Raw genomic sequence first — 56793 nt, forward strand, 5'->3', positions numbered from 1 at the left:
ACCCCTGCGCTGCCAGGCCGCTACCAGGGCGCGGATCTTGGCCGTCACCCTTTCCAGTTCTCCCGTGACAACAAAGACTTCCCCCATGGGGGCGTAATGTTTATATTTCATCCCGGGGGCGCGCGGCTGGGTTACCTGGTCGCCCTGGACGGCCGGGTCAATAGCGACTTCGCCGAGGACGGCCTTGAGCTCCTCATAGGTCACTCCTCCCGGCCTTAAAATGGTGGGTACCGGGGTTGTCAGGTCCAGGACCGTGGATTCTACCCCGACGGTAGCCGGGCCGCCGTCGACGACGGCATCGATTTTGCCCCGCAGGTCTTTAAGGACGTGCCGGCCGGTGGTAGGGCTGGGCCGCCCCGAGATATTGGCGCTGGGCGCCGCTATGGGCAGGCGGGCGACACGGATGAGGGCCTGGGCTACGGGGTGGGCAGGCATGCGGATGCCTACCGTGTCCAGACCGGCAGTCACGATATCCGGTACCAATTCGCCCCTGGGCAGCACCAGGGTCAGGGGGCCGGGCCAGAAGCGCTGCATGAGGAGGGTCGCCCGCGGCGGCAGGTAAGCTACCAGGTCCTGGACATCCCGGAAACTGGCAATATGAACAATAAGGGGGTTGTCGGCCGGCCGTCCCTTGGCGCGAAAAATGCGCCGCACTGCCCGATCGTCCAGGGCATTGGCCCCCAGGCCGTAGACCGTTTCCGTCGGAAAGGCCACTACCCCTCCCCGGTTAAGGATCCGGGCCGCCAGGCGAATTTTATGGAGTTCCGGTACCCGGGGGTCTATTTTTAAATATTTCGTGCGCTTACCTACAGCCACCCAATTCACCTCTATGTACTTATCGCAGTTATTATTCTTCCCGCCTATAGGCCAGGAAACAACGATCGCGGCCGCCGTAATCAGGTAACACCACCATATCCCGGTAAGCCCCGGTGGAAACCGCCATTTCCCGGACGGCCCTGCCTTGATTATACCCGATCTCCAGGGCCAGGAGTCCCCCGGCCTTTAAAACCTCCGGCGCCCCGGGCAGCAGGATGCGGTAGGCATTTAAGCCGTCGGGGCCGCCGTCCAGGGCCAGGCGCGGCTCGGCCTGGACCTCCGGCGGCAGCCTGTCCAATTCGCCGGCAGGTATATAGGGAGGGTTGGCCACCAGGGCGTCCAGCTTTAAACCGCTGAGGGGCCTTAGAAAATCGCCCTGCAAGAAAGTAACCCGGCCTGCCAGGCCTAAAACCCGGGCATTCTGCCGGGCTACTTCCAGGGCTGCCGGGCTTATATCGGTGGCGTAAACCCTGGCTTTGGGCAGGTAGTACGCCAGGCTCAAGGCTATGGCCCCGCTCCCCGTGCCGCAATCGGCAAGAACAAGACTTTCCCCCGCGTCGAGGCGTTCTAAGACAGCTTCCACCAGCAATTCCGTATCCTGGCGGGGGATTAAAACCGCCGGGGTAACTTTAAACTCCAGGGACATGAATTCCTGGCGGCAGGTCAAATACTGGAGGGGGTACCCGGCCGCCCGGCGCTCCACGGCCGGCCAGAACCTGGCGGCGACGGAGGGTCCCAGTTCTTCCTCCATGCGGGCCAGGAGCTGGGCCCTCGTATACCGGCCGGCCCAGGCCAGGAGCACTTCCGCCTCCAGCCGGGGCCGGGGAAACCCTGCGGCCGCAAACCGCCGGCTCGCTTCTTTTAAGGCTTCCCGGAGGGTCAATGGCCTTAAGCCTCCATATTCTTTAACCTTTCGGCCTGGTCGCTGGTCACCAGGGCATCGATGATCTCGTCCAGCTCACCGTCCAGGATGGTATCCAGGTGGTGCAGGGTCAGGCCGATGCGGTGGTCGGTCACCCGGTTCTGGGGAAAATTGTAGGTGCGGATCCGCTCGCTGCGGTCGCCGGTGCCCACCTGGGAGCGCCGTTCGGCCGCCAGTTCTCCCTCCTGTTCGGCCCGGGCCATATCCAGGAGACGCGCCCGCAGGACCTTCAGGGCCTTTTCCTTATTCTTCAGCTGGGATTTCTCGTCCTGGCAGGACACCACCAGACCCGTCGGGAGATGGGTAATCCGTACCGCCGAGTAGGTGGTGTTAACGGACTGCCCCCCGGGCCCGCTGGAACAGAAGATGTCAATGCGCAGGTCCTCGGGGTTTATCTCCACATCTACTTCTTCCGCTTCCGGTAGGACGGCCACCGTTGCTGTGGAGGTATGAATCCGCCCGCCGGATTCGGTGGTGGGGATACGCTGCACCCGGTGGACGCCGCTTTCAAATTTCAGGCGGCTGTAAACCCCCTGGCCTTCAACCTGGAAAATAATTTCTTTAAAGCCTCCCAGTTCCGTAGGATGGGAGTCAATAATCTCCGTGCGCCAGCGCTTTTTCTCCGCATAACGCTGGTACATGCGGAACAGGTCGCCGGCAAAAAGGGCGGCTTCATCGCCGCCGGCCCCGGCCCGGATCTCCATGATGATGTTCTTTTCGTCATTGGGATCTTTAGGCAGGAGCAGGATCTTTAACCGGCGTTCCAGGTCCTCTTTTTCCTCTTCCAGGCGCTTTAATTCTCCTGTTAAGAAATCGCGGAACTCGGGGTCCTTCTCTTCTTCCAGGAGGCTTCGGCTTTCTTCCAGGTCGGACAAGACCCGGCGATAGTGGCGAAAGGTCATGACTATATCTTCCAGGGCCGCGTGGGCCCGGGCATGCTTCTGCAATTGTTCCGGGTCGGCTATTACTGCCGGGTCGCCCATGAGCTGCCCCAGCTCTTCGTATTTAGCTTCAAGCTGTTTTAGTTTTTCCAGCACAAGGCTTCACCCCTTTCCAACCCAAAAAATCTTCACACCGGGCCTCCTAGTTATCCGGCATGGCTACTTCCTGTTCGCCCTGGACATAAGCCGGCGATGGGGTATCCTCTTCCCCGGGGGGCTTTTCCCGCACTGCTTCCAGGGCGGCCAGGGCGACCTCCAGCATGCCGTCGTCGGGCTCCCGGGTGGTAAGCTTCTGCAGCCACAGTCCCGGAGCTGCAATGGCCCGTACCAGGGGTGCATTTAAATGGCGGCCGGTAAATTTAAGCAATTCGTAGGCCAGGCCGGCAACTACCGGCAGTAATACCAGCCTGGAAGCCAGGCGCCAGAATACCCCGCCCCGGCCGACAAAGGAAAAAAAGACGATGGTTAACACCAGGACCAGGAGGAGAAAACTGGTGCCGCAGCGGGGATGGAGGGTGGAATAGGGTCGCACCGTTTCCACCTTCAGATCTTCTCCCGCCTCCAGGGCATTAATTACTTTATGCTCGGCCCCGTGATACTGGAAGACACGCCTGATGTCCTGGACCCGGCCGATGGCAACCACGTAGCCTAAAAAGAGGAGCATCCTGAGGAGTCCCTCGACTACGTTCTGCCACAGGATAGACAGGTGGTTGTGAAGGAGCAGGGCCGCCCCGGCAGGAAGAAGGACAAAAATACCTATGGCTGCCGCCAGGGCAATGGCTATCGTCAGGACCAGGTCCCTGGTAGTCAACTCCTCTTCTTCGCCTTCCATGGCCTGGTTGGCCGAGAAGGTTAGATACCTGATGCCCAGGATTAAAGACTCAAATAAGGCCACCACCCCGCGGAACAGGGGCAGCTTTAAAACAGGATAACGGGCTGTAATAGAACTGTTGGCTTCGGCCTGGACCAGGATCTCGCCGCCTGCCTTGCGGATAGCTACGGCCGTCTTCCGCGGCCCCCGCATCATGACACCTTCGATGACCGCCTGGCCGCCGTATTCTATGCCGGGGGCCGCGGGCAATAGGAAAAAGCAGAGCTCGCGGCTCCGCCTTTTAACTCTAGCGACCATATTTTTGCCGGAAACGCTCGACGCGCCCACCACGTTCGACGACCCGCTGCTGCCGGTTACCCGTATAAAAGGGGTGACACTGGGAGCATATCTCTACCCGGATCTCTTTTTTGGTGGAGCGTGTTTCAATGACATTACCGCAGGCACAAACAATCCGCGCTTTGTCGTAATTGGGATGAATATCCGGTTTCACGCCATCTTCACCTCCGCGGGAAAATCAAACTCATATCAGTATAACATGAAAGGGCCGCCGGTGCAAAGAAAAAATTGGGCCGAATACACCTGCCATCAAAAAAGGCCGGCGAACCGGCCCTTTTACCTTTTTAAGAAACGTTCTGGGTTGACGGCCTTACCCTTTTCCCTGATTTCAAAATGGAGATGGGGACCGGTGGCATTGCCTGTATCGCCCACTTCCGCCAAAGCCTCACCGGCCCGGACGTAGTCGCCGGCCTTAACCAGGTTGCGCGAGTTATGGGCATATACCGTCTCCAGGCCGTTGCCGTGGTCGATCTTGACCATATTACCATAGATATCGTTACCCCAGCCGGCAAAAGCTACCACCCCGGACCAGGCAGCCCGGACGTAGTCCCCTACCTTACCGGCTATGTCCAGGCCGTGGTGGAACTCGCTATCCCGCCAGCCAAAGCCGGAGGTAATGGCGCCGATGAGGGGCCAGAAGAAAGAGGCGGGCCCTATACCCCGGGAAACCGGGGCTTTTTCTACCCTGGTTACCGGCACCCCTCCCGGTGAACCCGGTATGGTAAGGACCGTACCAATTTGCAACCGCCTGGCGTCAACAATGCCGTTGGCGGCGGCCAGGCTTTCCACGCTGGTCCCGTAGCGCCGGGCAATACTCCAGAGGGTATCCCCGGCCACTACCGTGTAGGTCTCTTCGGCTACATAGGGCAACACCAGAAATTGTCCCGGGGCCAGGACGGCATCAATTTCCATGTAATTCATTGCCGCAACCAGTTCAGGATCGGCCTGGTAACGGCGGGCAATACGTTCCAGGGTGTCGCCCTCTTCTACGCGGTAAATGCGAGTATAATTGTTGACCCGCGCCGATAGTTCCCGGTAAGCCTCGGGAGCGATGACGGCCGCCACCTGCTCCAGATCCTCGATGACGGCCCCCTGCACCGGGAGGGCAAAAAGGCTGTTTACCAGCAGGGCCAACCCCAGGGCCAGGCTTACCGCCATCTTGTTGTGCAGCATTTTTTCACTCCTGTTCTTAACGGTTATGGTATAAGTTGCCTTTTTTCCCATTTAAACTTTATTTTAGCCATACTTGCACAAAAATATACCCCGTCCGGGACGGGGTTGGTCTTGCAATAGCCAACTGCCTATTTTGCTGGGTTTTGTTTTCGCTCGCTCCAAACAAAACCCAGCCTTATACTATTTTTAGTATTTTGCTAACGGGGTTCTAGCCTCGCTAATGCTCCCTGGGAAACAAGGCCGGCAGGGCGCGCAGGAGGTCCTTGTTGCTCTTGGTCTTTTGCATGGATTCGATTAAAACCTCGGCCACTTCCACCGGCCCCATGCCGCTGGTAACCCGCCGGAAATTCCAGACCAGTTCCAGTTCCTCGGGGCTTAACAGCAGTTCTTCCCGCCTGGTGCCGGAGCGCTTGACGTCAATAGCCGGGAAAATGCGGCGTTCGGCCAGCCTCCTGTCCAGGATAAGTTCCATATTACCGGTTCCTTTAAATTCTTCAAAGATAACATCATCCATGCGGCTACCGGTTTCAATCAGGGCTGTGGCCACGATGGTAAGGCTCCCGCCCTCTTCTACTTTTCGGGCGGCGCCGAAAAAGCGCTTGGGCTTGTAAAGGGCGGTGGGATCTACGCCGCCGGAAAGGGTGCGGCCGCTGGGTGGGACGACCAGGTTGTGGGCCCGGGCCAGACGGGTGATGCTGTCCAGGAGGACGACGACGTCCTTCTTATGCTCCACCAGTCGCTTGGCCCGTTCCAGGACCATGTCTGCCACCTTGACGTGGTTGTCCGGCAGCTCGTCAAAGGTGGAACTTACCACCTCGCCCCGCACCGAGCGTTCGATGTCGGTAACTTCTTCGGGGCGTTCGTCGATTAATAAAATTATCAGCTCAACCTCGGGATAGTTGGCAGTGATGGCGTTTGCAATTTTTTTTAGCAGTACGGTCTTGCCGGCTTTCGGAGGGGAAACAATCAGGGCGCGCTGGCCTTTGCCCAGGGGGGCGATTAAGTCGATAATCCTGGTGGAGTGGTCGCCGTCGCCCGTCTCCAGGGTATATCGCTCGTAGGGATAAATAGGAGTCAGGGCGTCAAAGTGGAGGCGTTCCGGTGATGTCTCCGGTTTTTCCCCGTTAACCTTTTCCACGCGCAGCAGGGCGAAAAAGCGCTCGTTGTCTTTGGGCGGGCGGACCAGGCCGGCTACCTTGTCGCCGGTGCGCAGGTCAAAGCGGCGGATCTGGGAAGGGGAAATATAAATATCGTCACCGCTGGGTATATAACCGAAGGGACGCAAGAAGCCGTAGCCGTCGGGCAGGATTTCCAGGATGCCCTGGGCCTGCAGCTGCTCTTCCTTTTCCTTCTCCTGCTGTTCCTTCTGGGCCAGGGCCTTGGCAATTTCAAAGACCAGCTCTTTCTTGCGCAGGCGGTAGTAGCCGCTTAAATTCAGCTCCCGGGCTATCCGGTAGAGCTCAACCATGGTCTTGCTTTCTAATTCGGCGGTTTGCAAATGGAAATAACCTCCAGTATTACTTATCCTTTACCTGCTGCCAGTCGGCGAGAAATTTGGCCAAACCGGCGTCCGTCAGGGGGTGCTTTACCATCTGCATGATAACTTTATAGGGAACGGTGGCAATATCGGCACCCAGGCGGGCAGCCTGGAGTACGTGCAGGGGATGGCGGATACTGGCGGCAATAACCTGGGTTTCCAGGCCGTGCTGGGCATAAATGGGGACGATATCGGCAATGACCTGCATGCCATCATGGTTGATATCGTCCAGGCGGCCAACAAAGGGACTTACGTAGGTGGCGCCGGCCAGGGCGGCAAGGAGCGCCTGGTTGGCGGAAAAGACCAGGGTGACGTTGGTTTTAACGCCCCGGGCTGCCAGTTCTTTGATGGCCTTCAGGCCTTCGGTTATCATGGGGACCTTGATGACAATGTTGGGAGAAATGGCCGCCAGTTCCAGGGCTTCGGCGATCATGGTCCCTGCTTCCGTGCTGATTACTTCCGCACTGATTGGGCCGTCAACAATGGCAGCAATCTCTTCCACGACCTGGCGAAAATTACGCCCTTCCCTGGCAATCAGGGACGGGTTGGTAGTTACACCTGAAATTATACCCAGATCACTGGCCGCTTTAATCTCCTCAATATTGGCAGAATCGATAAAAATACGCACTTCCCGGGGGCACCTCCGTTAAGCGGTTGTTAGATTATGAAAAGAAAGAGGTTGGATGCTTATAATTTCGGTGCTTATTTTTCACTTAGCCGGTGAAGGGTCTCAAAAACGGGTGTAATCGGGCAGGAAATAAAAGAGCAAACCTTTAATAAAACATTCACCATGTAAAGCCAGAATCCTGCCGGTGATTGGAAAAACTTCTATGAAGGACGGGAGCCCGGCGGCAGGGCCGCAGGGCTCCCCTTAAGCTAGAGTTATCTCTTCTTGGGGCGGAAAGTATGGCAGGCCGTCCCATCAGAATTGACTACTTTACGATCACCACTGGACCTGACTTCGATGGCGTCGGCAGTACAGGCCATGTTGTCCCAGAATTGACACTCTTCTACGCCGCATTTTATACCCGCCATTTTATCTACCTCCTTCAGGGTGTTTATCTATAGGTTTTCACACCCGGGGAGAAATATGCAGGCGCCCGGAACAGCCGAAAACCTGCATTTTATGGCGGATAACGGCGGCAGCGGCTTCCCGGGCCGGTCCCAGGACTTTACGGGGGTCGATCTCGCCGGGGTTGGCCGCCAGGGCCTGGCGGGTAGCCTCGACAAAGGCGATACGAATGTCGGTGTCGATATTAATCTTGCGGACACCCAGTTCCACAGCGCGGCGGATATCGGCATCGAGGACGCCGGAAGAACCGTGGAGGACGATGGGGGTGGGAACCAGGCGGTCAATGGCTGCCAGGCGGTCGAAATCCAGCCGGGGCGTACCCTTATAACGGCCGTGGGCCGTGCCGATGGCAATTGCCAGGGCGTCGACGCCCGTCTCGGCAACAAAACGCCCGGCCTCGTCGGGGTCGGTCATGGTGGCCTCGCGTTCGGAAACGCTGATATGATCCTCGGTGCCGCCGATTTTACCCAGTTCACCCTCCACGGAAGCACCCATGGCATGGGCGATCTCCACCACGCGCCTGGTCAGGGCGATGTTTTCTTCCAGGGGGTATTTGGAACCATCGATCATGACCGAGGTGAACCCGGCCCGCAGGCAGCGCAGGACCTGGTTGAAGTCGGTGCCGTGGTCAAGGTGCAGGACTACCGGGACGGGCGTCCCTGCCGCCGCCGTCCGCACCAGGGCTGTTATATACTCCAGGCCGGCATATTTAATGGCTCCCTGGCTGGCCTGGATGATAACGGGTGCCCCTTCAGCCTCGGCGGCATTGATAATGGCCTGGACGATTTCCATGTTATTGCAGTTGAAAGCGCCAATGGCGTAACCCTTGGCATCGGCATCTTTAAGAACCTCGGCCAGGGTAACTAACGGCATAAACTCCACTCCTCATAAAAAAATTATACCCCGGGTCCCGTTGTTACAGCCGTGATTTGCGCCGGCGGCGATCGCGCTGTTTGGTATTATTCCCATTTTTGCTTGCCAGGTGACCGGGCAGGCGGATTTCCTTTAGTTTCTCCGCTTGTTCCAGATCTATTATGGTAGCGGCCGGCAGGATCTTTTCCGCCCGGCAGGCCTGGCAGCGCAGCTGCAAGTGGCCGGGGAAAATTTCTATTTCAATATTTTCACTGCCGCAGCCGCAGGTCACCCTGCCTTCTTCGGCCAGGTGGTAAATCACGGACAGCAATTGATACATGATGTCCGTTTCATCAAAATAATCCCTGAAACCAAGATCCCGGACTGCTTCGTCCACGGCGCGGTTATGGTACTGTACCGCCCGCTGCACCTTTTCCCGGGGACCGATAAAGCCTACTTCCAGTTCTGTCTCTTTGCAGGTAAGGGTCAGGAGCTCCCGCGACCACAATTCACGACGGGTGTAGCTGGCAATATGGACGCTATCACACATACCGCAGCGATACTGGAGCCAGAAACTCTTTCCTTTTTTCCTGCTGACGGTTAGCAGGGGAGTCCCGCAGCTGCATTCTACCTGCCATATCCGGCCGCCGGCAAAATTAAAGAAGGATAAGCCGCGATACTCCAGGCGGCCGCAGGAGGGGCAGCGTAAAACAAGAACATTCAGGGTGCGTATGATCACTTTTAATTTATCCTCCTCACCCCTCCATATTCGCCGCTGCCGGGAAAATTCCTGCTCCCAGGCAAATTTAAAAGGCCTGCCGTCAGGCAGGCCTGTCTGCTGCGCGGAACCGGTATTATGCTTCTGCCACCTGGAGCTGGTACTGTGCCTGGTACAAGGCCGCCTGCACAAGCTGGCACAGCTGGCGAATATCAAAGGGCTTATACAGGACATGCCGGGCACCAAAGCTGGTCACCTGTTCCTCCAGTTCCAGCTCATTGTACGCTGTGATCACTATAACAGGTAGATTCACGGTAATCCTTCGCAGTTCCTTTAAAAACTCCACACCGCTCATCCCGGGCATCTTAATGTCCAGGATCACCAGGTCCGGAACTTCGCTGGTAATTTTCCCGAGGGCCTCCCTGCCTTCGCTCGCCAAATACAAGGTGTATCCTTGCTGCCTTAAGGCTTCGCAGACTAAACGACGTACACCCGGCTGGTCGTCAATTACCATAATCTTTTTACTCATGACGATAACCAGCTCACCTCCAACTACGGCACTTACAGAGTCCCTCCTTTAAAAACCTCTTCGCTATTTCTCCTCTATAAACATCGAAATATATTTAGCTATCAATTGCTGAATTCCTGCTCCGGTAACAAAATTCCTTTAGCCGGGGATACTACCGGTTCCATATCCCCGGAAGGTTGCCGCACCAGGTATGGTTGTCCCTCCCGGCAGTACACCCGGGGCAGGCGGGCGCTGGCCGTGGGTCGCCGGATATCCACCTCTACCACCTGCCCGACCTTAACCCCCTCCAGGTGGCCTACATCGACTATGGAAAGCTGCATGCCCACCCGGCCAACCACCGGGGCCCCCTGCCCGCCAATGATAACTGCCGTCCCTGCACTGTCACGGCCCAGGTAAGCCAGGATAGTTTTGGCCAGGTGGCGGGCCAGGTCGTTTAGATTTTTGGGACGGCTGACGGCCGTTAAAGCAAAGCCGTCGGCATAACCCACGGGGATGACGGCCAGGCGGGTGGCTTTTTTGACTACATAATCGCCGCCGTAGCCTACAGGGGTGCCGGCCGCCACATCATGGACAAAGAGAATGCGGGCTTTAAACCGCCAGGGATTCTTTAATTCCAGGCCCCGGCGGGAAGCCCGGTAGGGGAACTGGCCGTACAAAAGGGTACCGGCCCTTACCATATCGAGGTGCATTTCCGGGTGGAGGAGCAGGCCGGTGCTGTTGCAGATATGCTTTACGGGCAGGGATACCTGCTGGCTTTCCAAATCCATGATAACTTTCCGGAAACAATCCAGCTGCCTGCGGGCCGCCCCGGGACGGGCCGCTTCGGCCAGGTGGCTGTAAATGCCTTCCAGTTGCACCCCGGGCCAGTACTGCATTTCTCTGGCCAGAGGGACCACTTCTCCCGGTTCCAGGCCGGTGCGCTGCAGGCCGGTCTCTACCTTCAGGTGCACCCGGGCCTGGCGGCCCACCATGGCTGCAGCGGCCGCTGCCGCCTCAGCGCCAGAACGGCTGCTGATGGTCAGGGTGAGGTCATTAGTCAAGGCTTGCGGCAGTTCTTCCGGCAGCAGGGGACTCATTAACAGGATGGGGGCCGTAATGCCGGCCCGGCGCAATTCCTGCCCTTCGGCCAGGGTAGTAACCCCCAGGTAGTCTGCGCCTGTGGCCAGGAAGATCCGGGCTGCCTCGACGGCGCCGGCGCCGTAGGCATCGGCCTTGATGACGGCCAGGAGCCGGGTCGGGGGTTGGAGCAGGCCTTTCACGACGCGCAGGTTATGTTCCAGGGCTGTGGCCTCGATCTCGATCCAGCGAGGACCGGCCAGCCGGGTTAGCTTTGCTAAGTCCACAGGGGATTGACACCACCCTATCTTGAGGGAGTAATTTCATTCTACCGCAGTAGCCTTTTTCTTCCAAAACAGGAGGCGGCGGAATCCTTGGGAATAGAGGGGCAGGACCGACTGCCAGAGCCAGTAGTAAAAGGGGGAGTAGACACGGTCGTACTCGCCGATAAACTCGGTAAAGGTGCCGTTGAAGCCCTTCTTAAAACGATAGAGGCCGTAGAGGGGGTTGTTTTCATCCAGGTTTCCCGGCACGCCGCGAAAGTCGTACATGGTGCACCCCTGTTCCCTGGCCCACAGGATCATGGCCCACTGGAGGAGGTAGTTGGGCATGACGTTGCGGTGGCGGTTGCTGGAGGCGCCGTAGAGGTACCAGGCCTTGTCCCCCATGATAAAAGCCAGGGTGCCGGCAACGGCTTCCCCCTGGTAGTATGCCATAAAAAGTTTAGCGTAGCCGCGCTCCACCATTTCCCGCCACATGGTGGCAAAGTAGCTGTAGGAACGCACCAGGAAGCGGTCCCTGATGGTGGTTTCTTTTAAAATCTCGTAAAAAACCGGCAGGTCATCCAGGGTACAATCATCTTTGATGGTCACACCCTTTTTTTGCGCCAGGCGGATGTTATAGCGGGTTTTGCCGTGCATGTTGGCCAGGAGTTCTTCCGGGGAAGGGGTTATATCCAGGCGGAAAACATGGCGCGGCTGGACGCCTTCAAAACCCGCCCCTTTGTTCGCCAGGCGGAAACCCTTTTCCCGCAGCAGCTGCTTTACGGCCGTATCGCCTTCCGGGATATCGGGGTCGATTTTTAGTAAAATAGCTCCTTCCTGCCGCGCCACGCCGTCGACGGCGGCCAGGAGTTCGCTGAAGAGGTTAGCGTCATGGAAGTCCACCACCGGTCCCCGGGGGGCATAGAGGATAGATTTGCCGACATAAGGGAGCTGCCTTTTCAGGAGGCTGGCGCAAGCCACGATGCTGCCCCCCTCCTCCAGGACAAGCCGTAAGGGTTGCCACCCGGTAGTGGCCTTCACCTCGCCCCAGCCGTAGGACTGGAGAAAATGGCCCTTGGGATGGCTGGCAATGAAAGCGTCAAAGCGCTTTTCCTCCTCCGGGCCGATGAGCCTTGCCTGGCGGTTCATACCCCTCGCCCCCCTTGATAAGCCAGGGCCGCCCCGACAAAGTCCCGGAACAGGGGATGGGGCCGGTTGGGCCGCGATTTAAATTCCGGGTGGAACTGGCTGGCGACAAACCAGGGATGGTCGGCCAGCTCGATGATCTCCACCAGGCGGTTGTCGGGGGAAGTCCCGCTGATGACCATACCCCTGGCCGTGAGTTCCGCCCGGTAGCTGTTATTGAATTCGTAGCGATGGCGGTGGCGCTCGTAAATCACTTCCTCGCCGTAGGCCTGGTAGGCTTTCGTCCCCGGCTGCAGCCGGCAGGGATACAGCCCCAGGCGCATGGTACCGCCCTTTTCGGCTATATTCTTCTGTTCCGGCAATAAATCAATGACAGGATGGGGAGTTTCCGGGTTGAATTCGGCGCTGTGGGCTTCTTTAAGCCCGGCGACATGGCGGGCAAACTCTACCACCGCCAGCTGCATGCCCAGGCAGATCCCCAGGTAGGGCACCATTTTTTCCCGGGCATACCGGGCTGCTAAAATCTTGCCTTCCGTACCCCGGTCACCAAATCCCCCCGGTACCAGGATGCCGGCCACTCCCTCTAGCTGTTCCGGCCCGCCCCGCTCCAGCTCGGCCGAGTAAATCCAGCGGATATCCACCTGGACGCCGTGGTAGAAACCGGCATGGCGCAAAGCCTCAGCAACGCTTAAGTAGGCGTCGGGCAGGGTTACGTATTTACCCACCAGGGCAATCTCCAGGTGGCGGGCGATGCTCTTCATGCGCTCTACCATGGCGCGCCAGTCGTCCATCTGCGCGGGTCCGCACTGTAACTTCAGGCGTTCCACCACAATGCTGTCCAGGCCTTCTTTTTCCATCATCAAGGGTACTTCATAGATAGAACCAGCATCCCACGCCTGGATGACGGCATCGGGGTCGATGTCGCAGAAGAGGGCTATTTTTTCCTCCATTTCCCGGGAAAAGGGACGTTCCGTGCGGCAGACGATGATATCGGGCTGGATACCGATGCTGCGCAATTCTTTGACGCTGTGCTGGGTGGGTTTGGTTTTGGCTTCCCTGGCAGCCCGCAGGTAAGGGACAAGGGTGACGTGGATATAGAGGACGCGGTCGCGGCCGATGTCGCTTTTCATCTGGCGGATGGCTTCCAGGAAGGGTAGGGACTCAATGTCGCCCACCGTACCGCCAATCTCGGTGATTACCACATCCGGGTCGCTTTCTTCGGCCACCCGGTAGAGCTGCTCTTTGATCTCATTGGTAATGTGGGGTATGACCTGGACCGTACCCCCCAGGTAGTCGCCCCGGCGTTCTTTGGTGATGACCGACCAGTAAATCTTGCCGGCGGTGACGTTGCTGGCCCGGGTCAAGTTAATATCGATAAAGCGCTCGTAGTGACCCAGGTCCAGGTCGGTCTCCGCGCCGTCATCGGTGACAAAAACCTCCCCATGCTGGTAGGGGCTCATGGTGCCGGGGTCAATGTTGATATAGGGGTCAAATTTCTGGATGGCGACTTTCAGGCCCCGGCTCTTTAAAAGTCTGCCTAAAGAAGCGGCGGTTATCCCCTTCCCTAAAGAAGATGTGACACCGCCGGTGACAAAAATAAATTTTGCAGGCATGATTTCCTCCATAAAAACTCTTTCTTCCCTTACATCCTTTCCGGGGCACTTACCCCAAGGAGGTGCAGGACGTTGCGTAAGGTTATGCGCGTGGCTTCCACCAGTACCAGGCGCGCCTTTCTTAACTCCGGGTCATCGTCCAGGACGCGACAGGTGGTATAAAAGCTGTGGAACAGGCCGGCCAGGTCATGGGCGAAACGGGTAAGCCTGTGGGGCTCCAGGGCCTGGGCCGCCCCCACCACTGTTTCCGGCAACGCGGCAATCTGCTTGATTAGTTCCACTTCCGCCGGCTCCTCCAGGAGTTCCAGGCGGGCTTCCCGGGCAGGGGGAACCTCCATGCCCCTTTCCTTTGCCAGGCGCAGGATGCTGCAGATACGGGCATGGGCGTACTGGACGTAAAAAACGGGGTTGTCGGCCGTCTGCGACCGGGCCAGGTCCAGGTCAAATTCCAGGTGGCTGTCGCTCTTCAGCATGACGAAGAAATAACGGGCGGCGTCCCGGCCTACTTCGTCGATCAACTCGTTCAAGGTTACATAATGACCGGTTCGCTTGGACATGCGCAGGACTTCACCGCCCTGGTAGAGGCGGACGAGCTGCATGAGGACCACTTCCAGGCGTCCGGGATCGTAACCAAGGGCCTGGAGGGCCCCTTTCAGGCGGGCCACATGACCGTGATGATCGGCGCCCCAGATATTGATGACCCGTTCAAAGCCCCGTTCGAATTTATTGCGGTGGTAGGCAATATCGGCCGCAAAATAGGTAGGCAGGCCATTCTTACGTACCACCACTTCATCTTTTTCGGCACCAAAGCGGGTGGCTTTAAACCACAGGGCGCCGTCCTTTTCATAAATATATCCGGCCCTGTCCAGGTCGGCTATGGCCCGGGCCACGGCCCCGGAATCATGGAGGGACTGCTCGCTGAACCAGACATCATAAATAACGCCGAAATCCTCCAGTACCAGGCGAATGGCGGCCAGCTTTTCCTCCAGGGCAAAACGGACCAGCATTTCCCGCCGCAGTGCCGGGTCGGCATCCAGGTACTTATCCCCGTACCGGTCCACAAAGCGCCTCACGGTTTCAACCAGGTCCTCGCCGTGATAGCCGTCGGCGGGAAGGGCGGCATCCAATCCCAGGGCCTGCAGGTAGCGGGCTTCTAGGGAAAGGCCAAAATTCTCAATCTGGTTGCCGGCATCGTTTATATAGAATTCCCGCGTGACGTCGTAGCCTGCTGCCGTCAGGAGGTTGGCAATACTATCTCCCAGGGCCGCTCCCCGGGCATTGCCCATATGCAGGAGCCCGGTAGGATTGGCGCTGACAAATTCTACCTGAACCTTAATCCCCTGGCCGATATTGGACCGGCCGTAATGGTCGTCTTCGGCCAGGACGGCAGGCAGTACCGGCAGGAACCACCGGCTGTCCAGGATAAAATTAATAAAGCCCGGTCCGGCCACCTCGATCCTGGCCACGCCGGGTTGGGGTTTTCCCAGGTGTCGCACTAAGATTTCCGCTACGTTCCGGGGTGACTGGCGGGCCTGTCTTGCCAGCAGCAGGGCCAGGTTGGCAGCAAAGTCGCCGTGAGATTTATCCCGCGGCGTCTCAATAACAAAATCAGGCAGGGTCTCAAAACTTAGCTCCCCTGCTGCCCGGGCGGCGGCAGCGGCATCACGCAGCGCCGCAGCCAACCGCCTTTTGGTTTCCTGTAATATGTTCACGCCTTACCTGTACTCCTTTGCAAATTGGATGTGAGAGGTGTGGAGTGGAAGATAAGAGCTCCCGGCAGTCCGGGACCCAACTAAAGTAGTCCTTTACCTCTTCACATCTTCCACCGGTGAATGTGTAACCGCCACGAACCGTACCTGTTCCGTCCCCCGCTTGCCTGTAAGCCGCCGGAGACGGCGGGATTTCACACGAAACTCTCCAGGTGCTCGACAGTAATCTCTAGCCGGTTATCGCTGATTTTTTCCTGGTCGACCTGCAATTCATACTCTAGATTAATACTTCCGCCCCGTTCTGTCAAGTCAACTTCTACCTTTGAAGGTAAAACGGTAATCTTCATGGTACCATAAGGAGTTACATAGAAACCGGCATTCAAAATACCGGCCTCAAAAGTTGTTTTTTGTTCGGCCATACCCATGCGGTTCAAGGTTACCCGGCGGGGTTCGACCTTTAAAGCTGTTGTGGTACCCTCCATTCCCGACAGGCTGGTTTCATTGTAAAGGATGTAGTAGTGTTGATCCCTGATGAAGAAGCGACCTTCGGTAACCAGCTCGATGGAATCCTTCTCCCCCAGCTCGTTGGTCTGGGTGCCCTTTACCTTTACCAGTACGTCCTTCTTCAAGCCATGCACATCCCTTCGGGATTTTTGGGATCCTGGAGTTATTATTCTCCAGAAAAGAAGGATTTCCTTTTTATTTTTAATGATAATTTAACAATTCTTTTTGTTAATTATACCCTGCGATAACAATTGTCTCCTAATAAAAAAGGCCCCCTACCGGGACCTTAAATGGGCTGCCGTTAATTGCCTGCCGCCCCGGCCGGCAAGGAACCCTTTACCAGGAGGGAGCCGGCCGGTGCCAGGCCGCGGCCGACGGCCAGGGCTACCGGCGCCAGCTCGCCCATAAGGCGGTCAAAGGTTTCCGGGTGCAGGGACTGGGGGCCGTCGCAAAGGGCCCGGGCCGGGTCGGGGTGTACTTCAATGAGCAGCCCGTCGGCGCCGGCGGCCACGGCAGCCCGGGCCATGGGTAGAACCAGGCGCCAGCTACCCGTACCGTGGCTCGGGTCTACGACTACCGGCAGGTGGGAGTTTTCTTTTACCACAGCTACGGCCGCCAGGTCCAGGGTGAAACGGGTAGCCGTCTCAAAGGTGCGTATCCCCCGCTCGCATAAAATCACGTTGGCATTGCCGCTATCCAGGATGTACTCGGCCGCCATGAGCCACTCTTCGACGGTAGCTGCCAGGCCGCGCTTCAACAGGATGGGTTTACCGGTTGCCCCGGCTTCCTTCAGGAGGCGGAAATTCTGCATATTGCGGGCACCAATCTGGATGGCGTCGGCATATTCGGCTACCAGGGACACGTCCCGGGTATCAACGGCTTCGGTGACAAAGGGTAACCCCACTTCTTCCCGTACCCGGGACAGCATTTTGAGACCTTCTTCCTCCAGTCCCTGGAAGGCATAGGGTGATGTGCGCGGTTTAAAGGCGCCGCCGCGCAGGATCTGGGCCCCGGCGGCTTTAACGGCCTGAGCTGTGGCTAAAAGCTGTTCCTCGCTTTCCACGGCACAGGGACCAGCCATAACCACCAGACCGCGGCCGCCCACCGGTACCCCGCCGACCCGCACTAAAGTGGGGGTTTCCTTGAGTTCCCGGCTGACCAGTTTGTAGGGCTTCATAATGGGGACGATTTTTTCCACGCCGGGCAGGTTGATGATGGCTTCGGAACTGAGGGCTTTTTTGTCGCCAATGGCACCGATAACCGTCTTCTCCTGGCCATAAATGGGGTGGGTCTTAAAACCCAGCTCCACCAGGCGCTCGCTGACTGCCTCAATCTGTTCCCGGGTTGCTCCCGGTTTCATAACGATGATCATGTTCCTTCCTCCCATCCTCCAATAACGGTAAAATAAAAACTCCCCGTCCCAGGGACGAGGAGTTATACCCGCGGTACCACCCTATTTGGCTGCCCGTGCAGCCCCCTCATTACAGGGTACGGGAAAAAGAAGCCTCGGCGAAAACGGAGCGCCGGAAACCTTTAGCATCCTTTCCGATACCCCCTCCCTTTTAACGGCGGGAGCTCCGGCCCGGCCTACCCAGCCGGTTACGACCGGCCTTCAGCCTGCTCCTCCGGGGAGAACTTCAGCTCTAGCTTCCCGGCCGGTCTCCCACCACCACCGGCTCGCTGGGCAGGTCGCTAAAGCCTACTTTTCCCCTTCACGGGATTTTCCTTGTCAGGTTGTGTAAGGTTAATTTAACAGATGGACGGGGCCGGCGTCAAGGGGTAAAAGAAAGTTCCTCCAGGGTTTTGCCCTTTGTCTCAATACCCAGGACGAGCATCCCTAAGGCAGTGGCGACGAAGACGGCCGTAAAGATGAAGAAGATCACCGGATAGGCTGCCGCCTGGCCCATGAGGACGATCATCTGCCCCACCATCAGGGGAGCCAGGATGGCACCAATACGGCCGCAGAAGGACGCCCAGCCGGAGCCGGTAGCCCGGATGGCCGTGGGATAAAGTTCCGGTGTATAGGCGTAAAGGACGCCCCAGGCTCCCAGGTTAAAGAAGTAGACTGCCAGGCCCCAGAGAATGAGCTGGCCCGTGGTGGTGCTCAGGGAGAACATATAGGCCGCCACCCCGCTCATGGCCAGGTAGGTTACCAGGGTGGCTTTACGGCCGATTTTTTCTACCAGGTAGGCGGCACTAAAATAGCCCGGCACCTGGCCCAGGGTCATGATTAAAACATATTCAAAGCTCTTGATAATGGCAAACCCCCTGCCTACCATGAGGGACGGAAGCCAGGTTACAATTCCGTAGTAGGAGAAGTTAATACCAAACCATAAAAGCCACAGGCAGAGGGTACGCCGGAAATAACGCCGCGACCAGAGATCCCTGAAGGTTACACGGGCTGCAGTTTCCCCCTCCCTTTCCGGGCCGGGTAGTATTTCTCCCGCAGGCCCGCTGCTGCTCTTTTCCACCATGGCTACTACTGCTTCAGCCGCATCTACTCTACCTATCTTCTCCAGGTAACGGGGGGATTCCGGCAGGGAGCGCCGGAGGACGGCAGCATAGAGTGCCGGCAGGGCGCCGATAAAGAAGGCCGGGCGCCATCCCCACCGGGGTACGGCCAGGTAGCCTATCAGGGCAGCGGCAATCCACCCAAAAGCCCAGAAGCTTTCCAGCAAGACCGCCATGCGGCCCCGGTACCTGGCCGGTGAAAATTCGCTCATTAAAGTAAAAGCTACCGGTATCTCGGCACCCAGGCCCAGGCCAACCAGGAAGCGCAAAAACATTAACCAGGGGTAATTAACTGCCATCCCTGCCAGAAAAGTAGCTACACCATAAAAAATTAGAGTGTAAGTGAAGACCTTTTTGCGGCCCAGGCGATCACCTAAAGTGCCGCCTGCCACTGCCCCCAGGCCCATCCCTAAAAGCCCAATGCTGCCCAGGGCTCCCATCTGGGCGGCAGAAAGCTGCCATTCTTTAGCCACTGCGGGCAAAACAAAGGAGATTAAGCCTACATCCATAGCGTCAAAAAGCCAGCCGATGCCGCAGATAAAAAGCAGTTGATAATGAAAGCGCCCTAAAGGAAGTCCTTCTAAACGGCGGGAAATACTCAACGAACTTTTCCCTCCTTAGCGTCATGAAGATGCAACAGCCTTATCTTATCACATGTAAAGATAGGTGTAAATACAGTTAAGTAATTAGAGTTTTAAAAGCAAAAGCGCCTCCTTCACGCAACCGGAAGCGCCATTTATTCAAAAGGTGGCCGGCTTCTTTAATAGTGATAGGTCTCCCCGCGCTGGATTTTATAGGCCCGGTAGAGCTGTTCAAGGAGGATCAAGCGCATGAGCTGGTGCGGGAAAGTAAAGCGCGAAAAAGAGAGGCGCAGGTCTGCAGTTACCAAAATGTCCCGGGCCAGGCCCAGGGTGCCGCCAATGACAAAGGCCAGGTTGTTGCGCCCGGCAAGGGCCAGTTCGGCAAGCTTAGCGGCCAGTTCTTCCGAAGACAGCATCAGGCCTTCCCGCTCCAGGGCAATGGTGTAAACACCCGGGCGCAGGAAACGCCGTAAACCTTCTGCTTCAGCGGCCACGGTCTGCTCCACCAGGGCCGGATGCAGAGGCGCCGGCACCTTGCCTTCGGGGCCTTCAAGGATGCGTACCCTGGCATAGGGCTGCAGTCGTTTTAAGTACTCGTTTATCCCGGCAACCAGGTATTGCTCGCGTACCCGGCCCACGGCCACAATGTCAATATGTTGCATGCTCTTTTATTTCGACGGCAGTTCTCCCAGGGTTACTGTAAAATCAAGCTGTTTTCTGCCGTTCAGGCGCACGGCAGTTAAAGTTACTTTATCCCCCGGCGATTTTTTATTAACCTGTCCCTGGATGTCGCTGTAGCTCGTCACCTTGTTGTTGTCTACGGCGACAATGACATCGCCTACCTGCAGCCCGGCTTTAGCCGCCGGGCCATCATTAAAAATGCCGCCGATATATACCCCCTCCGGAATATTATACCACCTGGCCATCTCCGGGGTAATATCCTGGAGGTTATATACGCCCAGGAAGGGATGGGTAACGTAGCCGCGGGTCAAAATCTGGTCGATAATGGGCCGTACATCATTGATGGGTATGGCAAACCCCATACCTTCCACCCCGCTGGCGGCTATTTTTACGCTGTTTATGCCGATAACTTCCCCCTTCAAATTTACCAGGGCGCCGCCGCTGTTCCCGGGGTTGATGGGGGCGTCGGTCTGCAGGGTACGCAGGGTTATCTCTACCCCCCTGGGACCGGGCACCGTCACTTCCCGGTTCAAGGCACTGATAACCCCCACGGTTACCGAACGGGCAAATTCCCGCCCCAGGGGATTGCCAATGGCAACTACGGTTTCTCCTACCTGGACGGCGCTTGAATCTCCCAGGCGGGCCTGGGGCAAGTTAACTCCTTTAACCTGCAAAACCGCCAGGTCGCTGCGCTCATCGACGCCTATGACTGTTGCCGGGTATACCCGTTCATGATCGAGGCTGACGGTGACCCTCCCTGCGCCGGCGATAACATGGTTATTGGTGACAATATAGCCGTTAGCGCCGTCAAAAATGACCCCTGAACCCTGTTTTATCGCCCCTTCCACGGTAAAGCTGCGGCCCGTCATCGCCGCCACCCCCACGACCGTGGGCCCTACCTGCCTGGCAATGGTAACTACCGGAGAAGAGTCAGTAAACTGGACCGGTTGTCCCGCCGGCGGAGTCAGGGGTACTGCCGATTGGGGGACCGGCACCAAGGGGCGCTGCAGCAGGCGGGGAGCCGTAATAACGGCCAACCCGGCACCGAGGACCGCACCTAAAGAAAACAGCACGACCAGTGCCAGGACCCGCACGTATTTTAAGGTACCGGACAAATGAAGGCGCAAAATAATACCCCCTAGCATCAAAGAAGGTTGTTTACCGGCTACCAGTTCTAATATTACCTGCCGACCCCTGCTTTATTATTTAAAAACTAAAAAAGCCCCTGGAAGAAATTCCAGGGACGAAAAACTTAGAAGGGGATGAACGGGCAGTTTAATGTCATGCCCGGGACTATCTACTGTGACCGCCGGAACAGTGGGCCACAGGAGATGTGATGTTTTTGTGAAGTAAAATTAAAGGCCTTGTGAAAACTTGTTGGCAGGAAATTCCCGGGTAAAGGCTTCTTCAAAGGCAGCAATGCCGGTACCCAGGACTTCCCGGAAAGCCCCGTCAGTGGTGGCTCCCCGGCCTAGAAGTTCCAGGATCCGGCGTAAAGCCGGTAAACCTCCCCGTTCCATCAGGTAGTCAACCATTAAAAAGGACTGGCGGTAAGCCAGGGACTGGTCAGGAAGATTGTCGAAACCATAATCCATAACCTCTAAGGGATACCAGCCGTCAGCTCCCCCGGAACCCGGCATGATAAAGCCGGTAAGTTCCTTTTCCACATACTGGGCAATGCCTTCCGTCAGCCAGCGCGGGTAGTTTCCCCGTGTCTTCTCATCTACCAGGAGGTGGGCCAGTTCATGGGCTACAGGCCCGGAAGTCGTAAAAATACGGGCAATCTCATCCAGGTTGCTGCCCGGCGCCCAGTCCAGGGGTGAGAGGATACGAATAACCCCGCCCCAGTAAACCCCCATGGCGCTTTCGCTGGCAGCCCAGCCAAACTGGTACGCAAGGCTTTCACGGTCCGGGTAAAGGATAATTAAAGTTTTACCGTGCGGTTCATGATCTAACATTGCCCCTGCCGGGCTATAAACTTCCTCGGCATTTTCCAGGACCATGGCGGCAATAGCAGCATCCTCCTGCTGGTAGCGGAGGCGAAAGTGTGTGCTCTCTATCTCCAACCAGTTGCTTGTCTGCCAGGCTGCATGTCCCGCCGCGACCTGGCGAACCAGGTTATAACTTAAGGTTCGCGGCAGAGCAGTAGTACGCGCCAGGATAACCCCTGCAACTGCCAGGACAGCCAGGCAGCCAACAGTAATTACCTGCCACCAGTGTTGTAACAAGTTTCTCCCCTCCCCCGGGGCCTCTCCCATTTCGATTATACTATATACCCGGTGGCAGCTTCACTGGTAATGGGTGTAAAAATCCGGGGCCGCCCGGCCCCGGATGCCAGAGAATAAATTTACTTTACTTCATAACCGGCTCCCGTTATCGCCCTTTTCATCTCTTCCAGGGTTACCTTGCCGGGATCATAAGTAACGCGGGCCGTCTTGGCCGCCAGGTCAACTGCTGCTGCCGTAACGCCTGCCAGGCCTTTCAGTGCCTTTTCCACGCTCATTTTACAGTGGTTACAGCTCATCCCCTCGACCTGCAGGACAGCTTCCGCCATCTCTCCACCCCCTTACTCCCCATGGGTATTTTAAATATAAATTATAACTTTTTACTCCTGCTTTTTACAGGCCGGACAGGTAACGCTCAGCCGCCATGGCCGCCACTGCCCCGTCGCCTACAGCCGTGCTAACCTGGCGGAAATCTTTGGCCCGTACGTCGCCGGCGGCAAAAACACCGGGAATGGATGTGGCCAGGTTCTCGCGGGTCACTATATATCCCAGGTCATCCAGGGCCAGGGCTCCTTTAAGAAAACCGGTATTCGGCTCCGTGCCGATAAAAATAAAGACCCCGTCAAAGGCTTCTTCCCCGGTTACCCCGCTTATTACGTCCTTTAACTCCACGCTTTCGACTTTTTCTTTGCCCTTTACCTTCGTTACAACGGTATTCCAAGAGAAATTAATTTTGGGATTGTCACGGGCACGCTCCTGTAATACTTTTGTCGCCCGTAAGGTGTCACGGCGGTGAATAATGGTGACCGTACTGGCAAAACGGGTTAAGAAGAGGGCTTCTTCCACCGCCGAATCGCCGCCGCCGACGACAGCGACCTTTTTATCCCGGAAGAAGGCGCCGTCGCAGGTGGCGCAGTAGGAAACTCCCCGGCCGCGGAATTCTTCTTCTCCCGGTACCCCCAGGGGACGCGGGTGGGCCCCGCTGGCGATTATTACCGCCCGTGCGGTAAACTCACCGCTCCCGGTATAAACTTTTTTAATCTCACCGGCCAGATCAACACCCTGGACAGTTGTCGTTTCTATCCTGGCGCCAAACCGCCCCGCCTGTTCGGCAAACTTCATGGCAAGTTCCATGCCGCTAATGCCTTCGGGAAATCCGGGATAATTTTCAATCCTGTCCGTCAACCCGGCCTGGCCGCCGGGAACTCCCATCTCCAGCACCACGGTATCCAGGCCCCCCCTGGCGGCGTAAAGGGCCGCCGTCAACCCTGCCGGGCCCGCGCCGATAATAAGCAAGTCATGTGGCATCTTGCCTGCCTCCCCCAAAAATACCCTGTTACGGGTAAATTTTAAATTCATATGGTTGTACTTTGGCTATATTATGTACCTGCCAGCAATCCGCCATGCTATTTAATTTTACTATAGTAATTATACGCCCTTACTTTTAACCTGGCAAGTCCGGGCAAGTAAAAACCCCGGGGCTTGTCCCCGGGGTTGGCAATAAAAAGCTAATCTAAATATCCGGACGGGTTACGGAAACTGCCGTTAACCAGGACTTCAAAATGCAGATGGGGTCCGGTAGTACGGCCGCTGACCCCCACGTAACCGATAACTTCTCCCCGGCTTACCTGCTGGCCTACGCGGACGTTATAGCCGGATAAGTGGGCGTACCGGGTCACCAGCCCTTCACCGTGATCAATGGTAATCATCCGCCCGTAACCGCCGTCATAACCGACAAAGGTTACCTTGCCGGCCTCGGCCGCTCCCACCGGCTGGCCGATGTAGCCGCCGATATCCATACCTGAATGAAATTCCCGCCCGCGGTAACCGTAGGGAGAAGTAATGGTCCCACGGATGGGCCATGCCAGGCGGCCGGAGCCGCCGCTACGGGAGGCCAGGACTACCCGTGTCCCCCGTTCTACTATTTTCGTTAACGGCTCTTTCAGCACCTGCTCCTGGAGAACTTCCTTTTCAACCTGAACGCCGTTCCGGGTTACAATCCGGTAAGTAACCAGCCTTTCACCCTCTGACCCCGCCTGTATTACCCTTTCCTGTCCCCGCAGGAGTTCGCTATTATTTTCAACTTTCACTTTGTAGGGGACAGGCTCTTTCACTTCCTGGCTGTAGACGACCATTACCTGCAGGAGGGGCTTTCCCTTAGTGAGCTTCAAGCGCTGGCCGATGTCCAGGCGGTCGCCCTGGAGTTCCGGGTTAGCAGCCTTAATATCCTCCACCAGTAGCCCGTGTTCCCGGGCTATGGCCCACAGGGAATCCCCTTCTTTAACAACATATTCCTCGCTCACCGTCGCAGTCCCCTTGAGCTTTTCCAGGGCCTCTTCCGGGGTCAAAATTTCTTCCGGCCGGGCTGTCCGGTGCTCAAAGGTTATTTCCTCTAAAAACTTGACCTCCTGGACATCCCCGCTTCCCGGCGGCGGCAGGTAGGCTTGCTTTAATTGAGCCAGGACTGCATCTGCCGTGCTGTCATCCCGCACGGCAAGCTCGGGTTGACCGTTAATGGTTATTACTGTTGCTGCTGCCGCAAGATGCAGTTTCTCCTTTAGGATATCTTTTAATGCCCGATCATCCATGATGTCCTGACGGGCAACGCGTATTTTTTGGTAATCGATTTGGTCGGCAACCTGCAGGCCCTGATAGCTTCCTGCCCCGCTTTCCTGCAGGATTTCCTGGATGATCCGGTCGGCATCTGCCCGGCTGTTTACTACTGCTACTTGATTTCCGTTGACCATAACAGCCCAGGAATTAGGAGCAGTCAGCTGGTACCCGGTAACCAGCAGCAACAAGCCCCCGGCCAGGATGCAGCTAATAGCCCATAACCTATTTTTATCCCTGTATGTTTCTTTCCAGCGTGCCGGCCATTCCTTAATAAAGCGACCTGCTCCGGCCACCAAATCCGGCAGCTTACCCGGCGGCGGCAATGACATTCCTCCTCTCCCCGGAATAGGGCAGGGCCTATTACCCTGTTTTTTCCCCTAAATATTCTACCTCTGCAGCCAGGAATCCTCCCCATTTAGTAATTTTTTTATCTTTTTTTAACTATGCTGGATCAATCTTAATATTTCAGGCACCAAGGGCTTTTTTAACCTGCACGTAAAGGGCCGCTTCCAGGCGTATTTTCTGGATGGCACAGGGTACAGGCGCCGGTTCCTGCAAATTGCCAGTAACGGCCAGGTTGGCCGCATGACAGCCGCCGCTGCAGTAGAAGCGAGCCCAGCAACGGCTGCAGGCCGGCTGGTTATATACATGGGCCTGGCGAAATTCTTCCTGTATTTCCGGCCGCAAGATCCCCTGGCGTACATTGCCGAGACAGTATTCCCTTTTCCCCACCAGCTGGTGACAGGGATAAAGGGCACCCCCGGGGTCAACAGCCAGGTAACTGGTACCCGCACCGCAACCGGTAAGCCTTTTGGTGAGGCAGGGACCGGTCGCAGGGTTAATGTTAAAGTGGAAAAAGTTAAAGGGTTTACCTTTAGACCTCGCCTCCAGGTAGGCCTGTGCCAGGTGACGGTATTCCGTGGCCAGGAGCGGCAGGTCCTCCTCCCTAATAGCATATTCTTCTCCGGGGGTGGCTACCACCGGTTCCAGGGACAGGTAACGAAATCCTAATTCAACCATATGCAGGATGTCCCTGGTAAAATCCAGGTTCTGGCGGGTAAAAGTCCCCCGCACCCAGTAGTCGCCGCCCTCATAGGCAGCGACTAGATGCTGTTCCCTTGGAACCACCAGGTGATAGCTTCCCTGGCCGGTTAGAGTCCGCCGGTTATGGTTATGAACTTCCGGGCGCCCGTCAAGGCTTAAAATAACGCTTATCTGATTGGCAACAAGGTATTCCTCGACGGCCGGCGTCAAGCCCAGGCCGTTGGTGGTCAGGGTAAAGCTAATTTTTTTCCCTGCGGCTGCTGCCTTTTCCCGGCCGTAAGTTACCAGGGCTTGCACAACGTTAAAATTCAGCAGCGGTTCCCCGCCGAAGAAGTCGACTTCGACCCGGGGCCGGGCGCCGGAGGCCTTGAGAAGCAAATCCAGGGCCTGGTAGCCCGTGTCCAGGTCCATTAAGCCCCGTTCACCGCCAAAGGGTCCCCCGCCGGCAAAGCAATAGCGACAACGCATATTGCAGTCATGGGCTACGTGCAGGCAAAGGGCCTGGAGTAGAGGTTGCGGCGGCCGGTAATCCCGGCCAACTTCGTCAACGGTAAAAAGCGTCCCTTCAGCCTGCCTGCTTGCCAGCTCCCGGCAGACTTCCAGGACTGTGTCGGCACCCCACTGCTCAAAAGACCGGGGCAGGATAGTAGGCCAGTCGGCTGCGGTATAGTTACCGCGAACTCCCTGCAACCGCAATTCTTCCAGGACGGCCCGGGTGGGGGCATCGATTATATGCACGGCGCCGCTATTCACGTCCAGGAGCAGGCAGAGGTCTTCAAAGTCGAACCAGTGGACGTCTGCCTGCCAGTCAACGTTTTGAAGATGTAGGGATGGCAAGATCATATTCCTCCTGATAACAAAAGCCCGACCATGATAGTCGGGCCTTGGGGCTTACTTCTTCTCTTTACGTTCACAGGGCTGGTTGCTGACGGTAATGGAAGTCTTGCAGGCCGACTGGCAAGAAACATGACAATTGCCACAGCCGCCCTGCCTGGTGCTCTCCTGCAGGCGGGGCGTAAAGACCGTCTTGATGTGCACCTTAAACACCCCTCTTTAGCGTTTGGAGAATTGCGGCGCCTTGCGGGCTTTCTTCAAGCCGTACTTTCTTCTTTCCTTCATCCGCGGGTCGCGGGTGAGGAAACCATTGCTTTTCAGTACCGGGCGCAAATCGGCGTCAGCCTGCAACAGCGCCCTGGCGATGCCCATCCTGATGGCACCGGCCTGACCGCTGGTCCCGCCGCCCTCTACTTTAGCCAGGACGTCAAAGCGGCCCGCATTATTAGTTACTTCCAGGGGGCGGCGTACCTGCATGGCCAGGATCTGCTGGTTGAAATATTCGTCGAGGGGGCGGCCGTTAACTAGCACCCGGCCCTCGCCGGGAACCAGGTACACCCGCGCCACGGCATTTTTCCGCCTACCCGTGCCGTAAAATTGAACCTGGGCCATAGTTTTCCCCTCCTTCTCTTATTCCCTGATCTCCCAGACTTCAGGCTGCTGGGCCGCATGGGGATGGCCATCGCCGCGGTAAACCTTGAGCTTTTTAATCATTTGCCGGCCCAGGCGATTGTGGGGGATCATCCCTGCCACGGCCTTCTCAATGGCTCGTTCGGGAAAAGTCTTTAAAAGCTGGGCATAGTTCATAACCTTTAAACCACCGGGGTAGCCGCTGTGGCGGATATATTTCTTTTGCAGGGGCTTTTTGCCGGTAAGGCGGACTTTCTCAGCGTTAATGACGATCACGTGGTCGCCGCAATCCACATGGGGGGTAAAGATGGGCTTATGTTTACCCCTGAGAAGGCGGGCGGCTTCGGTGGCCACGCGGCCCAGGGTTTTCCCCGCCGCGTCAATAACATACCACTTGCGCCCCACCTCATGTGGTTTGGCCATAAAGGTGGTCATTTTCTCCCTCCTGTTCCTGTTACGCAATTATTTTAAGCAATTAACTGCCGCAAGTCAAGAAATTAGTACGCTACCTTTTCCAGGCACAGCCCGTGGGGCGGGGCCGTCGGGCCGGCCTTTTCCCGGGAACGGGCGGCAATTATACCCGGAATATCCTCCGGCAGCAGCCGGCCCCTGCCGATTTCCACCAGGGTACCGGCCATAATCCTTACCATATGATAGAGAAAACCGTTGCCCACCACGTCAAAAAAAATGAAATTTCCCTGGCGGTGCATGGACGCCGCTACCTCGCGTTCAAACCGGCGTACCGGGCTGCCGGCGGCGCAAAAGGAGCGAAAGTCATGGCGGCCCGTAAAATAACTTGCGCCCCTGGCCATGGCAGCATAGTCAAGGGGATAACGGACCTGCCAGCTGTAGCGCCGGCTGAAAACATCAGGAAGGTTATGGTTATAGATTGTATAGCGGTACCATTTCCAGCGTGCGCTATAACGGGCATGAAATTCCGGCGGCACTTCCTCGGCGTCCAGGGCGGCAATATCTCCGGGCAGCAGGCTATTCAGGGCCAGGGGCCAGCGCTGCAACGGTATGCGGCTGGAAGTATAGAAGCTGATTACCTGTCCCCTGGCGTGGACCCCGGCATCCGTCCGCCCTGCAGCTACCGGGTAGATCCTTTCCCCTGTCAGCTTTTTTAAAGCGGCAGCCACAATACCCTGGATGGTCGGCCCGTGGGCTTCCGGCTGCACCTGCCAGCCGGCGTAATTGGTGCCGTCATAGGCCAGGGTAATTTTAAGGTGCGGCATGGGTGGAAGTTAGCCTCCCAATTCATTAACGGTACTTATACACCTAACTGCCAAAACCCAGCCGGTAATAGGCTGTCCCGGCGACCAGGAGGACGGCTAACAGAAGGAAAATATAGTCCGCCGGCTTGAAATGGAGTTCCCGCATCCTGGTACGGCCTTTGCCTCCCCGGTAGGCACGGGCTTCCATGGCTTCGGCCAGGCCTTCGGCCCGGCGAAAGGCGCTTATAAATAGCGGGATGATAAGGGGCATCAGGTTTTTAACCTGGCTGCCCCGGAAGGTAGCCCCCCGGGCAACCTGGGCCCGCATAATCCGCTCGGCCTCTTCCAGGAGGGTGGGCACGAACCTGAGGGCCAGGGTCAGCATCAGGGCCAGTTCGACAGACGGCAGGCCAAACCTCTGTCCCGGTCGCAGCAACCGCTCCAGGCCGTCGGCCAGGGCCAGGGGGTCGGTCGTCGCCATGAGTACCGAGGCCGCCACAATCAGGAAAAACACCCTGGCCAGGGCCATAATGCCGTAATCCAGCCCCTCCCTGGTTATCCTGAGCGGGCCTATCGCGGCAATTATTTCTCCCGGTGTCAGGGCAACCTGGAGGAAAAAAATAATTACCAGGAACACCAAAAGGGGCTTTAGCTGGCGCCAGATAAAGGATGGCGCAAGACCGGCCAGCACAATCACCGGTAAAATGGCTGCACCGGTGAGGCTTGCCGTGATGCCCGTCGGCGCTAACAGGAGGGCGAGGCCGTAAAAAAACAGGCCCAGCAGTTTGGCCCGGGGATCCAGGTAGTGGATGCAACTGGTCCCCGGGATATATTGCCCCAGCTCAACCATCATAAAGCTATGCTCCCAGCCAGGCCAGGATTGCCGCGCGGGCTTCAGCAAGGGTAAAGATTTCCGGGCTTACCGGGGCCCCCCGGCGTTGCAGTTCCTGCATCAGGCGGGTCAGGGGTGGGGGAATAAGGCCATAGGTTTTTAAAGCTTCACCCTGGCGAAAAATTTCCCGCGGCGTACCTTGAAGTGCCACCCGTCCCTGGTATAAAACTATAACCTGCCGGGCCATCGCGGCTACCTCGGCCATATTATGCGAGATTAGAACTACTGCCTTTCCTGGCCGCCGGTAAAAGGAACGGATAACGCCCAGGACCTGCTCGCGGCCGGCCGGGTCAAGGCCGGCCGTCGGTTCATCCAGGATCAGGACCTCCGGGTCCATGGCCAGGACACCGGCAATGGCCACCCGCCGCTGCTGTCCACCGCTTAACCTGAAAGGCGAGTGCCCCCCTATTTTTTGCGGGTCCAGGCCTACAGCCCGGAGGGCTTCTTCAACCCTGGTTTCAAGTTCGCTGCCGGTAAAGCCAAGATTCCCCGGGCCAAAGGCCACATCATCGGCCACCGTTTCGGCAAAGAGCTGCTGCTCTGGTTGTTGAAAAACCATGCCCACCTTGTGCCAGGCCGAATGGGTTTTCCCTTTACCTCGTCCCCGGACGGGCTTCCCGTCCAGTATGACCCGGCCTGCCACCGGTTCCAGCAGGCCGGCCATCAACATGGCGAGGGTTGATTTCCCCGAACCGCCGGACCCAGTAATGGCCAGGAAGTCGCCGGGAGCAACCCTGACATTGATGCTTTCCAGAACCGGCAATGGCCTGTCGCCGACTTTGTAGGCAAAACTCACTTCCCGGAGGCTAATTTCCATAAGGCCCGGGCCATCTCCTCCACCGTAACTATACTGGCCGGCAATTTCACCCCTGCCTGCCTCAAGCTCTTACCCAGGGCGACAATCGCCGGCGCTTTCAGCCCCGCCTTCGCCAGCCCCTCCTCCTGCTGCAGTACATCAGCAGGAGGGCCGGACAGGATTATGCGCCCTTCGTTCAGGACCAACATCCGTTCTGCCAGGGCTGCCTCTTCCATAAAATGGGTAATGAGAATAACGGCCAGTCCCTTTTCCCGGCGTAAGGCCAGTACCTTTTTAAGCACTTCTTCCCGGCCTACGGGGTCCAGCATGGCCGTTGCCTCGTCAAGAACCAGGTATACAGGCTCCATGGCCAGGACACCGGCCAGGGCCAGGCGTTGTTTCTGGCCGCCGGAGAGGCGGTGGGGAGGCCTCGTCTTTAAATCTGCCAGCTCCACGGCCTCGAGGGCGGCCGCAACCCGCTGCCTGACAGCAGCCGGCGGCAACCCCAGATTTTCCGGCCCGAAGGCGACGTCATCTTCAACGGTGGCGGCCACCAGCTGGTTATCGGGATCCTGAAAGACCATGCCTACCCGGCGGCGGATCTCGACCAGGGAGGCTGCATCAGCGGTATCCAGCCCGTCTACCAGGACGCGGCCTTTCCCGGGCCGCAGCAGGCCGTTAAGCAGCCGGGCCAGGGTTGATTTGCCGGAGCCGTTTGGTCCCGTAATGGCCAGGAATTCGCCCGGCCTAATAGTCAGGCTGATATTTTCCAGGGCTGGTTCCCTTGTTCCCGGGTAGAAAAAAGTAACGCCCTGGACCTCAATCATCGCTTACACCAGCTCGATGCGGACCATTGGCGCGCCGTCACCCTGCCGGAAACCGGTCTTGATTATCCGGGTATAGCCCCCGTTTTTGTCCTGGTAGCGCGGGCCTATCTCTTTGAACAATTTCGAGACCACATCTTCGTCCAGCAGGTAGGCCAGGGCCTGGCGCCGGGCGTGGAGGTCGCCCCTTTTGCCCAGGGTAATCATCTTTTCGGCCAGGCTTCTGAGCTCCTTGGCCCGCATTTCGGTGGTTTCTATTTTACCTTCCCGCAAAAATGAAGTAACGATATTGCGCAGCATCATTTTGCGGTGGCCGGACAGGCGTCCTAATTTCCGGTAGCCCATCAAAGTGTCACCCCTTTACCCATCGCTCTGTCGCAGGGACAGGCCCAGTTCGGCAAGTTTCTGTGTAACTTCTTCCAAGGATTTTTTACCCAGGTTGCGTACCTTCATCATGTCTTCTTCCGTACGCTGTAGAAGCTCACCGACGGTATTAATGCCCGCCCGCTTCAGGCAGTTGTAAGAACGCACCGACAGATCAAGTTCCTCGATGGACATGTCCATGAGGCGATCCCGGCTCTCCTCTTCCTTCTCCACCAGAGTTACTTCATCGCTGACGCGTTCCGTTAAACCTAAAAAAAGGCGTAAGTGTTCGATAAGAATCCTGGCTGCCGAGCTCACTGCCTCATCGGGGGCAATGGTACCGTCAGTCCATACCTCCAGGGTAAGTTTGTCATAGTCGGTAACCTGTCCTACCCGGGTGTTTTCCACCTGGTAGTTTACTTTATGGACTGGCGAAAAAAGGGAATCGATGGGAATAATCCCGATAGGCTGGTCCTCTTTTTTGTTTTTTTCCGCACTGACGTAGCCCCGGCCCTTTTCTACCGTCATTTCGATAAACAGGCGGCCGCCTTTTTCTATGGTGGCAATGTGCAGGTCGGGGTTCAGGACTTCGACGTCCGCATCAGCAATAATATCGGCAGCTGTAACTTCGCCTTCGCCTTCAGCCTCAATCCTTATCACCCTGGGCTCTTCGCTGTAGAGCTTCAGGGCCAGGGACTTGATGTTTAAAATAATCTCCGTGGTGTCCTCCACTACCCCGGGAATGGTAGAAAACTCATGGAGAACTCCTTCAATTTTAACCGTAGTTACAGCCGCCCCCGGCAGTGAGGAAAGAAGAATCCGCCGCAGGGAATTACCCAGGGTAATTCCATATCCCCGTTCAAGGGGTTCGACTACAAAACGCCCGTATTTGTTGGAGATCTCCAGGCAATCAATCCTGGGCCTTTCAATTTCGAGCATTGTTCCCCTCCTTCTCGTGAGCTCATCCAGCCGTAAATTTACTTGGAGTAGAGCTCGACGATGAGGTGTTCTTGCACCGGTACATCAATCTGTTCCCGCGTCGGCAGGGAAAGAACGTGTCCTTCTAATGCTGCCGGGTCGGCTTTTAGCCAGGCCGGGACCGACCGGTGCGTTGCCGCCGCGGCGATCTCTTTGAAAAGGGAGCTTTCCTTGCTCTTTTCCCGGACGGCTATGACATCCCCGGGCCGTACCAGATAAGAAGGAATGCTCACCTTCTTGCCGTTGACGGTGAAATGGCCGTGCCGGACCAGTTGCCTGGCCTGGGTACGGGAATCAGCAAAGCCCAGGCGATAAACAACATTGTCCAGGCGCCTCTCCAGGAGCACAAGTAAATTTTCACCGGTAACGCCTTTCATCCGCTCGGCCTTTGCAAAGTAGTTGCTGAACTGGCGCTCCAGGATGCCATAGATACGGCGTGCCTTTTGTTTTTCCCTTAACTGCAGGCCGTATTCGGAAAGCTTTTTCCTTGCCTGGCCGTGCTGTCCGGGAGCATAAGACCGCCTGGTTATGGCGCATTTATCTGAATAGCAGCGATCGCCTTTAAGGAAAAGCTTTTGGCCTTCCCGCCGGCACAGGCGGCAGGTAGCATCTTTATACCTTGCCAAAGTATTACCTCCTCTGTAAGTCGCATGCTTCATAATGAAGACGTGTTCCTGCGACCCGAACCTCAAAAACTCCTGTTACACGCGGCGCCGCTTTGGTGGCCGGCAGCCGTTATGGGGAATAGGAGTCACATCTTTAATAACGCTTACTTCGAGCCCTGCGGCCTGCAGGGAACGAATGGCAGCCTCCCGGCCGGCTCCCGGTCCTTTTACATAACACTCTACTTCGCGCATGCCGTGCTCCATTGCCTGCTTGGCAGCTGCTTCGGCCGCCATCTGGGCGGCAAAAGGCGTGCTTTTACGAGATCCTTTAAAACCCATAGTCCCGGCACTGGCCCAGGCAATGGTATTGCCGTTTTTATCTGTTATGGTGACCAGGGTATTATTGAAGGTTGACTTTATATGGGCCACACCGCTTTCAACATTTTTTCGTTCGCGCCGGCGTGGCCGGGTGGTCTTCCTTGGCATCGCTTCTCCCCCTTACTTCTTGCGCCGCACGCCCACTGTCTTACGAGGCCCTTTACGCGTGCGGGCATTGGTCTTGGTACGCTGGCCGCGCACCGGCAGCCCCCGGCGATGGCGCAGGCCCCGGTAACAGCCGATTTCCATCAGGCGCTTGATATTTAAGGCGACTTCCCGGCGCAAATCCCCTTCAACGGTTATATTTTTATCGATATATTCGCGGAGCCGGTTAACTTCTTCATCCGTCAAATCCTTAACCCTGGTGTCCGGGTTAACGGCTGTTGCCGCCAGGATTTTATTTGCTGTCGGCCGGCCGATGCCGTAAATATAAGTGAGGGCGATTTCCACCCGCTTGTCCCGGGGAAGGTCTACCCCGGCGATCCTTGCCATTTACGCTTTACCCCCTGTCTATCCCTGTTTTTGCTTGTGCTTGGGATTTTCACAAATAACCATTATTCTGCCCTTGCGTTTGATGATCTTGCATTTCTCGCAAATAGGCCGCACTGAAGGCTTAACTTTCAAACTAAACCCTCCCAGCTTATTTATAGCGGTAAACGATGCGTCCCCGGTTAAGGTCATAGGGTGATAATTCCACCATTACCCGGTCACCCGGCAAAATACGGATATAGTTCATCCGGATCTTACCGGAGACATGGGCGAGCACCCGGTGCCCATTGGCCAGCTCTACTCGAAACATGGCATTGGGCAGGGGTTCGATCACCTTGCCTTCTACTTCAATGACATCCTCTTTGGCCAAATAAACCCCTCCTTATCAAGCCTGCTCAGTTTCTAAGAGCTGGGCAATAGCCCGCCGTACTTCGGCATCGGTAACTGTCTCTCCCTGTTTTAACCGTTCAGCAATAGGTGCCGCCACCCGGTTAACCGCCTGGACATGGAGGATATTTTTCAGCTTGGGTTTGCTGGTTCGTCGTAGGCGGCCGTCCACAAGGTAAACCCGGCCCGGCCCGGCAAGCTGCCATACCAGAAATGGACGCCCCCGGTCACGCCCAGCCCGGGAATACACCAGTTGTCCCACCTTTAATTCACCTGCCGGCATAACCTTCGCCTCACCTGCCAGTCAAAGTAACGTCAGGATTTCCGGCCCGTTATCCGTCACGGCTACCGTATGCTCAAAGTGCGCCGAAGGTTTCTTATCCCTGGTCACTACTGTCCAGCCATTGGCCAGGGTATAAACCTCATGGGTACCGGCATTAACCATGGGTTCGATGGCCAGGACCATCCCCGCCCGGAGGCGGGGGCCGTAACCCGGAGGACCAAAATTAGGGACCTGGGGGTCTTCATGCATCGCCCGGCCAATACCGTGGCCCACATAGTCACGTACCACCGAGAGGCCATTTTTTTCAACATGGGTCTGGATAGCGTGGGATATGTCAGTTAACCGGTTACCTGCTATTGCCTGCTTGATGCCTTCATAAAGGGCGGCTTCGGTAACTGCCAGCAAATGCCGTTTTTCTGCATCAATAGCGCCGACTGGAAAAGTAGCCGCAGCGTCGCCAACATATCCATTTTTTACCGCACCGATGTCAATACTAATAATATCTCCCTCGGCCAGCTGCTTTAAACCTGGAATGCCGTGGACTACTTCCTCATTTACGGATGCGCAAATACTGGCCGGGAAACCCTGATAACCTTTAAAAGCTGGCACGGCACCTTTTTCCCGGATATAATCCTCAGCTATCCGGTCCAGTTCAGCTGTAGTTACCCCGGGAACGATATGGTCTTTGAGTTTAGCAAGGACCTGGGCTACGATCCGCCCCGCTTCCCGCATCAGGGCTATCTCACCACGCGATTTTAAAACAATCATTACCAGTCTCTTCCCAGGGCTTTACCTATTGATCGGGTTACGGTCGTTATGTCCCGGCTACCGTCAATTTCCTTTAAAAGGCCGCGCCGGCGGTAGTAGTCAATCAGGGGCGCCGTTTGCTCCACGTAAACGTCCAACCGCCTGCTGACGGTAGCGGCGGTATCGTCAGCCCGCTGGATGAGCTCGCCGCCGCAGGCATCGCATTTGCCGGTTTCACGGGGGGGGTTAAACTGGAGGTGGTAGGTGGCCCCGCACCGGCGGCATACCCGGCGCCCGGTCAGTCGTACCATGAGTTCTTCCCTGGGCACTTCAATATCAATAACGGCATCCAGCTTTTCTTTTTTTCCGGCCAGCCAGGCATCCAGGGCTCCGGCCTGGGCTACCGTCCGGGGAAACCCGTCCAGCAGAAATCCCTGCCGGCAGTCGGGCTTGCTCAGTCGTTCCTGGACCAGGCCAATGGTCACGGCATCGGGTACCAAGCTCCCGCTTTGCAGGTATTTTTCAGCCTGGCGTCCCAGTTCGGTACCTTCCTTGATGGCCTGGCGAAACATATCCCCGGATGAGATGTGGGGTATACCCACGTGCCGGCATATTATTGCGGCCTGGGTACCCTTGCCGGCCCCGGGCGGCCCCAGCAATACCAAACGCATTCTTTTTAGCACCCCCGGTATTTATTTCATAAACCCCTGGTAATGTCGCAGTAACAGGTGGGACTCCAGTTGTTTCATGGTTTCCAGGGCCACACCGACTACAATCAGGAGGGATGTGCCCCCGAAATACACATTTATACCGGTAAGAGCCATCATAATATTTGGTAATACGGCGATAAAGGCGAGAAAAATCGCCCCTGCCAGGGTTATCCGGGTTAAGATCCGTTCAATATATTCGGCAGTCGGCCGGCCCGGTCTCAGGCCCGGGATAAAGCCGCCGTACTTCTTCATGTTGTCGGCCACGTCCTGCGGGTTAAAGGTTACGGCCGTATAGAAATAGGTGAAGAAGATGATCAGCAGCGCATAAAGGAACATATAGAATGCCGACCGCGGGTCAAAAAACCTGACTACAGCCTGGGCCAGGCTGTTGTGCGGAAACCACGATGCCAGGGTGCTGGGAAAAAGCAGGATGGACATGGCGAAGATCACGGGAATAACCCCGGCCTGGTTGACCTTTAAGGGGATATGGGTGCTCTGGCCGCCGTAAATCCTCCTGCCTACCACCCGCTTGGCATACTGTACGGTAATCCGGCGCTCCCCCTGTTGCATGGCTACTACTGCGGCGATAATTAAGATGGCAATGACGGCAAAGAAAATTAATGATATAATACTTACTTCCCCGGAAACCAGATACTGGTAAAGGCTGGCGGCCCCTGCCGGCAGGCGCGAAACAATGCCGGCAAAAATAATCAGGGAAATGCCGTTACCAATACCCTTTTCCGTGATTAATTCCCCCAGCCACATGAGGAAGGCCGTTCCTGCTGTGAGCATTACCGCCACTACCAGGTAATTATGCAGGCCGGGTTTTAAGAAAGCACCTGAGCGTGCCAGGTACAGGGCCATACCCAGGGCCTGGAGAAGGCCTAAAATTACCGTGCCGTAACGGGTATACTGGACAATTTTCTTGCGGCCTTCAACATCTTCTTTCGCCAGCCGCTCCAGGGCCGGGATGACCACCGTCAGGAGCTGCATAATAATCGAGGCATTGATGTATGGCATGATGCCCATGGCAAATACGGTAAATCGCTTGAAAGCCCCGCCGGAAATAACGTCAAAAAATCCAAGGATTGTCCCGCCCCGGACTAATTCTGCCAGGACGGCGTTATTGATCCCGGGCAGGGGTACATGGGCGCCAAGACGGAAGACAATAAACATCATCAGGGTAAAAAATATCTTCTTCCGCAGGTCCTCCAGCTTCCAGGCGCTGGCTAGGGTATTTAACACTTACATCACCTCAACTTTGCCGCCGGCTGCCTCGATTTTGGCAATGGCCTGGCGGCTGGCAGCCTGAACCCTGACGGTCAGGGGTTTGGTTATTTCCCCTTCGCCCAGTATTTTGACCCCGTCCCTGGCCTGCTTTACCAGGCCGGCCCGGGCCAGGACTTCCGGTGTCACGACAGTTTCCGCTTCAAATCGTTCCAGTTCACCGACATTAACAACCGTTAACTCGCGGGCAAATTTATTGGTAAAACCCCTTTTGGGCAGGCGGCGGCTCAAGGGCATCTGGCCACCTTCAAAGCCCCGGCGGACGCCTCCCCCGGAACGTGCTTTTTGCCCTTTATGACCACGGCCGGAAGTTTTGCCAAGTCCGGACCCGATACCCCGCCCTACCCGCGTAGGTTTAAACCTGGAACCGGGCGCTGGACGTAATTCATGCAGGCGCACCCCCGTCACCTCCTATTCTACTACCTCATATTTAACCAGATGGGCCAGCCTTTTTATCTGACCCCTGACAGCCGGTGTGTCAGGGCGGATAACTTCCGCGTGTAGCTTTTTCAGGCCCAGGGCACGGGCCGTTTTCCTTTCCGTTTCCGGTCGACCAATCAGGCTTTTTACCAGGGTTATTTTTAAATTTGCCAATGCCCTTTCCTCCTAGCCGATCAGCTCGGCCACAGTTTTACCCCGGAGGCGGCCTACTTCCTCAGCTCTCTTAAGGCCCTTTAACCCTTCGAGGGTGGCGTAGACGACGTTATTGGGGTTGGCCGACCCCAGGCTTTTGGTTAAGATATCCCTGATACCGGCGGCTTCAAGGACCGCCCGTACCGGTCCCCCGGCAATAACTCCGGTACCGGGGGCTGCTGGTTTAAGCAAGACTTTCCCCGCGCCAAAGTGACCGATAATTTCGTGGGGAATAGTCGTGCCCACCATCGGTACTTTTATAAGGTTCTTCTTGGCATCTTCAATACCTTTACGGATGGCTTCCGGTACTTCGCTGGCCTTGCCCAGGCCGGCGCCCACATTTCCTTTGCCATCACCAACAACTACCAGGGCGGAAAAGCTGAAACGCCGGCCACCCTTTACGACCTTCGCCACCCGGTTAATGTGGACTACTTTTTCCGTAAGTTCCAGGTCTTTATTTTCGACGCGCGCCATTTTTCCCCTCCTTCCTTAATCAAAATTCCAGCCCGGCTTCCCGGGCGCCTTCGGCCAGGGCAGCTATGCGGCCGTGATAAATATTACCACCGCGGTCAAATACAACTTTTTTAATGCCCTTTGCCAGTGCCTTCTGGGCAATGAGTTCGCCCACCTTCCTGGCTGCTTCCTTATTCCCGGTGGCCTCCAGTTCTTTTAATGCCGGGTCCAGGGTTGATGCGGCCACCAGGGTTATACCCCGGGTATCGTCTACCACCTGGGCGTATATGTGACGCAGGCTGCGGTAGATACTCAGGCGGGGCCGTTCAGGAGTGCCCATTATACGCCGCCGTACCCGCAGGTGCTTCCGCTGCCGCGTGAGTTTGCGGTCTGCCTTCTTGAACATTCCTTTACCCCCTATTTTTTACCGCCCTTGGCGCCAGTTTTACCAACCTTGCGCCGGATATACTCATTCTCGTATTTGATGCCTTTACCCTTATAGGGCTCCGGGGGACGTATATCGCGAATGTTGGCCGCCAGCGCCCCTACAGCTTCTTTGTCAATGCCTTTCACAATTATTTTGTTGGGGGCCGGTACTTCAATTTCCAGCCCTTCGCCCGGCACTATTTCTACCGGGTGGGAATAACCTACCGTCAGCACCAGCTTATTGCCCTGCTTGGCGGCACGGTAACCTACCCCGACCAATTCCAGGCTTTTTTGGAATCCCCTGGTGACGCCGTCAACCATATTTTGCAGCAGGGCCCGGGAAAGGCCATGCAGGGCGCGGTGGGGCTTGGCATCCGAAGGCCGGCTGACCAGCAGTGAATCTCCTTCCCGGCTAATGGTAATATCGCCCGGGAATGTCCGGGTAAGTTTTCCCCGGGGGCCCTTTACCGTTATTGTGTTGCCTTCAATATTTACTTCCACCCCTGCCGGTACCTGCACCGGTTTTCTACCTATACGTGACACTTCAACACCTCCACCTTACCAGATATAACAGATAACCTCGCCGCCGACACCTTCCCGGCGAGCCTGTTTATCCGTGAGTATGCCTTTGCTGGTAGAAATTATAGCTACCCCCAGGCCACCCAGAACTTTAGGAATTTCCCCTTTGCGGGCATAGATCCGGAGACCCGGGCGGCTGATGCGCTTTATCCCCGTAATAACCTTTTCCTTGTTGGGCCCGTACTTGAGATAAATCCTTAAGACACCCTGCTTGTCGTCTTCAATATACTCGTAGTTCTTGATATAGCCTTCGTTCTTCATGATCTCGGCTATGGCCCGCTTCATTTTGGATGCCGGTACTTCCACCTTCTCCTGGTACACCATGTTGGCGTTACGAATGCGGGTCAGGAAATCCGCAATGGGATCGGTCATCAACTTGAACTACCCCCTTCCTTCTCGTCCCGCACTTACCAGCTGGCTTTCACGATACCAGGAAGTTCTCCCCTGTAGGCCAGCTCGCGGAAACAAATACGGCACAGGCCGAACTTCCGCATATAAGCGTGGGGACGGCCACAGCGCAGGCAGCGGTTATAGGCGCGCACTTTAAATTTCTGGGGACGGGACTGCTTGATGCGTAATGATTTTTTGGCCATGGATTTCCTCCTTTATCATTGTTCCCGGAAAGGCATGCCAAAAGCGCGCAAGAGTTCCCGGGCTTCTTCGTCGCTCCTGGCCGTAGTTACCATGGTTATTTCCAGGCCCCGGGTTTTATCGATTTTGTCATATTCAATCTCCGGGAAAATTAATTGTTCTTTCAGGCCCAGGGAATAATTGCCGCGGCCGTCAAAGGAATTGGGCGATACACCCTGGAAATCCCTGACCCGGGGCAGGGCCACGTTAATCAGGCGATCCAGGAATTCATACATCCTGTTCCCCCGCAGGGTTACCTTGCAGCCGATGCTGTTTCCCTGGCGCAGTTTAAAGGCCGCTATAGATTTTTTAGCCTTGGTTACAATCGGTTTCTGGCCGGTAATGGCCATCAGGTCCTGGACGGCACCATCAATGGCCTTGGGATTCTGGGTGGCCTCCCCAACACCCATGTTTACTACGATTTTTTCCAATCTGGGAATCTCCATGATATTTCTGTAACCAAATTTATCCTGCAAGAGCTTGCGGATCTCCGTCAGGTATTTTTCCTTCAGTCTAGCCAAAGCCAGCCCTCCTTTACCTGGGCTTAGTCAATTACTTCGCCGCACTTTTTACATACCCGGGTCTTGGTCCCATCAGCCAGGAATTGTTTCCCGATGCGTGTAGGTTGGTTGCATTTATTACAGAACAACATAACGTTGCTGCTGGCCACCGGAGCCTCTTTCTCAATAATCCCGCCCTGGGTCATTTTGGGAGTGGGACGGGTATGCCGTTTAACGATGTTTACCCCTTCGACGATGACCCGGCCTTTCTCGCGGTCGACGCTCAGTACCTTGCCTTTTTTGCCGGCATCTTTACCGGCAATCACCATAACCAGGTCACCTTTTTTAACGTGAACCTTTACCGGGGTCAATGCCAAGCCACCTCCCTTTTCCTACAGGACTTCCGGGGCCAGGGAAATTATCTTCATAAAATCTTTTTCCCGCAGTTCCCTGGCAACCGGGCCAAAAATGCGCGTACCCCGCGGGTTGTTTTGTTCATTTATTATCACCGCTGCATTTTCGTTAAAGCGGATATAGGACCCGTCTTCACGTTTTATGGCCTTTGTCGTTCGTACTACCACCGCCCGGACGACATCCCCTTTCTTAACCACGCCCCCTGGCGTTGCCTCTTTTACCGAGGCAATTATCACGTCGCCCACACTGGCATAGCGTCTTTTGGATCCGCCCAGGACGCGTATACACATCAGTTTCCTGGCGCCGGTGTTGTCGCCGACTCTGAGGATCGTCTGTTGCTGGATCATGTTTTACCTCCTTCCCGGCGAAAATAAGGCTATTTGGCTTTTTCCAGGATCTCTACTACCCGCCAGCGTTTTTCTTTACTCAAAGGACGGGTTTCCATAATCTTTACTTTATCGCCGATGCGGCATTCATTCTTTTCATCATGGGCTTTGAATTTTTTTGTCCTGCGGATAATCTTGCCGAGCAGCGGATGGCGTACCCGGCTTTCTACCGCCACTACCACGGTTTTATCCATTTTATCGCTTACAACATTGCCGACTCGTGTTTTACGGTTATTTCTTTCCAAAAGGCCTGCCCCCTTCCTGTACCGTATATTCTCTATGCCCGTTGCCGCTGCAATTCCCGTTCCCGTAATATTGTCTTGGCCCGGGCAATGCTCCGGCGGACTTCCCGCAGGCGCATGGGATTATCTATCTGGCCGGTGGCCAGCTGGAAGCGCAGGTTAAAGAGTTCCTGCTTCAGCTCGCCGACCTTTTGCAACAGCTCTTCTGTGGTCAATTCGCGTATTTCTTTAGCTTTCATTGACCTCACCACCCACTTCCGACCTTTTTACAAACTTCGTCTTAATAGGGAGCTTGTGGGAGGCCAGGCGCATCGCCTCGCGGGCCACTTCTTCTGTAACCCCGGCCATCTCAAAAAGGATCCGCCCCGGTTTTACCACGGCTACCCAGTATTCCGGCGCTCCCTTACCGCTGCCCATGCGGGTCTCGGCCGGTTTGGCAGTAATGGGGGTGTCGGGAAAAATCTTGATCCATACCTTGCCGCCGCGTTTAATATAGCGGGTCATGGCAATACGGGCGGCTTCAATCTGGCGGCTGGTTATCCAGGCCGGTTCCAGGGCCTGCAGCCCGTATTCCCCGAAATGGATTTCATTTCCCCGGGTCGCCTTACCCCGGGTGCCCGGGCGGTGCGGTTTGCGGTATTTTACCCTCTTGGGCATTAACATTATTTGCGGCCCCCTTCCTGGACCCTGGCCCGTTCAGGTAATACTTCACCCTTATAAATCCATACCTTAACGCCTATTTTACCATAGGTGGTGCTGGCCTCGGCAAAACCGTAATCAACGTCCGCCCTCAGGGTGTGGAGAGGTACCTTGCCCTCGCTGTACCACTCGGTGCGGGCGATTTCAGCCCCTGCCAGGCGACCGCCGCAGGCCACTTTAATTCCCTGAGCGCCCAGGCGCATGGCCCGGCTTACAGCCTGCTTCATGGCCCGCCGGAAAGCGACCCTTTTTTCCAGCTGGGCGGCAATATTTTCGGCCACCAGCTGGGCGTTAAGTTCCGGCTTTTTAATCTCAACGATGTTGAGGCTTACCTGTTTGCCGGTCAAACCTTCCAGCTCTTTCCGCAGGGCCTCAACTTCGGCACCGCCACGGCCAATAATAACCCCCGGCCTGGCAGTATTAATTATTACCTTGATGCGATTGGCTGCCCGTTCAATTTCTACACTGGCGATGCCCGCCTGGAAGAGACGCTTCTTTATAAAATCGCGTATTTTCAGGTCTTCATGAAGCAAGGCTTTATATTCCTTGCCCGCATACCAGCGGGAATCCCAATCGCGGATGATGCCGAGTCGTAATCCCTTGGGGTGAACTTTTTGGCCCACGAAATCAGTCCTCCTTTTCCCCAACCACCACAGTTATATGGCTGGTTCGTTTCCGCCGGATATTGGCCCTGCCCATAGCCCGCGGTTGGTAGCGTTTCAGGGTCGGCCCTTCGTCAACATAGGCGCGGGTTACTACCAACCGGCTGGCATCGAGGTCGTAATTATGCTCGGCATTGGCGACAGCCGATTTTAATACCTTGGCTACCGCCCGTGCCCCCCTTTTGGGCGTGACCATCAATATGGCCTCGGCCTCCCGCACCCCTTTACCGCGAATCAGGTCAACTACCTGGCGAACGCGCCGCGGGGAAATCCGGATATATTTAGCTACCGCCCTTGCTTCCATCTGTTTACCCCCTACTTCAGCGCTGTGGAGCGCTCCGTGTGGGCGCCGTGCCCCCTAAAGATGCGGGTGGGAGCAAACTCGCCCAGTTTGTGTCCGACCATATCTTCGGTAATATATATCGGTATGTGCTTGCGGCCGTCGTGGACGGCTATCGTATGCCCGACCATTTCCGGAAAGATCGTTGAACGACGGGACCAGGTTTTTACCACCCGTTTAGTACCCTTCTCGTTCATTTCAATAATCTTTTTAAGCAGCTTTTCATCACAATACGGCCCTTTTTTCAGGGAGCGGCCCATAAAAAGGAACCTCCTTTCACCCCTTTATTTAACCATGCCGGCGCTTGACAATAAGCTTATCGCTGGGTTTCCGTTTTTTACGGGTTTTAACGCCCATGGCCGGTTTACCCCACGGTGTAACCGGGTGCTTGCGGCCTACCGGGGCTTTACCCTCGCCGCCGCCATGGGGATGGTCCACGGGATTCATAACGACGCCGCGTACCGTCGGCCGGATGCCGAGCCAGCGGCTGCGCCCGGCCTTACCAATGGTAATGTTCTCCCAATCCAGGTTACCCACCTGGCCGATGGTTGCCCGGCATTCTTCCTGTACCTTGCGCAGTTCCCCGGAGGGTAAACGCAGGAGGGCATAACCGTTTTCCTTGGCCATCAGCTGGGCACTGGCCCCGGCAGCACGGACCATCTGCCCGCCTTTGCCGGGTTTCAACTCAATATTGTGCACCATGGTGCCAACCGGTATCTTGCTTAAAGGCAGGGCATTGCCCGTTTTTATATCTGCCTCGGGCCCGCTGATAATTTCATCACCGACCCGGAGGTTTTCCGGTGCCAGGATATAACGCTTCTCGCCGTCGGCGTAATTAACCAGGGCAATATTGGCCGAACGGTTCGGATCATATTCAATAGTCACCACGCGGCCGGGAATGCCGTCTTTATCGCGCTTAAAGTCGATTATCCGGTACAGGCGTTTGTGCCCCCCGCCCCGGTGCCGGACGGTAAGCCGCCCCTGGTTGTTGCGTCCCCCGGTCTTCTTTAAAGGTACCACCAGGGGTTTGTAGGGTTCCGCTGTGGTAATCTCGGCAAAGGCAGACACGGTCATCTGCCGCCGGCCGGGAGAAGTGGGTTTAAACTTCTTTATGGCCATCTTACTTCTCTCCTTGCTTTAAGCTACTCCAACCCTTCAAAGACTTTAATTTTGTCGCCGGGTCTCAGGGTCACGACCGCTTTTTTCCGGTCCGGCTGCCTTCCCTGGAAACGGCCCATCCGGCGCATCTTGCCGCGGTCCACCAGGGTATTGACCTTGAGTACTTTGACGTCAAAAAGCTTCTCAACGGCGTTTTTAATTTCAATTTTATTGGCGCCCCGGTCAACGATAAAGGTATATTTATTTTCCGCCATCAGGCCGGTCGACTTCTCCGTGATCAGGGGTTGGATGATTATTTCGTCGGGAGCCCGCATAAAGGGCGCACCTCCTTATATGGCAATTATGCTTCCCCGGCGATTGGCTGCTTCTCAACCGGTGCAAGAAATTCCTCAATCCGGGATACGGCCTCTTTGGTCACAATTAGTTTTTCATGGGCAAGGAGGTCATAGACGTTCAACCCGGCAGGAATTAAACAGTCTACGCCCGGCAGGTTACGAACTGACAGCTCCACATTAGCCTCCCTGGCTGCAGTGACTACTAGGGCTTTATCTCCGGCATTGAGGGCTTTGAGTACGGCCACCATGTCCTTCGTCCGCGGCCTTTCCAGTTTCAGATCATCCAGGACAATAATATTGCCCTCCCGGACTTTGCTCGCCAGGGCGGAACGCAGGGCTAAACGGCGTACCTTTTTGGGCAGTTTGAAGCCATAATCCCGCGGTTGGGGGCCGAAAATTACTGCCCCGCCGCGCCAGAGGGGTGAGCGGATACTGCCCGCCCGGGCCCGACCGGTTCCTTTCTGCCGCCAGGGCTTGCGGCCGCCGCCGCTGACTTCGGCCCACGTGCGGGTCGAAGCCGTGCCCCGCCGCCGGCTGGCCAGTTGCATAACTACGGCCTGGTGGAGGACGGCCTCGTTAACCTCACCGCCGAAGACGTAGTCATCCAGGTCAATTTCTCCTACCTGCTGGCCCTGGATATTGTACACGGCTACTCTAGGCATTGCCTGCTAGCCTCCCTTTACCGAATTCTTAATTACCAGCAACCCCTGGCGTGGACCGGGAACGGAACCTTTGATCAGCAAGAGATTGCGCCCGGGGTCGCTCTTAATAACTTCAAGGCCAAGTACCGTAACCCTTTCGGCGCCCAGGTGCCCGGGCAGGCGGCGTCCTTTAAAGACGCGGGCCGGTCCTTTGGCCGCCAGGGAGCCGGGGCGGCGGTGATACTTGGACCCGTGCTCCATGGGACCACGGTGAAAGCCGTGACGTTTAATACCACCGGCAAATCCTTTACCCTTGGAGATACCGATCACATCAACTTTTTCGCCGGGGCTAAAAATATCGGCTTTAATTTCCTGCCCCACCTGATAATTTTCGCTGTCCTCCAGGCGCAACTCCCGTACATAACGAAAGGGGGTTACTCCGGCCTTGCTAAAATGTCCCCGCAGGGGTTTGTTAACTTTCTTTTCTTTTATGGGTTCAAAACCCACCTGCAGGGCTTCGTACCCGTCGGTAGCCACGGCTTTTTTTTGGATAACGACACAGGGCCCTGCCTGCACCACAGTTACCGGAATAACCCGGCCGGCTTCGTCAAAAATCTGGGTCATGCCTATCTTTTTGCCTAAAATACCCTTGCGCACCCTGATACTACCCCCTACAGCTTGATCTCAATGTCAACCCCTGCCGGGAGATCCAGGCGCATCAATGCGTCTACCGTCTTGGACGTCGGCTCGTGGATGTCGATTAAACGCTTGTGGGTACGCATTTCAAACTGCTCCCTGGAATCTTTATTTACATGGGGTGAACGTAAAATCGTAAAAATATTTTTCTCCGTCGGCAGCGGGATGGGGCCGGATACCACCGCCCCGGTGCGCCTGGCCGTCTCGACAATTTTCTGGGATGATTGATCTAAAAGGCGATGATCAAAGGCTTTGAGACGGATGCGTATTTTCTGCCTGGCCATGGGTCATTTGCCCTCCTTCATGGCACGGGATCAGGCATAGAGCCTGATCCCTGGCCTGGTAATTATTCACTAATCCCGGTGACGACGCCGGCGCCCACGGTGCGGCCGCCCTCACGGATGGCAAACCGCAAGCCTTCTTCTATGGCTATGGGCGTAATGAGCTCGATGCTCATGCGGATGTTGTCCCCGGGCATGACCATCTCTACCCCTTCCGGCAGCTTCACTACCCCGGTCACGTCCGTCGTCCGGAAGTAGAACTGCGGCCGGTACCCGTTGAAGAAGGGTGTATGCCGCCCGCCTTCTTCTTTCGTCAGTACGTATACTTCCGCGTTGAATTTGGTGTGCGGTTTGATGGACCCGGGTTTGGCCAGTACCATTCCCCGCTCTACTTCTTTGCGCTCTACGCCCCGCAACAGCGTGCCGATGTTGTCCCCGGCTACCGCTTCGTCCAGGATCTTCCTGAACATCTCTACCCCGGTTACTACCGTCTTCCTTACCTGCTCCCTTAAGCCTATTATCTCTACTTCGTCGCCTACCTTTACTTTGCCTCGCTCTACCCTGCCAGTCGTCACCGTGCCCCGGCCGGTGATCGTGAATACGTCTTCTATCGGCATCAGGAAGGGTTTGTCGACATCCCGTTCCGGCGTGGGTACATAGTCGTCTACCGCGTCCATCAGTTCCCAGATCTTGCTGCACCATTCGCATTCCCGCTTGCCGCACCCGCATTCCATCGCTTTCAGGGCGCTGCCCTTGATAATCGGTATCTCGTCCCCAGGAAATTCGTATTCGCTTAAGAGTTCCCGTACTTCCATCTCTACCAGTTCAAGCAGCTCGGGGTCGTCGACCTGGTCGACCTTGTTCATGAATACTACAATGTATGGCACCCCTACCTGCCGCGCTAAAAGTATGTGTTCCCGGGTCTGCGGCATGGGGCCGTCCGCTGCCGATACTACTAATATCGCCCCGTCCATCTGCGCCGCCCCGGTGATCATGTTCTTGACGTAGTCGGCGTGACCGGGGCAGTCGACGTGGGCGTAGTGCCTCTTCTCCGTCTCGTACTCGACGTGGGCCGTGGCTATGGTGATGCCCCGTTCCCTCTCTTCCGGCGCTTTGTCGATCTGGTCGTACGCCGTCGGTACCGCTCCCCCAGCTTTCGCCAGGCAGAAGGTGATGGCTGCCGTCAAAGTCGTCTTGCCGTGGTCTACGTGCCCTATCGTCCCTACGTTGACGTGGGGTTTCTTGCGTTCAAATTTTTGCTTGGCCATGGGTCTTTTGCCTCCTCTGGTATGAGATGTGAGAAGTGGGAGGTTAGAGGTGAGTTTTTATTTTTCACCTCATTCTCCCCTTCTGGTTGCCAGGTATATCTTTTTGCATCGCCCTGACAGGTAAAATTCCTTTTAATATCCCCCATGCAAACATTTTGGGGGTAATTTGTAGCCTTTAAGTCGCGGGGATAGAGAGGGAGCAGTTACTAATCTTTAAACTTACTCCCCATCTCATACTTGCCCTAGGCCCCCTGGCGTTTGGCTATAATCTCGGCGGCAATATTCTGGGGTACCTCTTCGTAATGACTGAACTGCATTACATACGTACCCCGCCCCTGGGTCCGTGACCGCAGGTCGGTGGCGTAACCAAACATTTCTGCCAGGGGAACTAAGGCGCGTATAACCTGGGCTCCGGCCCGGGGTTCCATGCCTTCCACCCTGCCGCGCCTGGCATTCAGGTCGCCTATCACGTCGCCCATGTATTCCTCCGGCACTACTACCTCAACCTTCATAACCGGTTCCAGCAGGACCGGGCCGGCCTTTTTGGCCGCTTCCTTGAAAGCCAGGGAACCGGCAATCTTGAAGGCCATTTCCGAGGAATCAACCTCGTGGTAAGAACCGTCTACCAGGGACACCCGGACCTCTACTACCGGGTAGCCTGCCAGGACGCCGTTACTCATGGCTTCCTGGATGCCGGCGTCAACTGCAGGCACATACTCTTTTGGTACGACCCCGCCGACGATCTTGTTGAGAAATTCATAGCCTTTACCCGGCTCCTGGGGTTCTACTTCGATAACAACGTGCCCGTACTGGCCGCGGCCACCCGTTTGGCGAATAAACTTGCCTTCTGCCTTGACTGCCCGGCGAAGAGTTTCTTTATAGGCCACCTGGGGCCGGCCGACCTTGGCTCCTACTTTAAACTCCCGCAGCAGGCGATCAACAATAATCTCGAGGTGCAGTTCGCCCATACCGGAAATGATGGTCTGGCCGGTTTCCGGGTCGGTGTGCATCTTAAAGGTCGGGTCCTCTTCGGCCAGCCTCTGGAGGGCCAGGCTCATCTTCTCCTGGTCGGCTTTAGTCTTGGGCTCAATGGCCACAGAAATAACCGGTTCGGGGAATTCCATGGCCTCCAGGACAATGGGATGCTGCTCATCGCACAGGGTATCGCCGGTAGTTGTTTCCTTTAAGCCTACAGCCGCCGCAATATCGCCGGCATAGGCTTCATCAACCTCTTCCCGGTGATTGGCATGCATGCGTAAAATGCGGCCGATGCGCTCCCGGCGCCCCTTGGTGGAATTATAAACATAAGAACCGGATTTCAGGGTTCCGGAATAAACCCGGAAAAAGGTCAACTTACCTACGTAAGGGTCGGCCATAATTTTGAAGGCCAGGGCGGCAAAAGGCTCGTTATCGCTTGAATGGCGTTCATCCTCGGAACCTGTTTCCGGGTCAATACCCTGGATGGCCGGTACATCAGTAGGGGCAGGTAAAAAATCTACCACTGCATCCAGGAGCGGCTGGACGCCTTTATTTTTAAAGGAAGAACCGCAGAGGACGGGTACCATCTTTACCGCAATGGTGGCCTTGCGAATACCGGCTTTTATCTCGTCTTCAGTCAGCTCTTCCCCTTCCAGGTACTTGAGCATTAATTCTTCGTCGCTTTCGGCCACGGCCTCTAAAAGCTTTTCCCGGTATTCTTGCACCAGGTCTGCCATATCAGCCGGAACAGGTCCTTCTTCAATAGTTGTGCCTAACTCATCTATATAGTAAATAGCCTTCTGCCGAATTAGATCTACCAGGCCGCGAAAATTCTCTTCGGCGCCGATGGGCAGCTGGATGGGTACCGGGTTGGCCCCCAGGCGTTCGGCAATCATCCTGACACCCCGGAAGAAATCAGCGCCAACGCGGTCCATTTTATTGATATAGGCAATCCGGGGAACGCCGTACTTATCGGCCTGGCGCCAGACGGTTTCCGACTGGGGCTCTACCCCGCCTACGGAACAGAAAACAGCTATCGCCCCGTCAAGGACGCGCAAGGAACGCTCTACCTCTACGGTAAAATCCACGTGCCCTGGCGTGTCGATAATATTAATACGATGTTCACGCCAGAAACAGGTAGTAGCCGCCGAGGTTATGGTAATACCCCGTTCCTGTTCCTGGACCATCCAGTCCATGGTAGCATTGCCGTCATGCACCTCGCCCAGGCGATGGACGCGGCCGGTGTAGAAAAGTATTCTCTCGGTGGTAGTTGTTTTACCGGCATCAATGTGGGCCATGATGCCGATGTTTCTCGTTTTTTCCAGCGGGTATTCTCGAGCCATAAAGTTCCTTCCCTTCTTGTAATCAGGTTTCAGGTACCGGAGGTCGCTGTGAGGCGAGACCGCCGGTTCCCGGGCCCCTGACCCCCACACCTACCACCGGTAATGAGCAAAGGCTTTGTTGGCTTCAGCCATCTTATGGGTATCTTCGCGTTTCTTCACGGCACCGCCGGTATTATTGGCGGCATCCATCAATTCGGCGGCAAGTTTTTCAGCCATACTCTTCCCACCGCGTGCTCGGGCGTAGTTTACCAGCCAGCGGATACCCAGGGTTTGTCGCCTTTCCGGCCGTACTTCCACCGGAACCTGGTAGTTGGCACCACCTACGCGGCGGGCCTTGACTTCCAGTACAGGCATCACATTTTTGAGGGCCTGTTCAAAGACCTCGATGGGATCCCTGCCGGTTTTTTTCCTGATGGTTTCAAAGGCATCATAACAGATCCGCTGAGCAAGCGATTTCTTGCCGTCGAGCATTACCTGGTTAATCAATTTGGTAACTTTGACATTCCCGTAAAGCGGGTCCGGTATTACTTCCCGCCGGGGAACACTGCCTCGCCGTGGCAACCTTTATCCCCCCCTTACCACTATTTTTTAGGCCGTTTGGCACCATACTTGGAACGACCCTGGTTGCGGTTCTGGACGCCGGCAGAATCAAGGGTACCCCTGATAATATGATACCTGACGCCTGGTAGATCCTTAACCCTGCCTCCTCTTACCAGAACCACCGAGTGTTCCTGCAGATTATGGCCGATACCGGGGATATAGGCGGTCACCTCGATACCATTGGTGAGGCGTACCCTGGCTACCTTGCGCAGGGCCGAATTAGGTTTTTTGGGCGTCGTTGTATAGACGCGGGTACAGACACCTCTTTTCTGGGGGCATTCCCTCAAAGCCGGCGCCGTTGACTTTTTAATAACCTTTTCCCGCGCCTCGCGTACTAGCTGCTGGATTGTCGGCATACCTTCCACCTCCTTCCCCGGCTATTCTTCCAGGATGACGGCCGAGGCCGAACCTACTTCGATACCGCAGGCCCGCCCCAACTCTTTCATTGAGTCTACCTCGATTATTTCAATGCCCCGCCCTCGACAAAGCTGGATTAACGGCCCTGTTACATGGGGCTCGGCATCCCTGGCTATATAGACCACCCGGGCTGTCCCCTTCATCACCGCCTTGGTGACCTGCTTAGTGCCTACCGCGCGCTTTTTGGCCACCCGTAAACGTTCATAGGACATAATTTACCCCCCCCCTGGGCAGTCACACTTTTTTATAGTATCATTTCCCGATGGCCATGTCAACAGAGTCCGGGGCTTCGTCCCGGGCCTCTTCTTCCGGGGTTATAACCTTAAGCTGCCGGTAGCGGCCCATACCGGTGCCGGCCGGGATCAACTTGCCGATGATGACGTTCTCCTTTAAGCCCAGCAGGGGATCCACCCGCCCCTTGATGGCCGCTTCCGTCAGCACCCGCGTCGTCTCCTGGAAGGAAGCCGCCGACAGGAAAGAATCCGTCGCCAGGGAGGCCTTGGTTATGCCCAGGAGCACCGGCCGTGCCGTTGCCGGGCGGCCGCCTTCGGCCTCGACCTTCTGGTTTACTTCTTCAAACTCAAAGGCATCTACCAGGGTGCCGGGAAGGAGGTCGGTGTCGCCCTCGTCCTCTACCTTGACTTTTCTGAGCATCTGGCGGATCATCACTTCGATATGCTTGTCGTTGATGTCCACCCCCTGCAGGCGGTAAACCCGCTGTACTTCCCGCAGGAGATAGATCTGGACGCCACGCACGCCCTTTACCTTTAACAGGTCGTGGGGGTTGACGGAGCCTTCCGTCAGTTCGTCCCCGGCTTCCACATGTTCGCCTTCGTTAACCTTGAGGCGGGAGCCGTAGGGAACATTATAGGTAAACTTCTCTCCATTGGCATCGGTGATTTCAATCTCCCGCCCCCGCCGGCCGCGGACCTCGTTGACGGCGGTGATAGTGCCGCTGATTTCGGCAATAATGGCCTGGCCCTTGGGTTTGCGGGCTTCAAAAAGCTCTTCTACCCGGGGCAGACCCTGGGTGATGTCCTCGCCGGCCACGCCGCCGGTGTGGAAGGTGCGCATGGTCAGCTGGGTGCCGGGCTCACCGATGGACTGGGCGGCGATAATACCTACCGCTTCGCCTATCTCGACGTCCTTACCCGTGGACAGATCCTGGCCGTAGCACTTGCGGCAGACACCGTAGCGGGTGCGGCAGGTGAGGACGGAGCGAATCTTTATCTTTTTGATGCCGGCAGCCACAATGGCACGGGCCGCTTCCTCGCCGATCATGGTGTCGGCGGCAACCAGGAGTTCTCCGGTTTCCGGGTGATAGACGTCCTCCAGGGCATAACGCCCGGTCAGGCGCTCTTCCATTTTTTCGATTACCTGGTTGCCTTCGTGGATCTCTTCTACTTCGATGCCGGCCGTGGTGCCGCAGTCGTCTTCCCGGACGATGACATCCTGGGCTACGTCTACCAGGCGCCGGGTAAGGTAACCGGAATCGGCCGTGCGCAGGGCCGTATCGGCCAAACCTTTACGGGCACCGTGGGTGGAAATAAAGTATTCCAGCACCGTCAGGCCTTCCCGGAAATTGGCTTTGATAGGCAGGTCGATGATCCGCCCGGACGGGTCGGCCATGAGGCCCCGCATCCCGGCCAGCTGGCGGATCTGCTGGACATTACCCCGGGCGCCGGAGTTGGCCATCATGAAGACGGGGTTGAATTTATTCATACCTGCCATGAGCTCCTGGGTCAGGGTGTCGGTGGCTTTGTTCCAGCAACCGATGACCTTCTGGTAACGCTCTTCTTCGCTGATTAAACCTTTACGGTACTGCTGGTCAATTTTTTCTACCTCTGCTTCGGTTTCGGCAATTATCTTTCCTTTCTCCTCCGGCACAACGATATCATTGATGCCGATGGTAAAGCCGGCCAGGGTAGAATAGTGGAAGCCTACTTTCTTGATACCGTCCAACAAGTTGGCGGTAGCTTCCGTCCCCAGGATTTTATAGCAGCGGGCGATAATCTCCGTCAGTTTCTTTTTGTCGACTTCACAGTTATAATAGCCCAGCTCTTTAGGAATGGGGATTTCCCGGTTGAAAATCAGGCGGCCGATGGTCGTCTCTAAAAGCTTACCGTCTTCCATGCGCACCTTGATCAGGGCATGGACGTCGATATCTTTGTTGAGATAGGCCATATAGGCCTCGTCGTAGCTGCTGAATACCCTCCCTTCGCCCCGGGCCCCAGGACTTACGGTGGTCAGGTAGTAGGAACCCAGCACCATGTCCTGGGTCGGCGAGACGACGGGTTTGCCGTCCTTGGGGTTTAATATATGATGGGCGGCCATCATCAACAGGCGCGCCTCGGCCTGGGCTTCGGCCGACAACGGCACGTGAACAGCCATCTGGTCGCCGTCGAAGTCGGCGTTGTATGCTGTACAGACCAGCGGGTGGATCTGGATGGCACGGCCTTCCACCAGCACCGGTTCAAAGGCCTGGATCCCTAAGCGGTGCAGGGTCGGCGCCCGGTTCAACAGGACCGGGTGTTCGGTGATGACCTCTTCCAGGACATCCCATACCTCATTCTTTACCCGTTCCACCATGCGCTTGGCGCTCTTGATGTTGTGGGCTACGCCCTTGTCCACCAGCCGTTTCATGACAAAAGGCTTGAAGAGTTCCAGGGCCATCTCTTTAGGCAGGCCGCACTGGTGGATTTTCAGTTCCGGCCCGACGACTATTACCGACCGGCCCGAATAGTCAACACGCTTGCCCAGCAGGTTCTGGCGGAAGCGGCCCTGCTTGCCTTTGAGCATGTCGCTTAAAGACTTGAGGGGGCGGTTGCCGGGGCCGGTCACCGGGCGGCCGCGGCGCCCGTTGTCAATGAGGGCGTCCACCGCTTCCTGGAGCATGCGTTTTTCATTACGGACGATGATATCAGGCGCCCCCAGGTCCAGGAGCCTCTTCAGCCGGTTGTTGCGGTTGATCACCCGGCGGTAGAGGTCGTTTAGGTCGGAGGTGGCAAAGCGGCCGCCGTCCAGCTGCACCATGGGCCGCAGCTCCGGTGGTATCACCGGGATGACATCAAGGATCATCCATTCGGGGCGGTTGCCGGAGGCCCGGAAGGCTTCTACCACTTCCAGGCGGCGGATGGCCCGGATCTTCCTCTGGCCGCTGCTTTCCTTCAGCTCCTGGCGCAGTTCGGCGGCCAGCTGGTCGAGGTCGATCTCCTGGAGTAGTTCCTTGATGGCCTCGGCACCCATAGCCGCCCGGAAGGCATTGCCGTACTTATCCCGGTATTCCCGGTATTCGGCCTCGGTGAGGAGCTGTTTCTTCAACAGGGGGGTATCGCCGGGATCTATTACCACGTAGGCCACGAAATACAGGACTTTCTCCAGGGCCCGGGGTGACATATCGAGGATAAGACCCATGCGGCTGGGAATGCCTTTAAAGTACCAGATGTGAGAAACGGGGGCTGCCAGTTCGATATGCCCCATCCGCTCCCGGCGCACCTTGGCGCGGGTTACTTCCACCCCGCAGCGGTCGCAGACAATGCCTTTATAGCGGACCCGCTTGTACTTACCGCAGTGACACTCCCAGTCTTTGGTCGGGCCAAAAATACGTTCGCAAAAAAGTCCATCGCGTTCGGGTTTCAGGGTGCGGTAATTGATGGTTTCCGGTTTCTTTACCTCACCGCTGGACCAGGCCCGGATCTGTTCCGGTGAAGCCAGGCCAATGCGCATGCGCTCAAAATTGCTTACATCCAGCATTATTCCTGCCCCCCTAGAAGAACTCAGTATTATTCTTCTTCAAAATCGTCGCCTGGGACTACCCTGGCCCGTGGTTTGATGAGGGAATAATCATTATCGAAATCATCGCCGTTTAAATCAAGATCAAGTTCGTCAGCTTCAATATCGGGAGGTTCAAAATCCAGTTCTTCTTCCCCTTCGGCCTCCCCGGCAACTTCTTCGGGTTCGGCTTCAGGCTGCCCCTGGATGTCAAGCCCCAGGTCCTGGGCTGCTTCAACACCATCATCCTCGTCTTCTTTTATCTCGATCTCTTCATTTTCCTCGGAAAGAACTTTAACATCCAGGCCCAGGCTTTGCAGTTCTTTTATTAACACCTTAAAGGATTCCGGCACGCCCGGTTCGGGAACATTTTCTCCTTTGACGATGGCCTCGTAGGTCTTGACGCGGCCGACGACATCGTCTGATTTTACCGTCAGGATCTCCTGGAGGGTATAGGCCGCACCATAGGCTTCCAGCGCCCAGACCTCCATTTCCCCGAAGCGCTGGCCGCCAAACTGGGCTTTACCACCCAGGGGCTGCTGGGTAACCAGGGAATAGGGACCGGTAGACCGGGCATGGATCTTGTCATCTACCAGGTGGGCCAGTTTCAGCATATACATATATCCAACGGTAATAGGACGGTCAAAGGGCTCACCGGTACGGCCGTCGTAAAGGATAGTCTTTCCATCTTCGGGCAGGCCGGCCTCTCTCAGCTTGGCCTTGATTTCCTCTTCCGAGGCCCCGTCAAAAACAGGAGTGGCCACATGGATCCCCAGGGTACTGGCCGCCAGGCCAAGGTGGGTTTCCAGGATCTGGCCGAGGTTCATTCGCGAAGGCACGCCCAGGGGATTTAAAACAATCTCAATGGGGGTACCATCGGGAAGGAAGGGCATATCCTCCTCCGGCAGGATACGGGAGATAACGCCCTTATTTCCATGGCGCCCGGCCATCTTATCACCCACGGAAATCTTTCTTTTCTGGGCCACATAAACCCGCACCAGCTCATTAACGCCGGGAGCCAGTTCATCCCCATTCTCCCGGGAGAAAACTTTAACATCGACGACAATACCGGATTCCCCGTGGGGTACCCTTAAGGAAGTATCCCTTACTTCCCTGGCTTTTTCACCGAAAATGGCCCTGAGAAGGCGCTCTTCGGCGGTAAGTTCCGTCTCGCCCTTGGGTGTAACTTTTCCAACCAGGATATCGCCCGGTCGTACCTCGGCTCCTATCCGGATGATGCCCCGCTCATCCAGGTCTTTTAAAACGTCTTCGCTGACATTGGGAATATCGCGGGTGATTTCCTCCGGTCCCAGCTTGGTATCCCGGGCGTCACATTCATATTCCTCAATGTGAATAGAAGTAAAAATATCTTCCTTGACCAGCTTCTCACTGATGAGGATGGCGTCCTCGTAGTTGTATCCTTCCCAAGTCATAAAGGCCACCAGGACGTTGCGCCCCAGGGCCAACTCGCCCTGATTGGTGGACGGCCCGTCGGCTATGGGCTGGCCGGCCGATACCCGCTCTCCTTTCCGGATGATGGGCTTCTGGTTAATGCAGGTGCCCTGGTTGGAACGGGCAAATTTTTGCAGGCGATAGGTGTCTAAAGTACCGTCGTCGTTACGGATAACGATCTCGCGGGCCGTTACCCGTTCAACAATGCCGCTGTTTTTCGCCAGGATGACTGCCCCGGAATCCCGGGCCGCCCGCCATTCCATGCCGGTACCTACCACCGGCGCCTGGGTCCTTAATAGAGGTACGGCCTGGCGCTGCATGTTGGCCCCCATGAGGGCCCGGTTGGCGTCATCATGCTCCAGGAAAGGAATCAGGGCTGTGGCGACACTCACCATTTGCTTGGGAGAAACGTCCATGTAGTCAACCCGTTCGGCCGGCACAACTACAATCTCCCCGGCATGGCGGGCATTAACCCGTTTCTCTAAAAAACGGCCTTCTTCATCAAGGGGGGCGTTGGCCTGGGCGATGACGTACTTGTCCTCTTCATCGGCAGTAAGATAGTAAATTTCATCGGTGACAACGCCTTTTTCTTTATCAACCCGGCGGTAGGGGGTTTCAATAAAACCGAACTCATTAATACGGGCATAAGTACTTAAGGAGCCTATCAGGCCGATGTTCGGGCCTTCGGGAGTCTCGATGGGGCACATGCGGCCGTAGTGGGAGGTATGCACGTCCCGCACTTCGAAACCGGCCCGTTCCCGGGACAGGCCACCTGGTCCAAGGGCAGAAAGGCGGCGTTTATGGGTTAACTCAGCCAGGGGATTGGTCTGATCCATA

Annotated in this window: 72 protein-coding genes and 1 other annotated feature (2 of these 73 only partly in view); all 72 genes read right to left on the reverse strand. The window is 56.3% G+C overall.

What is annotated here, in order from left to right:
* Positions 1-816, reverse strand: the 5' portion of a protein-coding gene (locus NWF31_RS02155; RefSeq protein ID WP_258358850.1) for an L-threonylcarbamoyladenylate synthase. The gene continues 255 nt to the left of window position 1, outside the view; only the first 816 of its 1071 coding nucleotides appear in the window; the start codon lies at positions 814-816; its stop codon lies beyond the left edge, outside the window.
* 31 nt (positions 817-847) lie between these two features.
* Positions 848-1699 carry a peptide chain release factor N(5)-glutamine methyltransferase gene (gene prmC, locus NWF31_RS02160; RefSeq protein WP_258358851.1) on the reverse strand — a complete coding sequence of 284 codons (852 nt, stop codon included), beginning with the start codon at positions 1697-1699 and terminating at the stop codon, positions 848-850.
* A 5-nt stretch (positions 1700-1704) separates the two neighbouring features.
* On the reverse strand, positions 1705-2775 hold the full coding sequence (gene prfA / locus NWF31_RS02165) for a peptide chain release factor 1 (protein ID WP_258358852.1): 1071 nt from the start codon (positions 2773-2775) through the stop codon (positions 1705-1707).
* Positions 2776-2821: 46 nt separating this feature from the next.
* Positions 2822-3808 carry a DUF1385 domain-containing protein gene (locus NWF31_RS02170; protein WP_277998758.1) on the reverse strand — a complete coding sequence of 329 codons (987 nt, stop codon included), beginning with the start codon at positions 3806-3808 and terminating at the stop codon, positions 2822-2824.
* Complete coding sequence (rpmE, locus tag NWF31_RS02175) at positions 3798-4001, reverse strand: 50S ribosomal protein L31 (protein ID WP_258358853.1); 204 nt, start codon at positions 3999-4001, stop codon at positions 3798-3800. The genes NWF31_RS02170 and rpmE overlap by 11 nt, the downstream gene beginning before the upstream one ends.
* 122 nt (positions 4002-4123) lie before the next feature.
* The gene (locus NWF31_RS02180) at positions 4124-5020 is read right to left on the reverse strand and encodes a peptidoglycan DD-metalloendopeptidase family protein (protein ID WP_258358854.1); all 897 of its coding nucleotides are present in this window, start codon (positions 5018-5020) and stop codon (positions 4124-4126) included.
* Positions 5021-5237: 217 nt separating this feature from the next.
* Positions 5238-6518 carry a transcription termination factor Rho gene (rho, locus tag NWF31_RS02185; protein ID WP_258358855.1) on the reverse strand — a complete coding sequence of 427 codons (1281 nt, stop codon included), beginning with the start codon at positions 6516-6518 and terminating at the stop codon, positions 5238-5240.
* A 19-nt stretch (positions 6519-6537) separates the two neighbouring features.
* Positions 6538-7185 carry a fructose-6-phosphate aldolase gene (fsa, locus tag NWF31_RS02190; protein WP_258358856.1) on the reverse strand — a complete coding sequence of 216 codons (648 nt, stop codon included), beginning with the start codon at positions 7183-7185 and terminating at the stop codon, positions 6538-6540.
* A 254-nt stretch (positions 7186-7439) separates the two neighbouring features.
* The gene (locus tag NWF31_RS02195; RefSeq protein ID WP_258358857.1) at positions 7440-7592 is read right to left on the reverse strand and encodes a DUF1540 domain-containing protein; all 153 of its coding nucleotides are present in this window, start codon (positions 7590-7592) and stop codon (positions 7440-7442) included.
* 37 nt (positions 7593-7629) lie between these two features.
* Entirely contained in the window at positions 7630-8502 is an 873-nt protein-coding gene (locus tag NWF31_RS02200) for a class II fructose-1,6-bisphosphate aldolase (RefSeq protein WP_258358858.1), read from the reverse strand.
* 43 nt (positions 8503-8545) lie between these two features.
* A complete protein-coding gene (locus NWF31_RS02205; RefSeq protein WP_258358859.1) occupies positions 8546-9220 on the reverse strand; it encodes a hypothetical protein in 675 nt (224 codons plus the stop codon).
* 115 nt (positions 9221-9335) lie between these two features.
* Positions 9336-9728, reverse strand: a complete 393-nt coding sequence (locus NWF31_RS02210) for a response regulator (protein ID WP_258358860.1) — start codon at positions 9726-9728, stop codon at positions 9336-9338.
* Positions 9729-9829: 101 nt separating this feature from the next.
* Complete coding sequence (gene alr / locus NWF31_RS02215; RefSeq protein WP_258358861.1) at positions 9830-11071, reverse strand: alanine racemase; 1242 nt, start codon at positions 11069-11071, stop codon at positions 9830-9832.
* A gap of 36 nt (positions 11072-11107) precedes the next feature.
* Complete coding sequence (locus NWF31_RS02220; RefSeq protein ID WP_258358862.1) at positions 11108-12196, reverse strand: lipid II:glycine glycyltransferase FemX; 1089 nt, start codon at positions 12194-12196, stop codon at positions 11108-11110.
* Positions 12193-13806, reverse strand: coding sequence for a CTP synthase (pyrG, locus tag NWF31_RS02225; RefSeq protein WP_258358863.1), 1614 nt, complete (start codon positions 13804-13806; stop codon positions 12193-12195). The genes NWF31_RS02220 and pyrG overlap by 4 nt, the downstream gene beginning before the upstream one ends.
* A gap of 29 nt (positions 13807-13835) precedes the next feature.
* Positions 13836-15518, reverse strand: a complete 1683-nt coding sequence (argS, locus tag NWF31_RS02230; protein WP_258358864.1) for an arginine--tRNA ligase — start codon at positions 15516-15518, stop codon at positions 13836-13838.
* Positions 15519-15709: 191 nt separating this feature from the next.
* Positions 15710-16144, reverse strand: a complete 435-nt coding sequence (locus NWF31_RS02235; protein ID WP_258358865.1) for a YwiB family protein — start codon at positions 16142-16144, stop codon at positions 15710-15712.
* 176 nt (positions 16145-16320) lie between these two features.
* A complete protein-coding gene (aroF, locus tag NWF31_RS02240; RefSeq protein WP_258358866.1) occupies positions 16321-17391 on the reverse strand; it encodes a 3-deoxy-7-phosphoheptulonate synthase in 1071 nt (356 codons plus the stop codon).
* Positions 17392-17438: 47 nt separating this feature from the next.
* Positions 17439-17744, reverse strand: a binding site (T-box leader).
* A gap of 47 nt (positions 17745-17791) precedes the next feature.
* Entirely contained in the window at positions 17792-19132 is a 1341-nt protein-coding gene (locus NWF31_RS02245) for an MFS transporter (RefSeq protein ID WP_258358867.1), read from the reverse strand.
* A gap of 158 nt (positions 19133-19290) precedes the next feature.
* Entirely contained in the window at positions 19291-19773 is a 483-nt protein-coding gene (locus tag NWF31_RS02250; protein ID WP_258358868.1) for a 23S rRNA (pseudouridine(1915)-N(3))-methyltransferase RlmH, read from the reverse strand.
* 6 nt (positions 19774-19779) lie between these two features.
* The gene (locus NWF31_RS02255) at positions 19780-20919 is read right to left on the reverse strand and encodes a S1C family serine protease (RefSeq protein ID WP_258358869.1); all 1140 of its coding nucleotides are present in this window, start codon (positions 20917-20919) and stop codon (positions 19780-19782) included.
* Positions 20920-21147: 228 nt separating this feature from the next.
* On the reverse strand, positions 21148-22020 hold the full coding sequence (locus NWF31_RS02260; RefSeq protein ID WP_258358870.1) for a peptidase MA family metallohydrolase: 873 nt from the start codon (positions 22018-22020) through the stop codon (positions 21148-21150).
* A gap of 119 nt (positions 22021-22139) precedes the next feature.
* The gene (locus tag NWF31_RS02265) at positions 22140-22346 is read right to left on the reverse strand and encodes a copper ion binding protein (protein ID WP_258358871.1); all 207 of its coding nucleotides are present in this window, start codon (positions 22344-22346) and stop codon (positions 22140-22142) included.
* 64 nt (positions 22347-22410) lie between these two features.
* On the reverse strand, positions 22411-23325 hold the full coding sequence (trxB, locus tag NWF31_RS02270; protein ID WP_258358872.1) for a thioredoxin-disulfide reductase: 915 nt from the start codon (positions 23323-23325) through the stop codon (positions 22411-22413).
* Positions 23326-23525: 200 nt separating this feature from the next.
* Complete coding sequence (locus NWF31_RS02275; protein ID WP_258358873.1) at positions 23526-24953, reverse strand: M23 family metallopeptidase; 1428 nt, start codon at positions 24951-24953, stop codon at positions 23526-23528.
* 142 nt (positions 24954-25095) lie between these two features.
* Positions 25096-26511: a thioether cross-link-forming SCIFF peptide maturase gene (gene scfB, locus NWF31_RS02280; RefSeq protein WP_422880227.1), complete on the reverse strand. Its 1416-nt coding sequence runs from the start codon at positions 26509-26511 to the stop codon at positions 25096-25098.
* Positions 26512-26565: 54 nt separating this feature from the next.
* Positions 26566-26712 (reverse strand): six-cysteine ranthipeptide SCIFF, encoded by a 147-nt coding sequence (scfA, locus tag NWF31_RS02285; RefSeq protein WP_258358875.1) that lies wholly within the window; start codon positions 26710-26712, stop codon positions 26566-26568.
* A 15-nt stretch (positions 26713-26727) separates the two neighbouring features.
* Complete coding sequence (gene rpsI, locus NWF31_RS02290) at positions 26728-27120, reverse strand: 30S ribosomal protein S9 (protein WP_258358876.1); 393 nt, start codon at positions 27118-27120, stop codon at positions 26728-26730.
* An 18-nt stretch (positions 27121-27138) separates the two neighbouring features.
* On the reverse strand, positions 27139-27573 hold the full coding sequence (gene rplM, locus NWF31_RS02295) for a 50S ribosomal protein L13 (protein WP_258358877.1): 435 nt from the start codon (positions 27571-27573) through the stop codon (positions 27139-27141).
* 62 nt (positions 27574-27635) lie between these two features.
* The gene (gene truA / locus NWF31_RS02300) at positions 27636-28373 is read right to left on the reverse strand and encodes a tRNA pseudouridine(38-40) synthase TruA (RefSeq protein WP_258358878.1); all 738 of its coding nucleotides are present in this window, start codon (positions 28371-28373) and stop codon (positions 27636-27638) included.
* 43 nt (positions 28374-28416) lie between these two features.
* Complete coding sequence (locus tag NWF31_RS02305; protein ID WP_258358879.1) at positions 28417-29205, reverse strand: energy-coupling factor transporter transmembrane component T family protein; 789 nt, start codon at positions 29203-29205, stop codon at positions 28417-28419.
* Positions 29206-29209: 4 nt separating this feature from the next.
* The gene (locus NWF31_RS02310) at positions 29210-30061 is read right to left on the reverse strand and encodes an energy-coupling factor transporter ATPase (protein WP_258358880.1); all 852 of its coding nucleotides are present in this window, start codon (positions 30059-30061) and stop codon (positions 29210-29212) included.
* On the reverse strand, positions 30037-30867 hold the full coding sequence (locus NWF31_RS02315) for an energy-coupling factor transporter ATPase (RefSeq protein ID WP_258358881.1): 831 nt from the start codon (positions 30865-30867) through the stop codon (positions 30037-30039). The genes NWF31_RS02310 and NWF31_RS02315 overlap by 25 nt, the downstream gene beginning before the upstream one ends.
* A gap of 3 nt (positions 30868-30870) precedes the next feature.
* Positions 30871-31209 (reverse strand): 50S ribosomal protein L17, encoded by a 339-nt coding sequence (rplQ, locus tag NWF31_RS02320; RefSeq protein ID WP_258358882.1) that lies wholly within the window; start codon positions 31207-31209, stop codon positions 30871-30873.
* A 15-nt stretch (positions 31210-31224) separates the two neighbouring features.
* On the reverse strand, positions 31225-32166 hold the full coding sequence (locus NWF31_RS02325) for a DNA-directed RNA polymerase subunit alpha (RefSeq protein ID WP_258358883.1): 942 nt from the start codon (positions 32164-32166) through the stop codon (positions 31225-31227).
* Positions 32167-32204: 38 nt separating this feature from the next.
* Positions 32205-32831, reverse strand: coding sequence for a 30S ribosomal protein S4 (rpsD, locus tag NWF31_RS02330; protein ID WP_258358884.1), 627 nt, complete (start codon positions 32829-32831; stop codon positions 32205-32207).
* A 75-nt stretch (positions 32832-32906) separates the two neighbouring features.
* Entirely contained in the window at positions 32907-33296 is a 390-nt protein-coding gene (rpsK, locus tag NWF31_RS02335) for a 30S ribosomal protein S11 (RefSeq protein ID WP_258358885.1), read from the reverse strand.
* Positions 33297-33308: 12 nt separating this feature from the next.
* Positions 33309-33680: a 30S ribosomal protein S13 gene (gene rpsM / locus NWF31_RS02340; RefSeq protein ID WP_258358886.1), complete on the reverse strand. Its 372-nt coding sequence runs from the start codon at positions 33678-33680 to the stop codon at positions 33309-33311.
* 18 nt (positions 33681-33698) lie between these two features.
* Complete coding sequence (rpmJ, locus tag NWF31_RS02345; protein ID WP_141263453.1) at positions 33699-33812, reverse strand: 50S ribosomal protein L36; 114 nt, start codon at positions 33810-33812, stop codon at positions 33699-33701.
* Positions 33813-33828: 16 nt separating this feature from the next.
* Entirely contained in the window at positions 33829-34047 is a 219-nt protein-coding gene (infA, locus tag NWF31_RS02350) for a translation initiation factor IF-1 (RefSeq protein ID WP_258358887.1), read from the reverse strand.
* Between the two features lie 15 nt (positions 34048-34062).
* Positions 34063-34347, reverse strand: coding sequence for a KOW domain-containing RNA-binding protein (locus NWF31_RS02355; protein ID WP_258358888.1), 285 nt, complete (start codon positions 34345-34347; stop codon positions 34063-34065).
* A 21-nt stretch (positions 34348-34368) separates the two neighbouring features.
* Entirely contained in the window at positions 34369-35115 is a 747-nt protein-coding gene (map, locus tag NWF31_RS02360) for a type I methionyl aminopeptidase (protein ID WP_258358889.1), read from the reverse strand.
* Complete coding sequence (locus NWF31_RS02365) at positions 35115-35765, reverse strand: adenylate kinase (RefSeq protein ID WP_258358890.1); 651 nt, start codon at positions 35763-35765, stop codon at positions 35115-35117. The genes map and NWF31_RS02365 overlap by 1 nt, the downstream gene beginning before the upstream one ends.
* 21 nt (positions 35766-35786) lie before the next feature.
* Entirely contained in the window at positions 35787-37049 is a 1263-nt protein-coding gene (gene secY, locus NWF31_RS02370; protein WP_258358891.1) for a preprotein translocase subunit SecY, read from the reverse strand.
* Entirely contained in the window at positions 37050-37490 is a 441-nt protein-coding gene (gene rplO, locus NWF31_RS02375) for a 50S ribosomal protein L15 (protein ID WP_258358892.1), read from the reverse strand.
* A 12-nt stretch (positions 37491-37502) separates the two neighbouring features.
* Complete coding sequence (gene rpmD, locus NWF31_RS02380; RefSeq protein WP_258358893.1) at positions 37503-37685, reverse strand: 50S ribosomal protein L30; 183 nt, start codon at positions 37683-37685, stop codon at positions 37503-37505.
* A gap of 12 nt (positions 37686-37697) precedes the next feature.
* Positions 37698-38198, reverse strand: coding sequence for a 30S ribosomal protein S5 (gene rpsE, locus NWF31_RS02385; RefSeq protein WP_258358894.1), 501 nt, complete (start codon positions 38196-38198; stop codon positions 37698-37700).
* A gap of 19 nt (positions 38199-38217) precedes the next feature.
* Positions 38218-38583 (reverse strand): 50S ribosomal protein L18, encoded by a 366-nt coding sequence (gene rplR, locus NWF31_RS02390; protein ID WP_258358895.1) that lies wholly within the window; start codon positions 38581-38583, stop codon positions 38218-38220.
* A gap of 11 nt (positions 38584-38594) precedes the next feature.
* Positions 38595-39146: a 50S ribosomal protein L6 gene (rplF, locus tag NWF31_RS02395; RefSeq protein ID WP_258358896.1), complete on the reverse strand. Its 552-nt coding sequence runs from the start codon at positions 39144-39146 to the stop codon at positions 38595-38597.
* A gap of 15 nt (positions 39147-39161) precedes the next feature.
* A complete protein-coding gene (gene rpsH, locus NWF31_RS02400; protein ID WP_258358897.1) occupies positions 39162-39554 on the reverse strand; it encodes a 30S ribosomal protein S8 in 393 nt (130 codons plus the stop codon).
* 35 nt (positions 39555-39589) lie between these two features.
* A complete protein-coding gene (locus NWF31_RS02405) occupies positions 39590-39775 on the reverse strand; it encodes a type Z 30S ribosomal protein S14 (RefSeq protein WP_258358898.1) in 186 nt (61 codons plus the stop codon).
* Positions 39776-39790: 15 nt separating this feature from the next.
* Positions 39791-40333 carry a 50S ribosomal protein L5 gene (gene rplE / locus NWF31_RS02410; RefSeq protein ID WP_258358899.1) on the reverse strand — a complete coding sequence of 181 codons (543 nt, stop codon included), beginning with the start codon at positions 40331-40333 and terminating at the stop codon, positions 39791-39793.
* Positions 40334-40356: 23 nt separating this feature from the next.
* On the reverse strand, positions 40357-40683 hold the full coding sequence (gene rplX, locus NWF31_RS02415; protein ID WP_258358900.1) for a 50S ribosomal protein L24: 327 nt from the start codon (positions 40681-40683) through the stop codon (positions 40357-40359).
* Between the two features lie 21 nt (positions 40684-40704).
* Positions 40705-41073: a 50S ribosomal protein L14 gene (rplN, locus tag NWF31_RS02420; RefSeq protein WP_258358901.1), complete on the reverse strand. Its 369-nt coding sequence runs from the start codon at positions 41071-41073 to the stop codon at positions 40705-40707.
* A 29-nt stretch (positions 41074-41102) separates the two neighbouring features.
* Positions 41103-41357 carry a 30S ribosomal protein S17 gene (rpsQ, locus tag NWF31_RS02425; RefSeq protein WP_258358902.1) on the reverse strand — a complete coding sequence of 85 codons (255 nt, stop codon included), beginning with the start codon at positions 41355-41357 and terminating at the stop codon, positions 41103-41105.
* Between the two features lie 32 nt (positions 41358-41389).
* Positions 41390-41593 (reverse strand): 50S ribosomal protein L29, encoded by a 204-nt coding sequence (rpmC, locus tag NWF31_RS02430; protein WP_258358903.1) that lies wholly within the window; start codon positions 41591-41593, stop codon positions 41390-41392.
* Positions 41583-42017: a 50S ribosomal protein L16 gene (gene rplP / locus NWF31_RS02435; protein WP_141263487.1), complete on the reverse strand. Its 435-nt coding sequence runs from the start codon at positions 42015-42017 to the stop codon at positions 41583-41585. Before rplP ends, rpmC begins: the two co-directional genes overlap by 11 nt.
* Positions 42017-42676: a 30S ribosomal protein S3 gene (rpsC, locus tag NWF31_RS02440; protein WP_258358904.1), complete on the reverse strand. Its 660-nt coding sequence runs from the start codon at positions 42674-42676 to the stop codon at positions 42017-42019. The genes rplP and rpsC overlap by 1 nt, the downstream gene beginning before the upstream one ends.
* A 4-nt stretch (positions 42677-42680) precedes the next feature.
* On the reverse strand, positions 42681-43019 hold the full coding sequence (gene rplV, locus NWF31_RS02445) for a 50S ribosomal protein L22 (protein WP_258358905.1): 339 nt from the start codon (positions 43017-43019) through the stop codon (positions 42681-42683).
* 11 nt (positions 43020-43030) lie between these two features.
* Positions 43031-43315 (reverse strand): 30S ribosomal protein S19, encoded by a 285-nt coding sequence (gene rpsS / locus NWF31_RS02450; RefSeq protein ID WP_258358906.1) that lies wholly within the window; start codon positions 43313-43315, stop codon positions 43031-43033.
* Positions 43316-43343: 28 nt separating this feature from the next.
* Entirely contained in the window at positions 43344-44174 is an 831-nt protein-coding gene (gene rplB / locus NWF31_RS02455; RefSeq protein ID WP_258358907.1) for a 50S ribosomal protein L2, read from the reverse strand.
* A 23-nt stretch (positions 44175-44197) separates the two neighbouring features.
* Complete coding sequence (gene rplW / locus NWF31_RS02460; protein ID WP_258358908.1) at positions 44198-44488, reverse strand: 50S ribosomal protein L23; 291 nt, start codon at positions 44486-44488, stop codon at positions 44198-44200.
* A gap of 26 nt (positions 44489-44514) precedes the next feature.
* Complete coding sequence (gene rplD / locus NWF31_RS02465; RefSeq protein WP_258358909.1) at positions 44515-45171, reverse strand: 50S ribosomal protein L4; 657 nt, start codon at positions 45169-45171, stop codon at positions 44515-44517.
* 6 nt (positions 45172-45177) lie between these two features.
* Positions 45178-45807, reverse strand: a complete 630-nt coding sequence (rplC, locus tag NWF31_RS02470; RefSeq protein WP_258358910.1) for a 50S ribosomal protein L3 — start codon at positions 45805-45807, stop codon at positions 45178-45180.
* Positions 45808-45821: 14 nt separating this feature from the next.
* Positions 45822-46130 carry a 30S ribosomal protein S10 gene (gene rpsJ, locus NWF31_RS02475; RefSeq protein ID WP_141263502.1) on the reverse strand — a complete coding sequence of 103 codons (309 nt, stop codon included), beginning with the start codon at positions 46128-46130 and terminating at the stop codon, positions 45822-45824.
* Between the two features lie 62 nt (positions 46131-46192).
* On the reverse strand, positions 46193-47395 hold the full coding sequence (gene tuf / locus NWF31_RS02480) for an elongation factor Tu (protein ID WP_258358911.1): 1203 nt from the start codon (positions 47393-47395) through the stop codon (positions 46193-46195).
* Positions 47396-47637: 242 nt separating this feature from the next.
* The gene (fusA, locus tag NWF31_RS02485; protein WP_258358912.1) at positions 47638-49716 is read right to left on the reverse strand and encodes an elongation factor G; all 2079 of its coding nucleotides are present in this window, start codon (positions 49714-49716) and stop codon (positions 47638-47640) included.
* 90 nt (positions 49717-49806) lie between these two features.
* Entirely contained in the window at positions 49807-50277 is a 471-nt protein-coding gene (gene rpsG, locus NWF31_RS02490; protein ID WP_258358913.1) for a 30S ribosomal protein S7, read from the reverse strand.
* Positions 50278-50297: 20 nt separating this feature from the next.
* Entirely contained in the window at positions 50298-50672 is a 375-nt protein-coding gene (rpsL, locus tag NWF31_RS02495; protein WP_258358914.1) for a 30S ribosomal protein S12, read from the reverse strand.
* A gap of 21 nt (positions 50673-50693) precedes the next feature.
* Entirely contained in the window at positions 50694-50945 is a 252-nt protein-coding gene (locus NWF31_RS02500; protein ID WP_258358915.1) for a ribosomal L7Ae/L30e/S12e/Gadd45 family protein, read from the reverse strand.
* Between the two features lie 40 nt (positions 50946-50985).
* Entirely contained in the window at positions 50986-54486 is a 3501-nt protein-coding gene (rpoC, locus tag NWF31_RS02505; RefSeq protein WP_258358916.1) for a DNA-directed RNA polymerase subunit beta', read from the reverse strand.
* 29 nt (positions 54487-54515) lie between these two features.
* Positions 54516-56793, reverse strand: the 3' portion of a protein-coding gene (rpoB, locus tag NWF31_RS02510) for a DNA-directed RNA polymerase subunit beta (RefSeq protein ID WP_258358917.1). The gene runs 1169 nt beyond the window's last position; the window shows 2278 of its 3447 coding nt (coding positions 1170-3447); the start codon falls outside the window, past its right edge — the gene reads right to left on this strand; it ends in the stop codon at positions 54516-54518.

It is taken from the genome of Neomoorella sulfitireducens (genome assembly GCF_024733845.1).
GTDB classification, from domain to species: Bacteria; Bacillota; DSM-521; order Neomoorellales; family Neomoorellaceae; genus Neomoorella; species Neomoorella sulfitireducens.

Coding starts and splice junctions, on each gene's coding strand:
- rplP (WP_141263487.1), bottom strand. CDS start 42,017: ATGTTAATGCCCAAGAGGGTAAAATACCGCAAACCGCACCGCCCGGGC.
- rplB (WP_258358907.1), bottom strand. CDS start 44,174: ATGGCCATAAAGAAGTTTAAACCCACTTCTCCCGGCCGGCGGCAGATG.
- aroF (WP_258358866.1), bottom strand. CDS start 17,391: ATGATCATCGTTATGAAACCGGGAGCAACCCGGGAACAGATTGAGGCA.
- NWF31_RS02180 (WP_258358854.1), bottom strand. CDS start 5,020: ATGCTGCACAACAAGATGGCGGTAAGCCTGGCCCTGGGGTTGGCCCTG.
- NWF31_RS02210 (WP_258358860.1), bottom strand. CDS start 9,728: ATGAGTAAAAAGATTATGGTAATTGACGACCAGCCGGGTGTACGTCGT.
- NWF31_RS02365 (WP_258358890.1), bottom strand. CDS start 35,765: ATGCGTTTGGTATTGCTGGGGCCGCCCGGGGCCGGCAAGGGTACCCAG.
- NWF31_RS02310 (WP_258358880.1), bottom strand. CDS start 30,061: ATGGAAATTAGCCTCCGGGAAGTGAGTTTTGCCTACAAAGTCGGCGAC.
- rplM (WP_258358877.1), bottom strand. CDS start 27,573: ATGACCACCTTTATGGCCAAACCACATGAGGTGGGGCGCAAGTGGTAT.
- NWF31_RS02265 (WP_258358871.1), bottom strand. CDS start 22,346: ATGGCGGAAGCTGTCCTGCAGGTCGAGGGGATGAGCTGTAACCACTGT.
- rplV (WP_258358905.1), bottom strand. CDS start 43,019: ATGGAAGCAAGGGCGGTAGCTAAATATATCCGGATTTCCCCGCGGCGC.
- rpsM (WP_258358886.1), bottom strand. CDS start 33,680: ATGGCAAGGATCGCCGGGGTAGACCTTCCCCGGGACAAGCGGGTGGAA.
- rplR (WP_258358895.1), bottom strand. CDS start 38,583: ATGTTCAAGAAGGCAGACCGCAAACTCACGCGGCAGCGGAAGCACCTG.
- trxB (WP_258358872.1), bottom strand. CDS start 23,325: ATGCCACATGACTTGCTTATTATCGGCGCGGGCCCGGCAGGGTTGACG.
- map (WP_258358889.1), bottom strand. CDS start 35,115: ATGATTGTTTTAAAATCGCGTGGTGAGATAGCCCTGATGCGGGAAGCG.
- rplN (WP_258358901.1), bottom strand. CDS start 41,073: ATGATCCAGCAACAGACGATCCTCAGAGTCGGCGACAACACCGGCGCC.
- pyrG (WP_258358863.1), bottom strand. CDS start 13,806: ATGCCTGCAAAATTTATTTTTGTCACCGGCGGTGTCACATCTTCTTTA.
- NWF31_RS02305 (WP_258358879.1), bottom strand. CDS start 29,205: ATGATGGTTGAGCTGGGGCAATATATCCCGGGGACCAGTTGCATCCAC.
- rplW (WP_258358908.1), bottom strand. CDS start 44,488: ATGCGGGCTCCCGACGAAATAATCATCCAACCCCTGATCACGGAGAAG.
- rpsI (WP_258358876.1), bottom strand. CDS start 27,120: ATGGCCCAGGTTCAATTTTACGGCACGGGTAGGCGGAAAAATGCCGTG.
- NWF31_RS02220 (WP_258358862.1), bottom strand. CDS start 12,196: ATGAACCGCCAGGCAAGGCTCATCGGCCCGGAGGAGGAAAAGCGCTTT.
- rpsS (WP_258358906.1), bottom strand. CDS start 43,315: ATGGGCCGCTCCCTGAAAAAAGGGCCGTATTGTGATGAAAAGCTGCTT.
- NWF31_RS02315 (WP_258358881.1), bottom strand. CDS start 30,867: ATGATTGAGGTCCAGGGCGTTACTTTTTTCTACCCGGGAACAAGGGAA.
- NWF31_RS02250 (WP_258358868.1), bottom strand. CDS start 19,773: ATGCAACATATTGACATTGTGGCCGTGGGCCGGGTACGCGAGCAATAC.
- NWF31_RS02355 (WP_258358888.1), bottom strand. CDS start 34,347: ATGCCGGCAGGTGAATTAAAGGTGGGACAACTGGTGTATTCCCGGGCT.
- rpmC (WP_258358903.1), bottom strand. CDS start 41,593: ATGAAAGCTAAAGAAATACGCGAATTGACCACAGAAGAGCTGTTGCAA.
- rplD (WP_258358909.1), bottom strand. CDS start 45,171: ATGCCTAGAGTAGCCGTGTACAATATCCAGGGCCAGCAGGTAGGAGAA.
- rpsH (WP_258358897.1), bottom strand. CDS start 39,554: ATGACCGATCCCATTGCGGATTTCCTGACCCGCATTCGTAACGCCAAC.
- NWF31_RS02500 (WP_258358915.1), bottom strand. CDS start 50,945: ATGTCCTATGAACGTTTACGGGTGGCCAAAAAGCGCGCGGTAGGCACT.
- rpoC (WP_258358916.1), bottom strand. CDS start 54,486: ATGCTGGATGTAAGCAATTTTGAGCGCATGCGCATTGGCCTGGCTTCA.
- rpsL (WP_258358914.1), bottom strand. CDS start 50,672: ATGCCGACAATCCAGCAGCTAGTACGCGAGGCGCGGGAAAAGGTTATT.
- NWF31_RS02170 (WP_277998758.1), bottom strand. CDS start 3,808: ATGGTCGCTAGAGTTAAAAGGCGGAGCCGCGAGCTCTGCTTTTTCCTA.
- rpsK (WP_258358885.1), bottom strand. CDS start 33,296: ATGCCAAGGAAGACCACCCGGCCACGCCGGCGCGAACGAAAAAATGTT.
- NWF31_RS02200 (WP_258358858.1), bottom strand. CDS start 8,502: ATGCCGTTAGTTACCCTGGCCGAGGTTCTTAAAGATGCCGATGCCAAG.
- rplQ (WP_258358882.1), bottom strand. CDS start 31,209: ATGGGCTACCGGAAATTAGGACGCCTGTCCGGCCACCGCAAAATGATG.
- NWF31_RS02195 (WP_258358857.1), bottom strand. CDS start 7,592: ATGGCGGGTATAAAATGCGGCGTAGAAGAGTGTCAATTCTGGGACAAC.
- rpsJ (WP_141263502.1), bottom strand. CDS start 46,130: ATGGCCAGGCAGAAAATACGCATCCGTCTCAAAGCCTTTGATCATCGC.
- rpsE (WP_258358894.1), bottom strand. CDS start 38,198: ATGGCGCGCGTCGAAAATAAAGACCTGGAACTTACGGAAAAAGTAGTC.
- tuf (WP_258358911.1), bottom strand. CDS start 47,395: ATGGCCAAGCAAAAATTTGAACGCAAGAAACCCCACGTCAACGTAGGG.
- truA (WP_258358878.1), bottom strand. CDS start 28,373: ATGCCGCACCTTAAAATTACCCTGGCCTATGACGGCACCAATTACGCC.
- NWF31_RS02325 (WP_258358883.1), bottom strand. CDS start 32,166: ATGCTCGAAATTGAAAGGCCCAGGATTGATTGCCTGGAGATCTCCAAC.
- fusA (WP_258358912.1), bottom strand. CDS start 49,716: ATGGCTCGAGAATACCCGCTGGAAAAAACGAGAAACATCGGCATCATG.
- NWF31_RS02405 (WP_258358898.1), bottom strand. CDS start 39,775: ATGGCCAAAAAATCATTACGCATCAAGCAGTCCCGTCCCCAGAAATTT.